The organism is Pseudomonas sp. NPDC087626, assembly GCF_044743405.1.
Taxonomy (GTDB): Bacteria; Pseudomonadota; Gammaproteobacteria; order Pseudomonadales; family Pseudomonadaceae; genus Aquipseudomonas.
Genome location: NZ_JBIUWJ010000012.1, coordinates 54753 through 110739 on the forward strand (window position 1 = coordinate 54753; position 55987 = coordinate 110739).

54 protein-coding genes (2 of these 54 only partly in view) are annotated in these 55987 nt (G+C 61.3%); 26 read left to right on the plus strand and 28 right to left on the minus strand.

The window, feature by feature from the left end; translation table 11 throughout:
• Nucleotides 1-910, plus strand: the 3' portion of a protein-coding gene (gene adeC / locus ACIOVD_RS12400; protein ID WP_095167028.1) for an AdeC/AdeK/OprM family multidrug efflux complex outer membrane factor. The gene continues 551 nt to the left of window position 1, outside the view; the window shows 910 of its 1461 coding nt (coding positions 552-1461); its start codon lies beyond the left edge, outside the window; its stop codon occupies nucleotides 908-910.
• A 97-nt stretch (nucleotides 911-1007) separates the two neighbouring features.
• Here the strand turns inward: adeC and ACIOVD_RS12405 are convergent, their stop codons facing one another.
• Both ACIOVD_RS12405 and ACIOVD_RS12410 read right to left on the minus strand, forming a co-directional pair.
• Complete coding sequence (locus ACIOVD_RS12405; RefSeq protein WP_095167026.1) at nucleotides 1008-2186, minus strand: PLP-dependent aspartate aminotransferase family protein; 1179 nt, start codon at nucleotides 2184-2186, stop codon at nucleotides 1008-1010.
• Nucleotides 2183-3559 (minus strand): pyridoxal-phosphate dependent enzyme, encoded by a 1377-nt coding sequence (locus ACIOVD_RS12410; protein WP_401127944.1) that lies wholly within the window; start codon nucleotides 3557-3559, stop codon nucleotides 2183-2185. The genes ACIOVD_RS12405 and ACIOVD_RS12410 overlap by 4 nt, the downstream gene beginning before the upstream one ends.
• 305 nt (nucleotides 3560-3864) lie before the next feature.
• On the opposite strand from ACIOVD_RS12410, the gene ACIOVD_RS12415 reads away from it, so the two are divergent.
• A complete protein-coding gene (locus ACIOVD_RS12415) occupies nucleotides 3865-4764 on the plus strand; it encodes a polysaccharide deacetylase family protein (protein WP_401127946.1) in 900 nt (299 codons plus the stop codon).
• 22 nt (nucleotides 4765-4786) lie between these two features.
• Here ACIOVD_RS12415 and pcaD read toward each other — a convergent pair whose 3' ends face one another.
• The 6 genes from pcaD to pcaR form a co-directional block, all read right to left on the minus strand.
• Nucleotides 4787-5578, minus strand: coding sequence for a 3-oxoadipate enol-lactonase (gene pcaD / locus ACIOVD_RS12420; protein WP_401127948.1), 792 nt, complete (start codon nucleotides 5576-5578; stop codon nucleotides 4787-4789).
• A 72-nt stretch (nucleotides 5579-5650) separates the two neighbouring features.
• Nucleotides 5651-6946 (minus strand): MFS family transporter, encoded by a 1296-nt coding sequence (locus ACIOVD_RS12425; protein WP_095167017.1) that lies wholly within the window; start codon nucleotides 6944-6946, stop codon nucleotides 5651-5653.
• Between the two features lie 152 nt (nucleotides 6947-7098).
• A complete protein-coding gene (pcaF, locus tag ACIOVD_RS12430; protein WP_401127950.1) occupies nucleotides 7099-8304 on the minus strand; it encodes a 3-oxoadipyl-CoA thiolase in 1206 nt (401 codons plus the stop codon).
• Entirely contained in the window at nucleotides 8301-9083 is a 783-nt protein-coding gene (locus ACIOVD_RS12435; RefSeq protein WP_401128072.1) for a CoA-transferase subunit beta, read from the minus strand. The genes pcaF and ACIOVD_RS12435 overlap by 4 nt, the downstream gene beginning before the upstream one ends.
• Nucleotides 9080-9937 (minus strand): CoA transferase subunit A, encoded by an 858-nt coding sequence (locus ACIOVD_RS12440; protein ID WP_095167011.1) that lies wholly within the window; start codon nucleotides 9935-9937, stop codon nucleotides 9080-9082. Before ACIOVD_RS12440 ends, ACIOVD_RS12435 begins: the two co-directional genes overlap by 4 nt.
• A 198-nt stretch (nucleotides 9938-10135) precedes the next feature.
• Nucleotides 10136-10978, minus strand: a complete 843-nt coding sequence (gene pcaR / locus ACIOVD_RS12445) for a pca regulon transcriptional regulator PcaR (protein WP_095167009.1) — start codon at nucleotides 10976-10978, stop codon at nucleotides 10136-10138.
• Nucleotides 10979-11682: 704 nt separating this feature from the next.
• On the opposite strand from pcaR, the gene ACIOVD_RS12450 reads away from it, so the two are divergent.
• Nucleotides 11683-11883: a hypothetical protein gene (locus ACIOVD_RS12450; protein WP_095167007.1), complete on the plus strand. Its 201-nt coding sequence runs from the start codon at nucleotides 11683-11685 to the stop codon at nucleotides 11881-11883.
• A 367-nt stretch (nucleotides 11884-12250) separates the two neighbouring features.
• Nucleotides 12251-13726, plus strand: a complete 1476-nt coding sequence (locus ACIOVD_RS12455; RefSeq protein ID WP_095167005.1) for an inorganic phosphate transporter — start codon at nucleotides 12251-12253, stop codon at nucleotides 13724-13726.
• A gap of 179 nt (nucleotides 13727-13905) precedes the next feature.
• On the opposite strand, the gene ccoM is transcribed toward ACIOVD_RS12455, so the two are convergent.
• From ccoM to ACIOVD_RS12470, 3 genes are all read right to left on the minus strand, one after another.
• Nucleotides 13906-14022 (minus strand): cytochrome c oxidase subunit CcoM, encoded by a 117-nt coding sequence (gene ccoM / locus ACIOVD_RS12460; RefSeq protein WP_305886485.1) that lies wholly within the window; start codon nucleotides 14020-14022, stop codon nucleotides 13906-13908.
• A gap of 145 nt (nucleotides 14023-14167) precedes the next feature.
• On the minus strand, nucleotides 14168-14329 hold the full coding sequence (locus tag ACIOVD_RS12465) for a hypothetical protein (protein ID WP_167355728.1): 162 nt from the start codon (nucleotides 14327-14329) through the stop codon (nucleotides 14168-14170).
• A 140-nt stretch (nucleotides 14330-14469) separates the two neighbouring features.
• Nucleotides 14470-14811, minus strand: a complete 342-nt coding sequence (locus ACIOVD_RS12470; RefSeq protein WP_095167003.1) for an aspartate-semialdehyde dehydrogenase — start codon at nucleotides 14809-14811, stop codon at nucleotides 14470-14472.
• A gap of 206 nt (nucleotides 14812-15017) precedes the next feature.
• Here ACIOVD_RS12470 and rapA point away from each other — a divergent pair, with 206 nt between their 5' ends.
• On the plus strand, nucleotides 15018-17864 hold the full coding sequence (gene rapA / locus ACIOVD_RS12475) for an RNA polymerase-associated protein RapA (protein ID WP_401127954.1): 2847 nt from the start codon (nucleotides 15018-15020) through the stop codon (nucleotides 17862-17864).
• A gap of 85 nt (nucleotides 17865-17949) precedes the next feature.
• Here rapA and ACIOVD_RS12480 read toward each other — a convergent pair whose 3' ends face one another.
• Nucleotides 17950-19302 (minus strand): MFS transporter, encoded by a 1353-nt coding sequence (locus ACIOVD_RS12480; RefSeq protein ID WP_159994119.1) that lies wholly within the window; start codon nucleotides 19300-19302, stop codon nucleotides 17950-17952.
• Between the two features lie 288 nt (nucleotides 19303-19590).
• Between ACIOVD_RS12480 and ACIOVD_RS12485 the strand changes: the two genes are divergently transcribed.
• Nucleotides 19591-21876, plus strand: a complete 2286-nt coding sequence (locus ACIOVD_RS12485; protein ID WP_401127956.1) for a putative bifunctional diguanylate cyclase/phosphodiesterase — start codon at nucleotides 19591-19593, stop codon at nucleotides 21874-21876.
• Here ACIOVD_RS12485 and ACIOVD_RS12490 read toward each other — a convergent pair.
• Nucleotides 21767-22660: an NAD(P)-dependent oxidoreductase gene (locus tag ACIOVD_RS12490; protein ID WP_401127958.1), complete on the minus strand. Its 894-nt coding sequence runs from the start codon at nucleotides 22658-22660 to the stop codon at nucleotides 21767-21769. The two genes, ACIOVD_RS12485 and ACIOVD_RS12490, sit on opposite strands and share 110 nt — an antisense overlap.
• 281 nt (nucleotides 22661-22941) lie before the next feature.
• Nucleotides 22942-23247: a DUF2288 domain-containing protein gene (locus ACIOVD_RS12495; RefSeq protein WP_095166992.1), complete on the minus strand. Its 306-nt coding sequence runs from the start codon at nucleotides 23245-23247 to the stop codon at nucleotides 22942-22944.
• Between the two features lie 347 nt (nucleotides 23248-23594).
• Here ACIOVD_RS12495 and ACIOVD_RS12500 point away from each other — a divergent pair, with 347 nt between their 5' ends.
• From ACIOVD_RS12500 to ACIOVD_RS12520, 5 genes are all read left to right on the plus strand, one after another.
• On the plus strand, nucleotides 23595-24722 hold the full coding sequence (locus ACIOVD_RS12500) for a branched-chain amino acid ABC transporter substrate-binding protein (RefSeq protein ID WP_095166990.1): 1128 nt from the start codon (nucleotides 23595-23597) through the stop codon (nucleotides 24720-24722).
• A 231-nt stretch (nucleotides 24723-24953) separates the two neighbouring features.
• Complete coding sequence (gene livH, locus ACIOVD_RS12505) at nucleotides 24954-25877, plus strand: high-affinity branched-chain amino acid ABC transporter permease LivH (RefSeq protein WP_095166988.1); 924 nt, start codon at nucleotides 24954-24956, stop codon at nucleotides 25875-25877.
• Entirely contained in the window at nucleotides 25874-27130 is a 1257-nt protein-coding gene (locus ACIOVD_RS12510) for a high-affinity branched-chain amino acid ABC transporter permease LivM (protein WP_095166986.1), read from the plus strand. Before livH ends, ACIOVD_RS12510 begins: the two co-directional genes overlap by 4 nt.
• Nucleotides 27127-27894, plus strand: a complete 768-nt coding sequence (livG, locus tag ACIOVD_RS12515; protein ID WP_095166984.1) for a high-affinity branched-chain amino acid ABC transporter ATP-binding protein LivG — start codon at nucleotides 27127-27129, stop codon at nucleotides 27892-27894. Before ACIOVD_RS12510 ends, livG begins: the two co-directional genes overlap by 4 nt.
• Nucleotides 27895-28596: an ABC transporter ATP-binding protein gene (locus ACIOVD_RS12520; protein WP_095166982.1), complete on the plus strand. Its 702-nt coding sequence runs from the start codon at nucleotides 27895-27897 to the stop codon at nucleotides 28594-28596.
• A gap of 60 nt (nucleotides 28597-28656) precedes the next feature.
• Here ACIOVD_RS12520 and ACIOVD_RS12525 read toward each other — a convergent pair whose 3' ends face one another.
• Nucleotides 28657-29565, minus strand: a complete 909-nt coding sequence (locus ACIOVD_RS12525) for a LysR family transcriptional regulator (protein ID WP_095166980.1) — start codon at nucleotides 29563-29565, stop codon at nucleotides 28657-28659.
• 104 nt (nucleotides 29566-29669) lie between these two features.
• On the opposite strand from ACIOVD_RS12525, the gene ACIOVD_RS12530 reads away from it, so the two are divergent.
• Nucleotides 29670-30269: a short chain dehydrogenase gene (locus tag ACIOVD_RS12530; RefSeq protein ID WP_095166978.1), complete on the plus strand. Its 600-nt coding sequence runs from the start codon at nucleotides 29670-29672 to the stop codon at nucleotides 30267-30269.
• 11 nt (nucleotides 30270-30280) lie between these two features.
• Here ACIOVD_RS12530 and ACIOVD_RS12535 read toward each other — a convergent pair whose 3' ends face one another.
• Nucleotides 30281-30628 carry a hypothetical protein gene (locus ACIOVD_RS12535; protein WP_401127963.1) on the minus strand — a complete coding sequence of 116 codons (348 nt, stop codon included), beginning with the start codon at nucleotides 30626-30628 and terminating at the stop codon, nucleotides 30281-30283.
• 183 nt (nucleotides 30629-30811) lie between these two features.
• Between ACIOVD_RS12535 and ACIOVD_RS12540 the strand changes: the two genes are divergently transcribed.
• Nucleotides 30812-31486, plus strand: coding sequence for a hypothetical protein (locus ACIOVD_RS12540; protein WP_401127965.1), 675 nt, complete (start codon nucleotides 30812-30814; stop codon nucleotides 31484-31486).
• 106 nt (nucleotides 31487-31592) lie between these two features.
• The gene (locus tag ACIOVD_RS12545) at nucleotides 31593-33206 is read left to right on the plus strand and encodes an NAD(P)/FAD-dependent oxidoreductase (RefSeq protein ID WP_159994111.1); all 1614 of its coding nucleotides are present in this window, start codon (nucleotides 31593-31595) and stop codon (nucleotides 33204-33206) included.
• A gap of 45 nt (nucleotides 33207-33251) precedes the next feature.
• On the opposite strand, the gene ACIOVD_RS12550 is transcribed toward ACIOVD_RS12545, so the two are convergent.
• Complete coding sequence (locus tag ACIOVD_RS12550; RefSeq protein WP_401127967.1) at nucleotides 33252-34346, minus strand: PLP-dependent cysteine synthase family protein; 1095 nt, start codon at nucleotides 34344-34346, stop codon at nucleotides 33252-33254.
• A 250-nt stretch (nucleotides 34347-34596) separates the two neighbouring features.
• Here ACIOVD_RS12550 and nhaA point away from each other — a divergent pair, with 250 nt between their 5' ends.
• Complete coding sequence (gene nhaA, locus ACIOVD_RS12555; protein WP_401127969.1) at nucleotides 34597-35784, plus strand: Na+/H+ antiporter NhaA; 1188 nt, start codon at nucleotides 34597-34599, stop codon at nucleotides 35782-35784.
• Nucleotides 35785-35858: 74 nt separating this feature from the next.
• Here nhaA and ACIOVD_RS12560 read toward each other — a convergent pair whose 3' ends face one another.
• A complete protein-coding gene (locus tag ACIOVD_RS12560; RefSeq protein WP_095166966.1) occupies nucleotides 35859-36323 on the minus strand; it encodes a glycine zipper 2TM domain-containing protein in 465 nt (154 codons plus the stop codon).
• 167 nt (nucleotides 36324-36490) lie between these two features.
• On the opposite strand from ACIOVD_RS12560, the gene ACIOVD_RS12565 reads away from it, so the two are divergent.
• Complete coding sequence (locus ACIOVD_RS12565) at nucleotides 36491-36727, plus strand: hypothetical protein (RefSeq protein WP_095166964.1); 237 nt, start codon at nucleotides 36491-36493, stop codon at nucleotides 36725-36727.
• A gap of 5 nt (nucleotides 36728-36732) precedes the next feature.
• Here ACIOVD_RS12565 and pdxH read toward each other — a convergent pair whose 3' ends face one another.
• From pdxH to dinG, 5 genes are all read right to left on the minus strand, one after another.
• Nucleotides 36733-37380 carry a pyridoxamine 5'-phosphate oxidase gene (pdxH, locus tag ACIOVD_RS12570; RefSeq protein ID WP_095166962.1) on the minus strand — a complete coding sequence of 216 codons (648 nt, stop codon included), beginning with the start codon at nucleotides 37378-37380 and terminating at the stop codon, nucleotides 36733-36735.
• Between the two features lie 24 nt (nucleotides 37381-37404).
• A complete protein-coding gene (locus ACIOVD_RS12575) occupies nucleotides 37405-38547 on the minus strand; it encodes an OmpA family protein (RefSeq protein ID WP_095166961.1) in 1143 nt (380 codons plus the stop codon).
• 139 nt (nucleotides 38548-38686) lie between these two features.
• Nucleotides 38687-39832 carry a serine hydrolase domain-containing protein gene (locus tag ACIOVD_RS12580; RefSeq protein ID WP_095167145.1) on the minus strand — a complete coding sequence of 382 codons (1146 nt, stop codon included), beginning with the start codon at nucleotides 39830-39832 and terminating at the stop codon, nucleotides 38687-38689.
• A 114-nt stretch (nucleotides 39833-39946) separates the two neighbouring features.
• Nucleotides 39947-42331, minus strand: coding sequence for a beta-agarase (locus tag ACIOVD_RS12585; protein ID WP_401127972.1), 2385 nt, complete (start codon nucleotides 42329-42331; stop codon nucleotides 39947-39949).
• 82 nt (nucleotides 42332-42413) lie between these two features.
• Nucleotides 42414-44558 carry an ATP-dependent DNA helicase DinG gene (gene dinG, locus ACIOVD_RS12590; RefSeq protein ID WP_095166957.1) on the minus strand — a complete coding sequence of 715 codons (2145 nt, stop codon included), beginning with the start codon at nucleotides 44556-44558 and terminating at the stop codon, nucleotides 42414-42416.
• Nucleotides 44559-44657: 99 nt separating this feature from the next.
• On the opposite strand from dinG, the gene ACIOVD_RS12595 reads away from it, so the two are divergent.
• The gene (locus tag ACIOVD_RS12595) at nucleotides 44658-45122 is read left to right on the plus strand and encodes a CopD family protein (RefSeq protein WP_095166955.1); all 465 of its coding nucleotides are present in this window, start codon (nucleotides 44658-44660) and stop codon (nucleotides 45120-45122) included.
• Nucleotides 45123-45304: 182 nt separating this feature from the next.
• On the opposite strand, the gene ACIOVD_RS12600 is transcribed toward ACIOVD_RS12595, so the two are convergent.
• The 4 genes from ACIOVD_RS12600 to ACIOVD_RS12615 form a co-directional block, all read right to left on the minus strand.
• A complete protein-coding gene (locus ACIOVD_RS12600; protein ID WP_401127974.1) occupies nucleotides 45305-46063 on the minus strand; it encodes a collagen-like protein in 759 nt (252 codons plus the stop codon).
• On the minus strand, nucleotides 46056-46334 hold the full coding sequence (locus ACIOVD_RS12605; protein WP_401127977.1) for a DUF1145 domain-containing protein: 279 nt from the start codon (nucleotides 46332-46334) through the stop codon (nucleotides 46056-46058). Before ACIOVD_RS12605 ends, ACIOVD_RS12600 begins: the two co-directional genes overlap by 8 nt.
• A 140-nt stretch (nucleotides 46335-46474) precedes the next feature.
• On the minus strand, nucleotides 46475-47191 hold the full coding sequence (locus ACIOVD_RS12610; protein WP_401127980.1) for an OmpA family protein: 717 nt from the start codon (nucleotides 47189-47191) through the stop codon (nucleotides 46475-46477).
• 90 nt (nucleotides 47192-47281) lie between these two features.
• Nucleotides 47282-47971 carry an OmpA family protein gene (locus ACIOVD_RS12615; RefSeq protein ID WP_401127983.1) on the minus strand — a complete coding sequence of 230 codons (690 nt, stop codon included), beginning with the start codon at nucleotides 47969-47971 and terminating at the stop codon, nucleotides 47282-47284.
• A 190-nt stretch (nucleotides 47972-48161) separates the two neighbouring features.
• Between ACIOVD_RS12615 and ACIOVD_RS12620 the strand changes: the two genes are divergently transcribed.
• Genes ACIOVD_RS12620 through ACIOVD_RS12635 form a run of 4 tightly spaced genes read left to right on the plus strand, consistent with a single transcriptional unit; the run spans nucleotide 48162 to nucleotide 49876 of the window.
• On the plus strand, nucleotides 48162-48659 hold the full coding sequence (locus ACIOVD_RS12620; RefSeq protein WP_095166945.1) for a DUF6231 family protein: 498 nt from the start codon (nucleotides 48162-48164) through the stop codon (nucleotides 48657-48659).
• A 4-nt stretch (nucleotides 48660-48663) separates the two neighbouring features.
• On the plus strand, nucleotides 48664-49137 hold the full coding sequence (locus ACIOVD_RS12625) for a YchJ family protein (protein WP_401127986.1): 474 nt from the start codon (nucleotides 48664-48666) through the stop codon (nucleotides 49135-49137).
• A gap of 38 nt (nucleotides 49138-49175) precedes the next feature.
• Entirely contained in the window at nucleotides 49176-49661 is a 486-nt protein-coding gene (locus tag ACIOVD_RS12630) for an LEA type 2 family protein (RefSeq protein WP_095166941.1), read from the plus strand.
• A gap of 5 nt (nucleotides 49662-49666) precedes the next feature.
• A complete protein-coding gene (locus ACIOVD_RS12635; RefSeq protein WP_064676164.1) occupies nucleotides 49667-49876 on the plus strand; it encodes an SEC-C metal-binding domain-containing protein in 210 nt (69 codons plus the stop codon).
• Nucleotides 49877-49925: 49 nt separating this feature from the next.
• Here ACIOVD_RS12635 and ACIOVD_RS12640 read toward each other — a convergent pair whose 3' ends face one another.
• Complete coding sequence (locus ACIOVD_RS12640) at nucleotides 49926-50492, minus strand: cysteine hydrolase family protein (RefSeq protein WP_095166939.1); 567 nt, start codon at nucleotides 50490-50492, stop codon at nucleotides 49926-49928.
• 185 nt (nucleotides 50493-50677) lie between these two features.
• On the opposite strand from ACIOVD_RS12640, the gene ACIOVD_RS12645 reads away from it, so the two are divergent.
• From ACIOVD_RS12645 to ACIOVD_RS12665, 5 genes are all read left to right on the plus strand, one after another.
• On the plus strand, nucleotides 50678-53128 hold the full coding sequence (locus tag ACIOVD_RS12645) for a penicillin acylase family protein (protein ID WP_401127991.1): 2451 nt from the start codon (nucleotides 50678-50680) through the stop codon (nucleotides 53126-53128).
• Between the two features lie 240 nt (nucleotides 53129-53368).
• A complete protein-coding gene (locus tag ACIOVD_RS12650; protein ID WP_095166935.1) occupies nucleotides 53369-54151 on the plus strand; it encodes a transporter substrate-binding domain-containing protein in 783 nt (260 codons plus the stop codon).
• Between the two features lie 58 nt (nucleotides 54152-54209).
• Nucleotides 54210-54938: an ABC transporter permease gene (locus tag ACIOVD_RS12655; RefSeq protein WP_095166933.1), complete on the plus strand. Its 729-nt coding sequence runs from the start codon at nucleotides 54210-54212 to the stop codon at nucleotides 54936-54938.
• The gene (locus ACIOVD_RS12660; protein WP_095166931.1) at nucleotides 54935-55645 is read left to right on the plus strand and encodes an ABC transporter permease; all 711 of its coding nucleotides are present in this window, start codon (nucleotides 54935-54937) and stop codon (nucleotides 55643-55645) included. Before ACIOVD_RS12655 ends, ACIOVD_RS12660 begins: the two co-directional genes overlap by 4 nt.
• 27 nt (nucleotides 55646-55672) lie before the next feature.
• Nucleotides 55673-55987 carry the beginning of a succinylglutamate desuccinylase/aspartoacylase family protein gene (locus tag ACIOVD_RS12665; protein WP_095166929.1) on the plus strand. 804 nt of this gene lie beyond the right edge of the window, so only the first 315 of its 1119 coding nucleotides appear in the window; it begins with the start codon at nucleotides 55673-55675; the stop codon falls past the right edge of the window.

Below are 55987 nucleotides of genomic sequence, written 5' to 3' on the forward strand. Positions count from 1 at the left end.
GCAGGCCGACAAGGAACTGCTGAAGCTGACGCAGGACACCCTCGCCACCTTCGAAGAAAGCTACCGCCTCACCGCGCGCAGCAACGAAGTCGGCGTGGCCTCGGCGTTGGACCTGAGCCAGTCGCGTACCTCGGTGGAAAACGCCAAGGTGCAACTGGCCAAGTACACCCGCCTGGTCGCCCAGGACGAGAACAGCCTGACCCTGCTGCTGGGTACTGGCTTGCCTGCCAACCTGACCGCCGCCAAGCCATTGGCTGACGACCTGCTCAGCGAAGTGCCGGCCGGCCTGCCTTCGGACCTGCTGCAACGACGTCCGGATATCCTGGCCGCCGAGCACAACCTCAAGGCTGCCAACGCCAATATCGGCGCGGCGCGGGCTGCGTTCTTCCCGAGCATCAGCCTGACGGCCAATGCCGGCACGCTCAGCCCGGACCTGTCCGGCCTGTTCAAGGGCGGTTCGGGGACCTGGTTGTTCCAGCCCCAGATCAACCTGCCGATCTTCAACGCCGGCGCCCTGAGTGCCAGCCTGGATTACTCGAAAATCCAGAAAGACATCACTGTTGCGCAGTATGAGAAGTCGATCCAGACCGCCTTCCAGGAAGTCTCCGACGGCCTCGCCGCACGCCAGACCTTCAACCAACAGTTGCAGGCCCAGAGTGACTTCGTCCAGGCCAACCAGGATTACTACCGCCTGGCCGAGCGTCGCTATCGCATTGGTGTCGACAGCAACCTGACCTTCCTCGACGCCCAGCGTCAGTTGTTCAGCGCGCAGCAATCGCTGATCACCGATCGCCTGTCGCAACTGGTCAGCGAAGTGAACCTGTACAAGGCCCTGGGTGGCGGCTGGAACGCCCAGACCGCGAAGAATGAGCCCGTGCCAGAAGTCGCACCGAAGCTGAAGATGTTCTGATCAGCCCGATGCGCACCAGGCTGATCCCTGGGCCTCACGAAAATCCGCAATCCCCTCAAGGATTGCGGATTTTTTTATGCCTGTTGCACGGCTCGCCTCAGATCCGTGCCAGCGCCTGGGCCAGGTCGGCGCGCAGGTCTTCGACCGCTTCCACCCCAACCGACAAACGCACCAGCCCGTCGCCTATCCCCAGTTCTGCCCGAGTCGCAGGTGGAATGGTGGCGTGGGTCATGATTGCCGGATGCTCGATCAGGCTTTCCACTCCTCCCAGGCTCTCGGCCAGGGCAAAGATCTGCACCGCCTCGAGAAACCGCCGGGCACCGGCCAGGTCGCTGTTCAAGTCCAGGGCAATCATCCCGCCGAAGCCGCGCATCTGGCGCTGCGCCAATTCGTGCTGGGGGTGTGACGGCAGGCCGGGATAATAGACCCGCGCCACCTGCGGCTGGCGCTCCAGCCACTGGGCAAGATCCAGCGCGTTGCTGCAGTGGCGCTCCATACGCAAGGCCAGGGTCTTGACCCCGCGCAAGGTGAGGAAGGCGTCGAACGGCCCGGCAATCGCGCCCACCGCGTTTTGCAGGAAACCCAGGCGCTCGGCCAGCTCAGCGTTGTGCCCAACCACCGCTATGCCGCCGATCACATCGGAATGGCCGTTGAGGTACTTGGTGGTGGAGTGCAGCACGATATCGAACCCCAGCTCCAGCGGGCGCTGCGTCCACGGGCTGGCAAAGGTGTTGTCGGCGACACTGATTATCCCCCGCGCACGGCAAATCCGCGCGATGGCGCTGAGGTCGGTCAGGCGCAGCAAGGGATTGCTCGGCGTCTCGACCATGACCATCCGCGTGTCGTCCTGCAGCGCCGCTTCGAAAGCTGCCAGGTCGGTCAGGTCGACGAAACTGAAACGATGCCCGGCGCTGCGTTGGCGCACTTTGTCGAACAGGCGGAAGGTGCCCCCGTACAGGTCGTTGCCGGAGACAATGTGCGCACCGGCATCCAGCAGCTCGAGCACCGTGGAAATAGTTGCCAGCCCGGAGGCAAAGGCAAATGCCTGGGTACCGCCCTCGAGGTCGGCCACGCAGCGCTCCAGGGCAAACCGGGTGGGATTGTGCGAACGGCCGTAGTCGAAACCCTTGTGCACGCCGGGACTCTGCTGCAAATACGTGGAGTTGGCGTAGATCGGCGGCATCAGCGCTCCAGTCGTCGGGTCCGGCACTTGCCCGGCATGGATCACCCGGGTGGCGAAATCCTGGGGCGCGGCGGTTTTATCCTGATGACTCATGCAAGGGATCTCCGTAGATGATTGAGCAGGTCGACTCGGGTAATCAGGCCATGGAAGCCTGAAGCGTCGGCGATGATCGCCACCAACCCGCGGTCGAGCTCGGCCTGCAGCTCGGCCAGGCTGGCGGCGGCCGGCAAGGTATGCAGTTGCTTGGTCATGGCCGAGGCCACCGTCATGCGCAAGTGCGCAGCGTCCTGGTGCACACCCAGCAACACATCCGATTCGTCGAGTACGCCCACCAGGCGCTGGCCATCGACCAGCACCGGCAATTGCGACACATCCGCCAGGCGCATGCGCTGGAAAGCGGTCAGCAGCGTGTCGTCGGGGCCGACGCTGATCACCCGGCCGTCCTCGAAACGCCGGGCGATCAGGTCCCGCAGGTCGCCGTAGCGCTTGCGCTGCAACAAGCCCTGATCGGTCATCCACTGGTCGTTGTAGACCTTGGACAAGTAGCGGGTGCCGGTATCGCAGACAAAACTGACCACCCGCTTGGGCTCAGTCTGCTCACGACAGTAGCGCAAGGCCGCCGCCAGCAGCGTGCCGGTGGAGGATCCGCCGAGAATGCCTTCGGCGCGCAGTAACTGGCGGGCATGTTCGAAGCTTTCTTCATCGCTGATCGAATAGGCCTGGCGCACGCTGGACAGGTCGGCGATGGACGGGATGAAGTCCTCGCCGATGCCCTCCACCGCCCACGAGCCGGGGGTGCCAAGGGTACCGCTGCGGCTGTATTCGGCCATCACCGAACCAACAGGATCGGCCAGCACCATGGCCAGGTCCGGCTGTACTCGGCGGAAGAAGCGGGTCAACCCGGTCAGGGTACCGGCCGAGCCGACGCCGACGACGATGGCGTCCAGGTCATGCTGGGTCTGCGCCCAGATCTCCGGCGCGGTGCTGCACTCATGGGCCAGCGGGTTGGCGGGGTTGTTGAACTGGTCGGCAAAAAACGCCTCGGGGATTTCCTGCGCCAGCCGCGCGGCGACGTCCTGGTAGTACTCTGGATGCCCCTTGCCGACATCGGAGCGGGTGATGTGCACCTCGGCCCCCATGGCCTTGAGGTGCAGCACCTTCTCGGTGGACATCTTGTCCGGCACCACCAGCACCACCCGATAACCCTTGGCACGGCCCACCAGGGCCAGGCCCAGGCCCGTATTGCCAGCCGTGGCCTCGACGATGGTGCCACCCGGACGCAGGCGGCCATCGCGCTCGGCGGCGTCGATCATCGCCAGGCCGATGCGGTCCTTGATCGAACCACCGGGGTTCTGTGACTCAAGCTTGAGGAACAGGGTGCAGGGGCCGGTATCAAAGCGGCTGATCTGCACCAGCGGGGTATTACCAATCAGTTCAAGTACGGCAGGACGGGAGTTGTCTGGCATGTCTTCACCTCGTGGCGCGAATCCGCACTGGATGGACAACCGCTGCGACCAGGCCTGGCCCTCATGGGCAGGCCTGCCTCGCATGGACCATAGGCCCGGATCGCTGCCATCGCAAGCCTGCGCAGCTGACCGGCACCTCACACGCTTGCCCCGCCTCTTTCAACCCACCTTGGTGCGGTACAATTGCCCGGCCTGCTGAACCCTTGGAAGCGCCGGCACTCTTAGACAGGCTGCCCCTAAAGCAGTGAACGTTAAGGCGCCAACCGCAGCTCCTCCCCCGACCCCGTCCCGGCCACCTCGCCCCCATGAAAATCTTCTTCACCTTTGTCGCTGTACTCGCGCTGGCACTCGGCCTTGGCGGCTGTATCGGCCCACCGATCGCCCTGACACCCCAGACCGAGCAACGCTTGGCAGCCTCCCCGCCGATCCGCTTCCTGCTCACTTTCGACGATGGCCCCAGCGCCTCCGGCTGGGCCAATCCGAGCCGGGCGGTACTTGAGGTGCTGGCCAACAACCCGATTCAGCCAGGCATCAAGGCGGTGTTTTTTGTCCAGACTCGCGTGCCACGGGCCGGCGGCAGTGAACGGGGGCGCAAAACCATACTGCGTGAACACGCGGCTGGCCACATCCTGGGCTTCCACACCGCCACGCCGTGGCACAGCAATCATCGCTCTCTTGATCCGCAAGTACTCGAACAGTCGCTCACCTGGGGCACCGACGACATCACCGTGATCACCGGCGCAGCACCAAGCCTGGTGCGCCCGCCTTTCTGGAGCTACGACGCGCGCACCTTCGCCGCCTATCAACGGCATGGCTTGCAGGTGTTGTTGACTGACTTGAGCGCCAATGACGGCAAAGTGTGGGGGATCACCGCCAGTCCACGTCGGCGCGCCAACCTGCTCAGGCAGCTGTCAGAAACCCGCGAGCGGATCGCCAAGGGCGAGTTGCCGACCGTTGATGGCGTGATTCCGGTGGTGGTGACGTTTCACGACCTCAATCGCTATACCGCCCGGCACATGCAGGAGTACCTGCAGATTCTGCTCGACAGTGCCGAGCAAACCCACGTGCCCTTGGCGGCCAAACCGTTCTATGAAGACTCGGCCGCCTTGCAGCGCGCAGCCATGGCCCGCACCCTGCGCGATGCCAATGACCCCGCGCGATTGCCCGGGGCGTGGAACTGGATCTGGGGCCGCGACAAGCACTGAATGCGCCGCAGGTTCCAGCGCCTCAGATGGCCCGCAGGAAGTTCAGCACACAGTGGCTGAACGCATCGCCTGCCTGCACGTTGGACAGGTGCGCAGCATAGAACTCGGCATAGTGCGCACCTGCCACCCGCTGCTCGATGAAGTGTCCACCGGCCGGCGACGTGACCGCATCTTCAGTGCCGGCGATCACCAGCGTCGGCACCTGGATCGCCGTCAGTTGCTCACGCAAATCTGCATCCCGTACCGCTGCGCAATTGGCCGCATAACCTTGTGGCGACGTCGCGGCCAGCATGTCAGTGATCCGCTTGGTCGCCGCCGGATTGGTCGCGGCGAAATCCGCGGTGAACCAGCGCGCAATGGAGGCATCGCCCAGGGCCACCATCGCCGCCGCGCCATCGCGCAGGACCATTTCAATGCGCGGGTCCCAGATGGCCGGCTCACCAATCTTCGCCGCGGTGTTGCACACCACCAGTGACAACAGGCGCTCGCTGGCATTGATCGCCAGCCACTGGCCGATCAAGCCACCCATCGACAAACCGCAGAAATGCGCGCGCTCGATCTGCAAGGCGTCCAGCAGGGCCAGCACGTCACGGCCCAGTTGCTCGATGCTGTAAGGCCCAGGCGTCACCAGCGAACGACCATGCCCACGGGTGTCGAAACGTAATACCCGAAAATGCTCGGCAAATAACGGGATCTGCCCATCCCACATGTGCAGGTCAGTGCCCAGTGAGTTGGACAGCACCAGCACCGGGGCGTGTTCGGGTCCGTCGAGTTGGTAGTGCAGTTCGCCGTCGGCCAGTTGTACAAATGCCACAGTTTTCTCCTTGAGACCGCCAGGGCCAGGTGTGCGGACAGCGCGCGCCCGATTCAGACGCGCGCTGGCCGGTCAAAGGTCGTGATGCAGATACGCTGCCTGCTTGGGCAAGCGCAGGCTGAACAGGAACGCGATGGCCATCATCACCGTCACGTACCAGTAGAACGAGTTTTCCATCCCCACCGACTTCAAGCTCAGGGCCACGTACTCCGCCGAACCACCGAAGATCGCGTTGGCCACCGCGTAGGCCAGGCCCACACCCAGGGCGCGCACTTGTGGCGGGAACATTTCGGCTTTCACCAGACCGCTGATGGAGGTGTAGAAACTCACGATCGCCAGCGCCAGGGTAATCAGCACGAAGGCCAGGAACGGGCTTGTGACTGACTTCAGGCTCAGCAGGATCGGCACTGTGCACAGCGTGCCCAGGGCACCGAACCAGAGCATCGAACTACGGCGACCGATCTTGTCGGCCAGCATGCCGAAAAGCGGTTGCATGCACATATAAAGGAACAGCGCCCCAGTCATGATGTAGCTGGCAGTCTTGGCGTGCATCCCGGCGGTGTTCACCAGGTACTTCTGCATATAGGTGGTAAAGGTGTAGAAAATCAGCGAGCCGCCGGCGGTGTAGCCCAGCACGGTGATGAAGGCGGCCTTGTGATCGCGGAACAACGCACGGATGCTCCCGGCGTCCTTGTCTTCGCGCATTTCCTTGCTGGTGGTTTCCTTGAGCGAGCGACGCAGCAGCAACGAAATCACCGCGGCAACCGCCCCCACGACAAATGGAATCCGCCAGCCCCAGGCGCGCAATTCATCCTCGGACAGGAACTGCTGCAGGATCACCACCAGCAACACCGCCAGCAGTTGCCCGCCAATCAGGGTCACGTACTGGAACGAGGCAAAGAAACCGCGCTGGCCCTTGAGCGCCACTTCACTCATATAGGTCGCGGTGGTGCCGTACTCACCACCCACCGACAGACCCTGGAACAGCCGGGCGACCAGCAGCAGGATCGGCGCCCAGACGCCAATGTCCTTGTAGGTCGGCAGACAGGCGATCAGCAGAGACCCGGCGCACATCATCAGCACCGAGATCATCATCGAATTCTTGCGTCCGTGCTTGTCGGCTACCCGGCCGAACAACCAACCACCGATGGGGCGCATCAGGAACCCGGCAGCGAACACGCCGGCGGTGTTGACCAGTTGCACCGTGGGATTGTCGGAGGGGAAGAAGGCTGGCGCGAAGTAGATCGCGCAAAACGCATACACGTAGAAGTCGAACCATTCGACCAGGTTGCCGGAGGAAGCCCCGACAATCGCAAATATTCTTTTACCCCGCTCTTCAGCGGTGTAGTGGCTTGTCATAGATGTCATGGTTTTACACTCGATGGGGACAGTGAGAGTCTAGACACACTTTGCAACACTCCTGTTCCCTGGAATCACTCATTCAGGCAATTTCGCGTCTGTGATGACGCCTTCGCGGGCAAGCCTTGCTCCTACGGGAGCAGGGCTTGCCCACGGGGTGGTCAGACCCGTTCGATCGCCAGCGCCAGGCCTTGGCCGACACCCACACACATGGTCGCCAAGGCTTTTTTACCGCCGGTTTTTTCCAGTTGATGCAGGGCCGTCAACACCAGTCGCGCCCCGCTCATGCCCAATGGATGTCCCAAGGCAATGGCGCCGCCGTTGGGGTTGACCTGCGCCGCGTCGTCAGCCAGGCCCAGTTCACGCAGCACTGCCAAGCCCTGGCTGGCGAAGGCTTCATTGAGTTCGATCACGTCGAAATCACTGATCGCCACACCGAGACGCTCGATCAGCTTGCGCACCGCCGGCACCGGGCCGATGCCCATGACTCGAGGAGCCACGCCGGCACTGGCCATGCCGAGCACTTTGGCCCGCGCAGTCAGGCCGTGTTTCTTCACCGCTTCGGCGGACGCCAGGATCATCGCCGCCGCACCATCGTTGACGCCCGACGCGTTGCCGGCGGTGACAGTTTTGTCCGGGCCATTGACTGGCTTGAGCTTGCCCAGGGTTTCCAGGGTGGTGTCGGCCCGGGGATGCTCGTCCTGCTCTACCAGGCTTTCGCCTTTCTTGTGGGCAATACGCACCGGGACGATTTCTTCGGCGAAAAAGCCTACTGTCTGCGCCGCCGCAGTACGTTGCTGGCTGCGCAGGGCAAAGGCGTCCTGATCCGCGCGCGAAACCCCGTAGTCGTCCGCCACGTTGTCGGCGGTCTGCGGCATCGCGTCCACGCCGTACTGGGCTTTCATCAAGGGATTGATGAAGCGCCAGCCAATGGTGGTGTCTTCCAGTTTCATCCCGCGCGAGAACGCCGCGTCGGCCTTGCCCATGACAAAGGGGGCGCGGGACATCGACTCGACGCCACCGGCAATCGCCAGCTCCATTTCGCCGCTGGCAATCGCCCGGAAGGCGGTGCCAATGGCATCCATACCCGAGGCACAGAGGCGGTTGAGGGTCACCCCGGGAATGCTCTGCGGCAATCCGGCCAGCAACAAGGCCATGCGCGCGACGTTCCGGTTGTCTTCACCGGCCTGGTTGGCGCAGCCGAGGAACACCTCGTCCACCGCGCTCCAGTCAACGCCCGGGTTACGCTCGATCAAGGCCTTGATCGGCACCGCGGCCAGGTCGTCGGCACGCACGCTGGACAAGCCGCCACCAAAGCGGCCGATGGGGGTGCGAATCGCGTCGCAGATATACACCTCGCGCATCATGCTTCTCCCGGTGCCTGGCCGTGGGCGGCGGCGGTCCGTGCTTCCAGGTCGCGCAGGGCCGCGAGCTCGACCGCTGTCGGCTCGGCGGTCTGCTGCACCTGCTCGGCAAAACGGATGGCCCAACCGGTCGCCGCCACCACTTGCTCGCGGGTCACTCCCGGGTGCAGCGCTGTGACCACGAACTCATGGGTGCCGGCTTCCGGCTCCATGATGCACAGGTCGGTGATGATGCCCACCGGTCCAGCCCCTGGCAGGCCGAGGCGCTGGCGCGAGTCGCCGCCTTCGCCGTGACCGACCGAGGTGATGAAGTCCAGCTTGTCGACGAACGAACGGGCCGACTGCTTGAGAATGATCAGCACGCTTTTCGCCGAACCGGCGATCTCCGGGGCGCCGCCGGCACCGGGCAAACGAACCTTGGGCTGATGGTAGTCACCAACCACCGTGGTGTTGATGTTGCCGAACCGGTCGACCTGAGCCGCCCCCAGGAAGCCGACGTCGATGCGCCCGCCTTGCAGCCAGTAACGGAAAATCTCCCCGGTCGGCACCACAGTGTCAGCGGTTTCGGCCAGTTCGCCATCACCGATGGACAGCGGCAGCACACAGGGTTTGGCGCCAATCGGACCCGATTCGTAGATCAGCACCACGTCCGGCGAAGACGTCAGGCGCGCCAGGTTGGCGGCTTTGGAGGGCAAGCCGATGCCGACGAAGCACACCGAACCGTTTTTCAGGCGGCGGGCGGCGGCCACGGTCATCATTTCATTGGTGGAGTAAGTCATTATTTGGCCTCCGAAGCACGCGCCAACTTGGCCTGGAATTCACTGAAGTCAGCGCTGCCGTGGATGTACTCATTGATCCACGCGGTGAAGGTCTCACGGTCGCGGGCAATCGGGTCCCAGGCTTGGTAGAAACGGTTATCGCGCTCGGTGTAACCGTGGGCGTAGGACGGATGCGCCCCACCCGGTACATGGCAGACCGCACTCAGGGCCCAGGTCGGCAGGACGCAGGCATTCATCGGGGCCTTGAGGTCATCGACGATTTCTTCGACAGTGACGATGCAACGCTTGGCCGCCAGCGCCGCTTCCTTCTGCACGCCGAGGATGCCCCAGAGCAACACGTTGCCCTTGCGGTCGGCCTTTTGTGCATGGATCACCGTCACGTCCGGGCGCACCGACGGCACCGCTGCCAGCACTTCGCCGGTGAAGGGGCAGGTCACGGTCTTGATCAGCGGGTTGACCTTGGGCAGGTCGGAACCGGCGTAGGCGCGCAATACGGCGAACGGCAGTCCGGAGGCGCCCGCGACGTAGGCATTGGCCAGGTCCGCGTGGCTGTGTTCTTCGATTTCCAGTGGCTGGGGCCATTGCTTCTCGACGGCATCGCGCAGACGGTGCAGCGACCCCACGCCAGGGTTACCACCCCAGGAGAAAATCAGCTTGCGTGCGCAACCGGCACCGATCAACTGGTCGTAGACCAGGTCGGGGGTCATGCGCACCAGGGTCAGGTGTTTTTTGCCCTGACGAATGATTTCATGACCCGCTGCGGTTGGAATCAGGTGAGTGAAGCCTTCGAGGGCGACCGTGTCACCATCATTCACGAATTGCTTCACTGCATCGTGCAGCGAAAGGATTTCTGCCATGGGGGTGGACTCCCGAGCTTGAGTAAACCGACGTGGAGGACGAGGCGCGATGTACGGCGCCGGATTGACTGAAGAGTAAGCCGCTAAAAAACCCCAAACAATCCGATAATCGACTAAGTGTTCGTTTATCGAACAGATTGTTATCAACCTATCGATCCTCTCAGGACACCTGGCCTCGATATCGGGTTATCGAACAGTTCAGGCGAACAGCTGGGCGCTCAGTTCCCGGCTGGCACTCAGCAGGCCCGGGAGAAACCGCTGCTCCAGCTCGTTGCGACCGACGCGTCCGGCATGGGTACTGACGTTCAGTGCCGCCAACACCTGGCCCGAGGCGTCGTACACCGGCACGGCGATCGAGCGCAGGCCCTGCTCCAGCTCCTGGTCGACAATGCACCAGCCCTGCTGGCGAACTTCCTGCAGGCACTCGAGCAATGCTTCGGGGGTATGCAAGGTGCGACTGGTCTTGGCCTGCAGGTCGGCGTGATCGAGGTACTCACGCAATGACGCATCATCCAGCGCCGCCAGCAGGATCCGCCCCATGGACGTGCAGTAGGCCGGCAAGCGCCCGCCGACCGAGAGGTCTACCGATATCAGGCGCTGGGTCGTCGCCGAGCGCGCGATGTACAGAATGTCATTGCCTTCCAGCGTGGCCATGTTGCAGGCCTCGTGCAATTGCTCGCTCATGCGGTCCAGGTAAGGCTGGGCCGAGACCGCCAAGGGGGTCGAAGACAGGTAGGCATGGCCCAGGGTCAGCACCTTGGGCAACAGCGAATAGGTTCGCCCGTCGGTGGTGGCATAGCCAAGCTTGATCAGGGTATGCAGGCAGCGACGCACCGCTGCGCGGGGGATTTCGGTGCGGTGGCTGATCTGCGCAATGGTCAGGTGGCGCTTGCGCTCCTGAAAAGCTTGCACCACGGCCAGGCCTCGGGCCAGGGACGTCATGAAGTCCGGGTCCCCGGTAAACGCCTGGATCCGCTTGGCGGGCGAAGCAACAATCGGCGGCGCGGCTGACGTGAAGGAATTGCGCAATTGATCGTTCATTTCAGGTCGGTCCCCAGGGTTCGTCAGCTATTACAGGCTGCCCCCGAGCGTGCGCACAAGCCGTGGGCAGTCAACTTTGGGCGATTATCGAACCACCAGCCGATAATCGCAATCCACCCGCGTAGCGCCAAAGGCCTTGTCGACTGCGGGCTGCACCCTGTTAGAGAGGTGACTTTAGAGCATGCATCCTTACCAGACTTTCATACTTGTCCTTGGATAATCGAGTGAGTGCCCCCACATACAAACTTCAGCTGTATTAATGACGTCAGGAAACAAACGTCTGTTGTATGGGTTCAAAATCAACCCCGGTAACAAAACATTTTTACAAGGGGCCGGGGACATTTAACTTATTGGCGATAGGCAGCGCTCGATTGAACGCTATAATGGCCACAGTGATGTCCCCGTTTCTCCTCGACAACGGATCCAATCACCCAGGCAGCGCAAGGCTTTGGCCCCGCTACCTGCTGGCAAGCGCTAGACGCGCATTTCGAATGCCCGGCCCATGCGCTTGCAGGAAACAAGAAGACTGATGCTACATCAGTGATTCTTCTCTGGTGCTGTGGCCGCCTGCAACAACGGTGCTGTCAGTGCAGTGCGTTCGTGATTCAAGCAGCCTGTGGCTACTTGCATGATGACGCCTGCGATCAACCGACCCCGCGCAGTGCGTTTCACCAGAGTTTATTTCAACTTGATTAGGTAACACTGTGACGAAAGACGAACTGCGCGCCGAACTTGAGCGCCAGGAACAACGTTACAAGGATGTGTACGGCGGTGAAGTCACCACCTACGCCGCCCAGCCCGAACCGGAACGCAAACCGTGGCGTAAGCGCGCCAGCGTTCAGGACCAGGCATTCAGCCAGGAACTGCAAAAGATGGAAAAGGACCTCAAGGCCGAAGAGCCCTAGCGCCAACGCTTGAGTGTTGCTCAAAACTTGCCCTCAGCCGCTGGGCAGGTTGCTCCGTCACCGCGCCTGCTGAAGACAGGCGCGGGCCGCCATTGCCCGCCAATTGAGGCGAACGGCTTAAAAGCTGACCCCTCATTTCAGAAATTTCATACAGCGTTATCCCCCATTGGCCGAGGCGACGGAAACCTGATTTCTGGCGAGGCACCCAATAAAATCAAGGGGTTAAAAACCCTACGCTGCGACTGGGGCTTAGGGTCTTGTTACAAACTAAATGAATGAAACATGTTGCCGATCGGCACCTGATGCATCGATTAACCATCTTTTCTGGCATAATCGCGCCCCCTTATGACCGGGTCAGAAAACCTTCATGATCGATTTATTCAGCGGACTGGATGCTTGGGTGCTTGTGAGCCTCTTGCTCGCCCTGGCCTTTGTCCTCGCCTTCGAGTTCATCAACGGCTTTCATGACACCGCTAACGCGGTAGCCACTGTTATCTACACCAAGGCCATGCCGCCCCACCTGGCGGTGTTCTTCTCCGGTGTATTCAACTTCCTTGGCGTGTTGCTGGGCGGCGTGGGCGTGGCATATGCCATTGTCCATTTGCTGCCGGTAGAACTGTTGATCAATGTGAACACCGGCCACGGGCTGGCAATGGTGTTCTCGCTCCTCGCGGCAGCCATCACCTGGAACCTGGGCACCTGGTACTTCGGTATTCCGGCCTCCAGCTCCCACACCCTGATCGGTTCGATCCTCGGTGTCGGCCTGGCGAACGCCCTGATCAACGATATTCCACTGGTTGACGGGGTAAACTGGCAGAAGGCTATCGACATCGGCGCCTCGCTGGTGCTCTCGCCAATGGCCGGCTTCGCGGTGGCCGCCCTGGTACTGCTGGGCCTCAAATGGTGGCGCCCGCTGTCCAAGATGCACAAGACCCCGGACCAGCGCCGCAAGATCGACGACAAGAAACACCCGCCGTTCTGGAACCGTCTGGTCCTGGTGATCTCGGCAATGGCGGTGAGCTTCGTGCACGGCTCCAACGATGGCCAGAAAGGCATCGGCCTGATCATGCTGGTGTTGATCGGTATCGTCCCGGCGCAGTTCGTTCTCGACCTGAACAGCACCACCTACCAGATCGAGCGGACTCGCGATGCGACCTTGCACCTGAGCCAGTTCTATCAGCGTAACGAGGCCACCCTGGGCGAGTTCCTGGCCCTGGGCAAAAGCGTGAAGGAAGACCTGCCGGAGAAATTCCGTTGCAATCCGCAACAGACCGAACCGACCATCAGCGCGCTGCTGGGCACCCTCAAGGGTGTAGCCGACTACCACTCGCTGCCGCACGAAAGCCGCATCGAAGTACGTCGCTACCTGCTCTGCCTGGACGACACTGCGAAGAAAGTCGGCAAGCTGCCTGGCCTCGACGCCCGTGAAAAGGCCGACCTCGACAAGCTGCGCAAAGACCTGACCGCCACCACTGAATACGCGCCATTCTGGGTGATTCTGGCAGTCGCCCTGGCACTCGGCCTGGGCACCATGGTCGGCTGGAAACGCGTGGTACTGACCATCGGCGAGAAGATCGGTAAACAAGGCATGACCTACGCACAAGGCATGTCGGCCCAGATCACCGCCGCGTGCATGATCGGCATGGCCAACATCTTCAGCCTGCCGGTATCGACCACCCACGTCCTGTCCTCGGGTGTCGCCGGTACCATGGTCGCCAACAAAAGCGGCCTGCAAGGCGGAACCGTGAAAACCATCCTGCTGGCCTGGGTCCTGACCCTACCAGCCACGGTGGCCCTGTCCGCCGGCCTGTTCTGGCTGGCCTCGAAGGCCCTGGGTAGCTGATTCAAAGCTGCACATAAAAAGGCGCGCCCTCCTGGAGGTCGCGCCTTTTTTGTTGGAAAAAACACCAAACCCTAAGCAGCCGCTACCGCAGCAACGGATATGCCCAAAAAATCCAAACCAAAAAAAAGGGCAACCGAAGTTGCCCAAAATGCCTTGCGTGCTCGTGCTCCCAGAAAGACCTAAGGCTTCTTGCGCTTATGCGAGTCTTTCCAGATAAAAAATCCAAACCCAACGAAAAACAGAACCATGAGGCTGACGGTCAGCACTCCGGCGATCACCACATTGTCGAAAAACATGACCAGCCTCCTGTGCTTGCCTCGTTGCGATGAGCCTAAAGTAACCAATCAGGCACAGGAGAAAATTGACCGGGATCAATGTCGCCCAAGACAGGGCGTAAAGGCGGGGAAATAACTGACCTGCATCAACAGATGCAGGGTGGGGTCAACGCTTTTTCGGTTTGCTCTTCGGCTTTTTCTTCGCTTTGCCCAGCGGCATGGCCTGCTCGAATGCCTGGCGCACTTCGTTCAGGCGCTTCTCATTGAGATCATGCACACGCTTGGCGCGCTCGGTGTTGAGATCGATCAGCTTGTCGTCTTGGCTCATGGCGTGGCTTACGTCTTCCAGTTCAATACAGGCGCGGCACAGCGACCCACGTCACCCTGCCCGCTCAAGGTTGAGCAATAATGCGGCCTCTGGCCAACGAAGACCAGCCACCTGGCAACGCAACAAAAGGTCTTCGCAGTTCACACCTCTATATCGACCCACAACCCCTGGCGCGGCTGATCGTCCATCACCGCCACCACTGGCACAGTGTTATCGGCATTCAACTCGTCGCCCGGCACCGCCAGGGGTACCTGCGGATCGTCGCCAGCTTCGCGCCGGCGTTTATCGCGGGCCAACTGACGCCGCTGCTGTTCACGCAACCCCATCGCCGCTTCCTCGGGATCGCGCTGTTGCAGGTCGATCGTGCTCTCGCTGGAGCTGGGCTGCACCGGCGCCACCGGCATGATGTCCGGGCGTGGCCGTACCGGATCCTGCTGGGAGGTAATCGGCACGGCGCTCAAGGGAAGCATGGGTGGCAGCATGGTGAGGGTCTCCTGTCGGCAGGCTGTCGGCTGTTTGACCAGCGACTTGAGCCATCGGTCGCAAACTTGTGAGCCAGTTGACACTCACAATCACCAATCGGCTCGATGCGCTACCGTAAGACTAGTAGTTTTTATGAGAGTCCTTTGGCTCTGAAGGCAGCGATCCGTTAAGATAGTCGGCTTTTTCAAGGCGGGAGTCAGGCAGCATGGCGCAGCAGTATCAACCGGGGCAACGCTGGATTAGTGACAGCGAAGCAGAGCTAGGTCTAGGCACCGTTCTGGCACAGGACGGTCGCTTGCTGACCGTGCTCTACCCGGCCACTGGCGACACCCGCCAGTATGCGCTACGGAATGCGCCCCTCACCCGCGTGAGGTTTTCGCCGGGCGACACCATTACGCACTTCGAAGGCTGGAAAATGACCGTGCGCGAAGTCGACGACGTCGACGGCCTGCTGGTCTACCACGGGCTCAACGCAGAGAACGAGCCGGTCACCCTGCCCGAAACCCAACTGTCGAACTTCATCCAGTTCCGCCTGGCCAGCGACCGTCTGTTCGCCGGGCAGATCGACCCACTGGCCTGGTTCTCCCTGCGTTACCACACCCTGGAACACACCAGCCGCCAGTTGCAGTCGTCGCTCTGGGGCCTGGGTGGCGTGCGCGCACAACCTATCGCGCACCAGTTGCACATTGCCCGTGAAGTGGCTGACCGTATTGCGCCGCGGGTTCTGCTGGCGGACGAAGTGGGCCTGGGTAAAACCATCGAAGCCGGCCTGGTGATCCATCGCCAACTGCTCTCCGGTCGCGCCAACCGCGTGCTGATCCTGGTGCCGGAAAACCTCCAGCACCAATGGCTGGTGGAAATGCGCCGGCGCTTCAACCTGCAGGTCGCGCTGTTCGACGAAGAACGTTTTATCGAAAGCGATGCCAGCAACCCGTTCGAAGACACCCAGCTCGCGCTGGTAGCCCTGGAGTGGCTGGTCGACGACGAGAAAGCCCAGGATGCCCTGTTCGCCGCGGGCTGGGACCTGCTGGTGGTCGACGAAGCTCACCACCTGGTGTGGCACGAAGACCAGGTCAGCCCCGAGTACTCGCTGGTCGAACAACTCGCCGAGACCATCCCTGGCGTCCTGCTGCTGACTGCCACCCCGGAACAACTGGGCCAGGACAGCCACTTCGCCCGTCTGCGCCTGCTTGATCCGAACCGTTTCCATGACCTCAAGGCCTTCCGCGCCGAGAGCGAGAACTATCGCCCGGTGGCCGAAGCCGTTCAGGAACTGATGGACCAGGGCCGTTTGTCCCCGGCCGCCCACAAGACCATCCAGGGTTTCCTCGGCGACGAGGGCGAAGCCCTGCTGACCGCGGTCAACGATGGCGACATCGAAGCCAGCGCCCGCCTGGTCCGCGAATTGCTGGATCGCCACGGCACTGGCCGCGTGCTGTTTCGCAACACCCGCGCCGCAGTGCAAGGTTTCCCTGAGCGCAAGCTGCACCCGTACCCGCTGCCGTGCCCGGACGAGTACCTCGAGCTGCCGTTGGGCGATCACGCCGAGCTGTACCCGGAAGTCAGCTTCCAGGCCCAACCGGATGCCGACGAAGAACAACGCTGGTGGAAGTTCGACCCACGCGTGGAGTGGCTGATCGACCAGTTGAAGATGCTCAAGCGCACCAAGGTCCTGGTGATCTGTGCCCACGCCGAAACCGCGATGGACCTGGAAGACGCCCTGCGCGTGCGCTCCGGCATCCCGGCCACGGTGTTCCATGAAGGCATGAACATTCTCGAGCGTGACCGTGCAGCGGCCTACTTTGCCGATGAAGAATTCGGTGCCCAGGTACTGATCTGCTCGGAAATCGGCAGTGAAGGTCGCAACTTCCAGTTCTCCCATCACCTGGTGCTGTTCGACCTGCCAGCGCACCCGGACCTGCTGGAACAGCGGATCGGTCGTCTGGACCGGATCGGCCAGAAGCATGTCATCGAGTTGCACGTGCCGTACCTGGAAACAAGCCCGCAAGAGCGCCTGTTCCAGTGGTACCACGAAGCACTGAACGCATTCCTCAACACCTGCCCGACCGGCAACGCCCTGCAGCACCAGTTCGGCCCACGCCTGCTGCCGCTGCTGGATGAAGCCGACGACGGCGAGTGGCAAGCGCTGATCGATGAGGCCCGCGGGACTCGCGAAGCCCTGGAAGCCGAGCTGCACAGCGGCCGTGACCGCCTGCTGGAACTCAACTCCGGCGGTGCTGGCGAAGGCGATGCCCTGGTCGAAGCGATCCTTGAACAGGACGATCAGTTCGCCCTGCCGATCTATATGGAAACCCTGTTCGACGCCTTCGGCATCGACAGCGAAGACCACTCGGAAAACGCCCTGATCCTCAAACCGAGCGAAAAAATGCTCGACGCCAGCTTCCCGCTGGGCGACGACGAAGGCGTGACCATCACCTACGACCGCAACCAGGCGCTGTCTCGCGAAGACATGCAATTCATCACCTGGGAGCACCCGATGGTTCAGGGTGGCATGGACCTGGTGCTGTCCGGCTCGATGGGCAACACCGCGGTCGCGCTGATCAAGAACAAGGCTCTCAAGCCCGGCACTGTGTTGCTGGAACTGCTCTACGTCAGCGAAGTGGTCGCCCCACGCTCGTTGCAACTGGGCCGTTACCTGCCGCCGGCAGCCCTGCGCTGCCTGCTGGACACCAATGGCAACGACCTGTCGAGCCGGGTGTCGTTCGAGACACTCAACGACCAGCTCGAAAGCGTGCCCCGCGCCAGCGCCAACAAGTTCATCCAGGCCCAGCGTGATCAACTGACACCGCGCATCAACGCCGGCGAAGAGAAGATCACCCCGCGCCACGCTGAACGGGTAGCCGAAGCCCAACGCCGCCTGGCAGCCGACACCGATGAAGAACTGGCGCGCCTGACCGCCTTGCAAGCCGTCAACCCGACGGTGCGTGACAGCGAGCTGGTTGCCCTGCGCCACCAGCGCGAGCAAGGCCTGGCCATGCTCGACAAAGCGGCCCTGCGCCTGGAGGCGATCCGGGTGCTGGTGGCGGGTTAAGCCCCCGCCTTGCACCGCGATCAAAAAGGCCCGCAGCGATGCGGGCCTTTTGCTTTTCTGTGGGATCTGCCGAAGGCTGTGGTGCTTAACCCGCAGACACCGCACCAACTCCAGGCTCAACCACCGTCCCCATCCCCTCCTTCATGCGCTTGGCATCGCGGACAAAACAGCGCGCTGCCAGGAACAGGAAGACCATGGTGAGCAACAGCGCGACCGGAATCAGGTACATCGCATCGTGCAGGCCGACGGCCTTGAAGGCTTCGGTCATCTGCTCGGCACCCGCCGCTTGCATCGCCGTATGGGCGAAGTGATCGGACAGCCCGCCGACCACCACGGGCCCCAGGCCGCCCCCCAACAGATACAACCCGGCGAAGAACAGCGCCATGGCTGTCGCCCGCAAGCGCGGTTCAACCACGTCCTGGATCGCCGTGTATACGCAGGTATAGAAGTTGTAGGCAAACAACCAGCCCAGGCTGAACACCGCCACGAACACCCCGATTTCAATTCGCCCGGCATGCAGCGCCCACGCCGTACACAGGGTCGAGATAATCAGGCTGAAGCCCGCGAACAACAGCCGACCACTGGCCACCCGCTGATGAATCTTGTCGGCCACCCAGCCGCCCAGCGTCAAGCCAAACAACCCGGTAACCCCGACAATCACCCCGGTGGCCACGGCTGCATCCTGCAGCGGCAGCAGGAAATAACGCTGCAGCATCGGCACCAGGAACGAGTTGCAGGCATAGGTGGCGAAGTTGAAGCACAGGCCGGCCATCACCAGCCAGAGAAAGGTCGGAATCGCCAGGACCCGACGAATCGGCCGGTCGACCCGTTCCTGGGATATCTGCACGGTTTCCGCCGCACCGCGCTTGGGCTCTTTGATGAAGAACATGAAGACCGCCAGGATCAACCCCGGCACTGCCGCGATAAAAAAGGGTGCACGCCAGCTATCGAAGGCCTTGACCATGGCACCGATGGTGAAGAACGCCAGCAACAAGCCCAGGGGCAGTCCGAGCATGAAAATGCCCATCGCCCGCGCCCGGCGATGGGCAGGAAACAGGTCGCCGATCAGCGAGTTGGCGGCTGGGGCGTAACTAGCCTCACCGATGCCCACGCCCATGCGCACGATCAGGAAACTCCAGAAACTGCCCACCAGCCCATTGACCGCCGTCAGCCCGCTCCACACCGCCAGCCCCCAGCCCATCAGCTTGCTGCGCGAACCGGTGTCGGCCATCCGCCCCAGCGGCAGCCCGGCAATCGCATAGACGATGGTGAATGCAGTTCCGATGATCCCCAGCTGAAAATCGCTCAGGTGCCACTCCATGCGGATCGGCTCGATGATGATGGCCGGAATGGTGCGGTCGAAGAAGTTGAACAGATTGGCCAGGAACAGCAGGAACAGAATGCGCCAGGCATTCGCCGCTTGGGTCGAGTTCTGCATGGGTCCGTCTCTTTTTATTTATTGTTATGGGCGCGCTACTGCCAACCCGGAACCTGCAATCTAGTCAGGCGCCTGCGCGCTGTCTGTAATTATTCGTAAGGCTGATGTCGGCTTATCGAAGGCCGCGACTCGCATTCCCCAGATATATTTCTAAACGCTATATATCTAAGTTCAAAATAATAAGAGGCAATGCGCCATCACCGCTTTCACTGCGCTGCCGGCTTCTATACTCCAGCCATTCGCCAGCGTTCATGGCGCCTGCGAGACGTTTCAACGACGGGGCATGCGATGGCCTGGCTAGGATGGCATTTCAGCAGCGAACTGCCCGCAAGCGGCGGCCAGGTCATACTCAACTGCAGCCACGACCCGGCGTTGGTGCTGCTGGCCTACCTGGTCGCCTGCGCAGCCAGTTTTGCCACTCTGGACATGGCGGAGCGGGTCGGCCATGCCGAAGATCCACGCTCGCAAAGGCGCTGGCGCTGGGTCGGAGCCGGCTGTCTGGCGGGTGGCATCTGGGCCATGCACTTCATCGGCATGCTGGCGTTCCAGGCGCCGATCACCATCCACTATGACCTGTCGATTACCCTGCTCTCGCTGCTGATTGCCTTTCTCGCCGCCTTCTTGACCATGGACACCCTGAGCCATCCAGAGCCGCGTCCCTGGCAGTACGTCAGCGCCTCGATCGGTGTCGGAGTGGGGATTGCCGCCATGCATTACGTGGGCATGGCAGCCATGCGTTCCAGCGCCCAGATCTACTTCGCGCCAGGACTGTTCGCCGTATCGATCATCATCGCCATTCTCGCCAGCGCCGTAGCTTTGCTGCTCTCGCACTGCCTGCGCACTGGCAGCGGGGTGTTGCACCAACTGCTCAAGTACGCGACCAGCCTGTTGCTGGGGGGCGGCATTGTCAGCATGCACTTCACCGGCATGTGGGCCATGACGCTGGTGCTACCGGAGGGCGTGCCGGCCCCACTCGCGGTGCCCCACAACCCGCTGCAACTGGGTGTGACCATCACCGTGATCACCTTGCTGGTGATCGGCAGCAGCGTCAGCGCAGCACTGGCGGACCGCAAACTGCAACACAAGGAACGTGACCTGTGCCGGGTCAATGCCCTGCTCTGCCAGCTGGACCAGGCCCGGCAGTCGTTGCAGCAAGTGGCGCTTTACGACCCCCTGACCAACCTGATCAACCGTCGCGGCTTCAACCAGATCTTTGCCGAGAAGCTTGCGGAGAAAACCGCACAGGGTGGCAAGCTGGCGATCATGTTCCTTGATATCGATCACTTCAAGCGCATCAACGATAGCCTTGGCCATGATGCCGGGGACAGCCTATTGAAGGTAATTGCCGGGCATATCAAAAGCTCGGTCCGCAGCCATGACGACGTGGTCGCACGGTTTGGCGGCGATGAGTTCTGCGTGCTGGTCAATCTGCTGGATCGCGAGGAGGCCCAGCAAGTGGCTGAGCGCATCATGCAGAAAATGAAAGCGCCGATCGAGCTGGCCGGACGGCGCATGGTCATGACCACGAGCATTGGCATCAGCGTGTTCCCCGACGATGGCCAGCACTGCGAGGAACTGCTCAAACACGCCGACCTGGCGCTGTACCAAGCCAAGGCCAATGGGCGTAACGGTGTGCATTTTTTCAACGAGCAGTTGAAAACCCGGGCAACGGTGGCCCTGCAGCTCGAAGAGGAACTGCGCAACGCCCTGCGCGACGACAGCGGGCTGCTGCTGTATTACCAGCCGATCTACGACCTGCGGACCGGCCAGGTGACCAAGCTGGAGGCCCTGATCCGCTGGCAGCATCCGCTCCACGGCGTGCTGGCACCCGACCGTTTCATCGCCATTGCCGAGGCCAACGGGCTGATTGCCGAACTCGACAACTGGGTGCTGCGCAAAGCCTGTGCAGACCTCGGCGAACTGTCCCGACACGGCTGCGACTCGCTGAAGATCGCGGTCAACTGCTCCCCGCTCAACCTGGCGCGCCCGGAGCTGGCCGACGAAATCGAGCAGGCCCTGCACTCGGCCGGGGTAGCGGCAGACAGGCTGGAGTTGGAGGTCACCGAAAACGCGCTGATGGGCAACATCACCAACACCCTGGTGCTGCTCAAGCAAATCCGTGCCCTTGGGGTTTCCCTGTCCATTGATGACTTCGGCACCGGCTACTCGTCCCTCGCCTACCTCAAGCGCCTGCCCTTGAACACGCTGAAGATCGACCGCTCGTTCATCCAGGACATCCCGGATTCAACGCAAGACATGGAAATCGTCCAGGCCATTATTGTCATGGCCCATACCCTGCAGTTGCAGGTAGTCACCGAGGGCGTCGAAACCTTCGAGCAGTACCGCTTCCTCGAACGTTTTGGCTGCGATTTCATCCAGGGTTACCTGATGAGCTGCCCAGTGCCGCTGGCTGAGCTGCGGCCGATTCTCAATGAGCTCAACCAGCGTAATCCCCTACAGCCGGTCAGCCCTTTGTCGCTGGTGCGCGATACAGATGAATCAAGGTTGCCGGGTCCTTTTCCAGGAAGCCCTGGCCACCGTGCAAGCGCATCAGCTGTGCGGCCAGGCCACTGATTGGCGTCGCCGAACCCTGCTCGCGAGAAAACTGCACGGCGCCATCCAGGTCCTTGAGCAGGGTCCGCACGTGCCACTTCACCGGTTCAAAGCGGCTTTCGGCCATCTGCGGAGCCAGTATCTGCAGCGGTTTGGAGTCGGCAAAACCGCCGCTCAAGGCATCCGCCAACCGGCTTGCATCGACACCTGAGCGCTCGGCCAGCGCCACCACTTCGGCAATCACCAGGGCATTGCAGGCCACGATCATCTGGTTGCAAGCCTTGGTCACCTGCCCCGCCCCCACCGCGCCCATGTGCGTGACTCGCTGGCCGAGGTTGAGCAGCACCGCGCGAACCCGCTCCAGATCAGCCGCTTCCCCTCCGACCATGATCGCCAGGCTCCCAGCCTCGGCACCGGGCACGCCACCGGACACCGGCGCATCGAGCCAGCCCATGGCGCAGTCGCTGGCCAGTTGCGCGGCCATGCCCCGGGTGGCGGTCGGTTCCAGGCTGGAGAAATCCACCAGCAACTGTCCAGCCTTCGCGCCACTGGCCACGCCCGCCGGACCAAACACCACCTCGCGCACCACCTCGGTATTGGCCAGGCACAACATCACCAGGTCGGCGTGATCACAGAGTTCGGCTGGGCTCGCCACCTGCCGGGCACCCGCTTCGACCAGGGCAGCGCACTTTTGCGGATGACGATTCCACACCGTCAGCGGATAACCCGCAGCCAGCAGGCGACGACACATCGGCAAGCCCATCAAGCCGATGCCGGCGAACGCAAGTGAAGGTAACGATGCCATTGATATGCCTCTGCGCGATAGAAAGTCTGCGAATAGTCGCTGATTCACCGAGACTTGGGAAAGCCGCGTGCGCCACCAGCCGGAATGGTCAAACAAAGGTCAGCAAGGTACATCCAGAAACAATTAAGCAGCCATTCGGCTGCTCAATAAACTGTTCCCATTACGCGAACGTCACCCTCGATCAGGCCTGGCTGTGGCCTTTCTCTACGGCAACGTGCCATCACGCTACTCCGCTACACACTTTACTTGGAGGAGCCTTCGCACCAAACGGGTGCGCTGCGTTAAACCGGCGCCCTTTCCTGGATCAGAATCCACGGTGAAACCACCACAGCCCACAGTTCTGGATCGCGCTCGAAAAGATCCAGCGCCCGCGTTTCAGACAGCTTCGCGAGCTGGTCGGCGGCCAGCCAGGCAGCCACTTTCTCGCCTTCGTCCTGCGCCACCGCCTCGGCAGCGGCGATCAAATCCAGGCCAGGATCGACCCACAATAGGGCGCCCTTGGCAAAGAACGGTTCCAGTTCCTTCCAGGTAATAGATGCAGTTTCACCAAGCAGCTTGGCATAGAGGGTGCTAGGTTCTTGAGTCATGGGTCCTGTCCGCAAATGAAATCGACGCAATCATAACGTTGGTGCTCTGGCAGAAAAACCCGGATTCAAATGCGTCATCGAACGAAAAGTACCGGAACGCCCAGGCAATGCTGCTGATTCAGCTATAAGCCGGCCAAAGCCATGGCGCCATTCTGTCTTTTTCTTTCAATAAAGCGACACCACCAGGTTTTGCCCCCAGCAGCCAGCTTTTCAAGCGAACAACCGGCGCTCTACACTGTACCGGTACAGTTGCCAGGGGCATTTCCGCGAGAGACTTAGGTCATCTACCGGTTCTGCGCCTCAGGCCGCCAGAACTATAAAAATTACAACAGTAAGAGTGGAGCACTATGAATAAGGCTACTAAGCAGATTTCCAAACTGTTTGCCGCTATGGTTCTGGCCGGGGTTGCCAGCCATTCGTTCGCAGCTGACACCATCAAGATCGGCATTGCCGGCCCTAAAACCGGCCCTGTAGCCCAATACGGCGACATGCAGTTCAGTGGCGCCAAAATGGCCATCGAACAAATCAACGCCAAAGGCGGCGTCAACGGCAAGAAACTCGAAGCCGTTGAATACGATGACGCCTGCGATCCAAAACAAGCCGTGGCCGTTGCCAACAAAGTCGTCAACGATGGCGTCAAGTTCGTGGTCGGTCACCTGTGCTCCAGCTCCACTCAACCGGCTTCGGACATCTACGAAGACGAAGGCGTGATCATGATCACCCCGGCTGCCACCAGCCCGGACATCACCGCCCGTGGTTACAAAATGGTCTTCCGTACCATCGGCCTCGACAGCGCCCAGGGCCCTGCCGCCGGTAACTACATTGCCGATCACGTAAAACCGAAAATCGTTGCCGTACTGCACGACAAACAGCAATACGGTGAAGGCATCGCCACCGCCGTCAAGCAAACCCTCGAGAAGAAAGGCGTCAAGGTTGCCGTGTTCGAAGGCATCAACGCCGGCGACAAAGACTTCTCCTCGATGATCGCCAAGCTCAAGCAAGCCAACGTCGACTTCGTCTACTACGGCGGCTACCACCCGGAGCTGGGCCTGATCCTGCGTCAATCCCAGGAAAAAGGCCTGAAAGCCAAGTTCATGGGTCCGGAAGGCGTGGGTAACGACTCCATCTCGCAGATCGCCAAGGACGCTTCCGAAGGCCTGCTGGTAACCCTGCCGAAGTCCTTCGACCAGGACCCGGCCAACGTTGCCCTGGCTGATGCATTCAAGGCCAAGAAAGAAGACCCGAGCGGCCCGTTCGTGTTCCCGGCGTACTCGGCTGTTGAAGTCATCGCCGGCGGCATCACTGCAGCCAAGAGCGAAGACGCGGCCAAGGTGGCAGAAGCCATCCACGCCGGTACTTTCAAAACCCCGACTGGCGACCTGAGCTTCGACGCCAAGGGCGACCTGAAAGACTTCAAGTTCGTGGTCTACCAGTGGCACTTCGGTAAACCTAAAACCGAAGTTTCGCCTCAGTAAGGCCTTGCCTGACTGACTGCCAACAAAGCCCACGGCGTGCCGTGGGCTTTGTTTTACGAATGTATGGGCCGCGCCTGCGTGATCCGCAAGCCTCCCCACCTGAAAATCTCAAAACCGTCATCAGCGGTTCGCTGGCAAACCTCATGCCCGAAGAGGATGCAGATCCTCGGGGCTCGAGCGGGAAAATGACTCCACCAGTGAAATGCGTATCAGGTTTTTAGGAGCGTTGTAATGCCTGACCTCTATCACTTTTTCCAACAGCTGGTTAACGGTCTGACCGTTGGCAGCACGTATGCCCTGATCGCCATCGGCTATACGATGGTTTACGGCATCATTGGAATGATCAACTTCGCCCACGGCGAGGTCTACATGATCGGTTCCTACGTGGCGTTCATCGCCATCGCCGGGCTGGCCATGATGGGACTCGACAGCGTCCCGTTGTTGATGACCGCAGCCTTCATCGCGAGCATCGTCGTTACCAGTGCCTACGGCTACAGCATCGAACGGATCGCCTACCGCCCATTGCGTGGCAGTAACCGTCTGATTCCGCTGATCTCCGCCATCGGCATGTCGATTTTCCTGCAGAACACGGTTCTGCTGGCGCAAGACTCCAAGGACAAGTCCATTCCCAACCTGATCCCGGGCAACTTCTCCATTGGGCCAGGCGGTGCATCGGAAGTAATGATTTCCTACATGCAGATCGTGGTGTTCGTGGTGACGCTGGTGGCCATGCTTGGCCTGACGATGTTCATCTCCCGTTCGCGCCTGGGTCGTGCCTGCCGCGCCTGCGCCGAAGACATCAAGATGGCCAACCTGCTGGGTATCAACACCAACAACATCATTGCCCTGACCTTCATCATCGGTGCTGCACTGGCGGCGATCGCGGCCGTTCTGCTGAGCATGCAATACGGTGTGATCAACCCGAACGCCGGCTTCCTGGTCGGGCTCAAGGCCTTCACCGCCGCGGTACTGGGCGGCATCGGCAGTATTCCAGGCGCCATGCTTGGCGGTCTGGTGCTGGGTGTGGCTGAAGCATTCGGTGCTGACATCTTCGGCGACCAGTACAAGGACGTCGTGGCATTCGGCTTGTTGGTTCTGGTGCTGTTGTTCCGTCCGACCGGCATTCTGGGCCGTCCGGAGGTTGAGAAAGTATGACTAGGAATCTTAAATCGGCGCTGTTCAGCGCCTTGCTGGTGTGGGCCGTGGCCTACCCGGTACTGGGTCTGAAACTGACCATCGTCGGCATCAACCTGGAAGTCCACAACACCAGCCCGGCCATCCTGGCGACCATCGCCCTGTGTTCGGTCCTGATGTTTTTGCGGGTCCTGTTCAGCCACCAGATCAGCGCGGCGTGGAAATCCTCGCCAAACATGCCGCTGATCCCGGCCAAGGCCAGCAACTTCCTGACCCTGCCCACCACTCAGCGCTGGATCATCCTGGCCCTGATCGTCGGCGCCCTGGTCTGGCCGTTCTTCGGCTCGCGTGGGGCGGTGGATATCGCCACCCTGATCCTGATCTATGTGATGCTCGGCCTGGGCCTGAACATCGTGGTCGGCCTGGCTGGCCTGCTCGACCTGGGTTACGTCGGCTTCTACGCCGTCGGCGCCTACAGTTATGCGCTGCTGTCGCATTACTACGGCCTGAGCTTCTGGATCTGCCTGCCTATCGCCGGGTTGATGGCGGCCACTTTCGGCTTCCTGCTCGGCTTCCCGGTACTGCGCTTGCGCGGCGACTACCTGGCGATCGTGACCCTGGGTTTTGGCGAGATCATCCGCCTGTTCCTGCGTAACCTGACCGACCTCACCGGCGGCCCGAACGGCATCAGCAACATCGAGAAGCCTACGTTCTTCGGTCTGACTTTCGAACGTAAGGCCGCCGAAGGGCTGCAGACGTTCCACGAGTACTTCGGCCTGCCGTACAACTCGATCAACAAGGTGATCTTCCTCTACCTGGTTGCCCTGTTGCTGGCCCTCGGTGCGTTGTTCGTGATCAACCGCTTGCTGCGCATGCCGATCGGCCGTGCCTGGGAAGCCCTGCGTGAAGACGAAATCGCCTGCCGTGCCCTGGGTCTCAACCCCACGGTCATCAAGCTGTCGGCCTTCACCCTGGGTGCCAGCTTTGCCGGTTTTGCCGGGAGCTTCTTTGCTGCCCGTCAGGGCCTGGTCACACCGGAGTCCTTCACCTTCATCGAGTCGGCGATCATTCTCGCCATCGTCGTATTGGGTGGCATGGGCTCGCAACTGGGGGTGATTCTTGCCGCCGTGGTGATGATCCTGCTGCCGGAAATGATGCGTGAGTTCAGCGAGTACCGCATGTTGATGTTTGGCGCCTTGATGGTGCTGATGATGATCTGGCGTCCTCAAGGCCTGCTGCCCATGCAACGTCCTCACATGGAGCTGCGAAAATGAGCCGTGAGATCCTCAAAGTCGAAAATCTGAGCATGCGCTTCGGCGGCCTGCTGGCGGTCAACGGCGTGGCCCTGACCGTCAAGGAAAAACAGGTCGTGGCCCTGATCGGTCCCAACGGCGCTGGCAAGACCACCGTGTTCAACTGCCTCACCGGTTTCTACAAGCCGAGCGGCGGCAGCATCCTGCTGGACGGCGAGCCGATCGAAGGCCTGCCCGGCCACAAGATTGCCCTCAAAGGTGTGGTGCGTACGTTCCAGAACGTGCGGTTGTTCAAGGACATGACCGCGGTCGAGAACCTCTTGATCGCGCAGCACCGTCACCTGAACACCAACTTCCTGGCCGGCCTGTTCAAGACCCCGTCGTTCCGCAAAAGCGAACGCGAGGCCATGGAGTTTGCCGAGTACTGGCTGGAGAAGGTCAACCTCAAGGAGTTCGCCAACCGTACCGCCGGCACCCTGGCCTACGGTCAGCAACGGCGCCTGGAAATCGCCCGCTGCATGATGACCCGTCCGCGGATCCTCATGCTCGACGAACCGGCCGCCGGCCTGAACCCCAAGGAAACCGAAGACCTCAAGGCGCTGATCAGCGTCCTGCGTGAAGAACACAACGTCACCGTGTTGCTGATCGAGCACGACATGAAACTGGTCATGAGCATTTCCGACCACATCGTCGTGATCAACCAGGGCACACCGCTGGCCGACGGCACGCCGGAACAGATCCGTGACAATCCTGAAGTGATCAAAGCCTACCTGGGGGAAGCGTAAATGCTGCAATTCGATAACGTTTCCACCTTCTACGGCAAGATCCAGGCCCTGCACAGCGTCAACGTGGAAATCCGCCAGGGCGAAATCGTCACCCTGATCGGTGCCAACGGCGCCGGCAAGTCGACCCTGCTGATGACCCTCTGCGGCTCGCCGCAGGCTCACAGTGGCAGCATCCGCTACCTGGGTGAAGAACTCGTGGGGCAGACCTCGGCGCAGATCATGCGCAAGAGCATTGCCGTGGTGCCGGAAGGTCGTCGGGTGTTTTCCCGCCTGACGGTGGAGGAGAACCTCGCCATGGGCGGATTCTTCACCGACAAGGGCGATTACCAGGAGCAAATGGACAAAGTCCTGGGGCTTTTCCCACGTCTGAAGGAACGCTTTGCCCAACGCGGCGGCACCATGTCTGGCGGCGAGCAGCAAATGCTCGCCATCGGCCGGGCGCTGATGAGCAAACCCAAGCTGCTGCTGCTCGACGAGCCGTCGCTGGGTCTGGCCCCGATCATCATCCAGCAGATCTTCGATATCATCGAACAACTGCGCAAGGACGGTGTGACGGTGTTCCTGGTGGAACAGAACGCCAACCAGGCATTAAAGATCGCCGACCGTGCCTACGTTCTGGAGAACGGCCGGGTGGTCATGCAAGGCACTGGTGAAGCCCTGCTGACCGACCCCAAGGTGCGCGAAGCGTATCTGGGCGGCTAAGCCCTGGCAGTCAAGAGAAAACGGCCTTCGGGCCGTTTTTTTTATGCGCCAAACAACTGATTACAGGCGGTCCAGCGCCTCCCCACTGCGCTTGAACCAACCGATCAGGTGATCGGCCAGGACCTGGGTACGCCTGGGCAAGCCACCTTGATACGGGTGCACCAGATACATCGGCATGCTGCGGGTCTGGTAGTCACGCAGCAGCCAGCGCAAACGGCCGTCAGCCAATTCCGCCTGCAACAGGTAGGACGGCAGGCGCGCAATCCCGGCGCCAGCCAAGGCGGCTTTTTTCAACAGGTTGTAGTGGTTGCTGGCGAACGGCCCGGATACCCGTACCCGCAGCAATTCGTGCTGCTGGTGATACAGCCATTCTTCGCGGCCGCTGTAGTGGCTGTTGAGCAGACAGCGGTGGTCGGCCAACGCTTGGGGGGCCTGGGGCTCACCGAACTGCTCGAGGTAGGCCGGGCTGGCGCAGGTCATTTCGTGCCAGGCCAGCAGCGGCTTGGCCACCAGTCGCTCGTCATTGGCGACCTCGGAGCGGATCGCCAGGTCGAAGCCGTCGCGAGACAGGTCGCGGTAACTGTTGTTCAGCTCCAGCTCGATCTGCACCTGCGGGTACTGGCGAGAAAACTCCAGCAACAAGCCATCAAAAAACGTCTCCCCCAATGACACTGGCACGGTGATCCGCACTGGGCCGGCCATGTCGTCCTTCAGGCGCGCTAACGCCTGGCGTGCGCGCTCCACCTGCACCACCAGTGCCTGGGCCTGGGGCAGCAACGCCGCACCGGCCGCGGTCAGACTCAGCCGGCGCGTGGTGCGCTGCAGCAATACCACACTGAATCGCGCTTCCAACTGGCTGATGCGCTTGGACAGTTGGCCCTTGCTGCAGCCCAGGCGCTGCGCCGCCAACGTGAAACTACCGGCTTCGATCAGCACGGCGAATGCCGCCAGGTCATCCATTTCACTCATGGATTGTTTCCATCTGAAAACCAAAGGTTGCCTATTAGCACGCTTATCCGCAGAAAAAACCACTCTAGACTGAAACCTCGTTCACCCCTTGAGGAAACAGCACGATGAAAATTCTATTGATTGGCGCCAGCGGCACCGTGGGTTCGGCAGTCGACAAGGAGCTGTCGGCACGTCACGAGATCATTCGCATCGGCCGCAGCAGTGGCGATTTCCAGGTCGACATCAGCGACAGCGCCTCGATTCGCGAGCTGTTCGGCAAGACCGGAAAGTTCGATGCCCTGGTCTGCGCCGCTGGCAACGTGACCTTCGCGCCCCTGGCCGAGATGGACGCGCAAAGTTTCGCCCTGGGCCTGCAAGACAAGTTGATGGGCCAGGTCAATCTGCTGCTGATCGGCCGTGAGTTTGCCAACGATGGCGCTTCGTTCACCTTCACCAGCGGCGTCCTCAGCCACGACCCGATTCGCAGCGGCGCATCGGCGGCACTGGTCAACGGTGCACTGGACAGTTTCGTGCGGGCCGCCGCCATCGAACTGCCCCGTGGCTTGCGCGTCAACTCGGTCAGCCCTACGGTGCTGGTAGAGGCCATGGGCAGCTATGCGCCCTACTTCCGCGGCTACAAACCGGTGGCCGGCGCCGATGTCGGGCTGGCCTATGCCAAGAGTGTGGAAGGTTTGCAGACCGGACAGACCTTCCACGTCGGTTGATCGTGACTGTTTCATTCCAGGAGGCTAGGTACCAGCTCCCTGGCAATGGCGCGCGATATCGAGACCCGGAACAGCGCACCCACCACTGAATGTACGGTGGCCGTGTTTACCGCCCGGCCATTGATCAACAGGGTCAATGGCTGTCCGATCGACTCCGCAGTGACCTTGCGCATGCGTTCAGCAGCCTGGGGGGAAAGTGTGACACTCAAATCCACGGTCTCGGTGCTGGATCTGTCGATGTCCTTTAACAACAGTTCCATCCTGGTGAAGTCCAGGGCCGATGAGAAACCGATCTCGGCAGCCTGACTGGAGGTGCATACCACCATAGCCAACAACACCGTCCAAACCTTGCAGTGCATGTGCACCCTCCTGATTCAATGGGAAAACCTGCTCGCAGGGTAGCCTATGCCCGGCGGCGTCCGCCCACAGGAACATCGCACACAATGTTGCAGAGGGCGCACCTGTATAGGCTCTGGCAACACTGGCCTTGTGATCGCTGGCCTGCCTGCGTAACGTGTCGGCACCTGCCTGGAGACCCAACGATGCGTGCTGCCCGTTCCCTGATGTTTGTCGCCCTGCTCCCGCTGTTTGCCGGTTGCCAGTTGCTCGAGAGTTCGCCCCAGGCGCCCTCCACCGCTGGCCTGACCCGCATGCAGGGCGAGCTCGGCATGGCCAACGGCAAGCTGGTGTTCAAGCCCTGCCAGGGCAACACCCTGTATGCCGTGCATGACGGCGGCAGCACCAGCGTCATGCAAGAGGCCGCCACGCTGGCCGGGACCCAGCACCAGGTATTCGCCGATCTGCGTGGCCGGGTACCCTCGGCAAAAGTTACGGACGGCCAGGCGCAACTGGATGTCCAGCAGCTCTATCGCCTGGAACGCGCGACGAGTGCCTGCAACAGTCCAGACTTCCAGAAACTGATCCTGCAGGCCGGCGGCAATACGCCCAACTGGAGCGTCAAGATCAGTGGCAAGGGCATGCTGGTCGAGCGCGCTGGACAACCGGCCCTGGTCCTGCCCTACCTGGAAGAACAATTGGGTGACGGGCGCTTTCACCTCAGCAGCGAAGCCAATAACCAACGCGTCGAACTGTGGATCGCCCCCCAACGCTGCGTCGACCCGAGCCGCCCCAGCGTCCAGTTCATGAGCGCCGAGTTGCGGGTTAACGATCAGGTACAACGTGGCTGCGCCTATTTTGGCGGCTCACGCAGCGACTGATGCGACGAGCTGTTGTTTTAGCCTCACTGGAAATCCCGGTTGAGGCTTATAATCTGCGGTTTGCAACGCCTTGGCGCATTGGTGCGCCCGCGAACCGGATACCGACATGTTACGAATCACCGAACTCAAGCTGCCAATCGACCATCCCGAAGAAGACCTGCGCCCTGCCATCGTGCAGCGCCTGGGCATCGCCAGTGATGACCTGCTCGATTTCACCTTGTTCAAGCGCAGCTACGATGCGCGCAAAAAGTCCTCCGAACTGTGCTTCATCTACACCATTGACCTGAGCCTGCGGGACGAGGCCAAGGTGTTGCAGGCGTTCGCCGATGACCGTAACGTCAATCCCGCCCCGGATGTCAGCTACAAGGTCGTGGGCCACGCCCCGCAAGACCTGAGCGAGCGCCCGGTGGTGGTCGGTTTTGGTCCCTGCGGGATTTTCGCCGGGCTGTTGCTGGCCCAGATGGGCTTCAAGCCGATCATCCTCGAGCGTGGCACCGAAGTTCGCCAGCGCACCAAGGACACCTGGGGCCTGTGGCGCAAAAGCGTGCTCAACCCCGAGTCGAACGTGCAGTTCGGCGAAGGCGGTGCCGGTACGTTTTCCGACGGCAAGCTGTACAGCCAGATCAAGGATCCCAAGCACCACGGCCGCAAAGTCCTGCACGAGTTCGTCAAGGCCGGCGCGCCGGATGAAATCCTCTACGTCAGCAAGCCGCACATCGGTACGTTCCGCCTGACGGGTGTCGTGGAAAACATGCGTGAGCAGATTCGTGCCCTGGGTGGCGAAGTGCGCTTCCAGCAACGGGTCACCGACGTGCTGATCGAAGACGGCCAACTGACCGGCGTCGAACTGGCCAGCGGCGAGCAGATCAACTCCCGCCACGTGATCCTGGCGCTGGGCCACAGTGCCCGCGACACCTTCCGCATGCTCCACGGCCGCGGCGTGTACATGGAGGCCAAGCCGTTCTCCGTGGGTTTTCGCATCGAGCACCCGCAATCGCTGATCGACAGTGCGCGCCTGGGCAAGTACGCCGGTCACCCGAAACTCGGCGCCGCCGACTACAAACTGGTGCACCACGCCAAGAACGGTCGCTCGGTCTACAGCTTCTGCATGTGTCCAGGCGGTACGGTGGTAGCAGCTACCTCCGAGCCCAATCGTGTAGTCACCAACGGCATGAGCCAGTACTCGCGTAACGAGCGCAACGCCAACTCCGGGATTGTCGTGGGTATTACCCCGGAAGTGGACTACCCGGGTGGCCCGCTGGCTGGTATCGAGTTGCAGGAGCAACTGGAGTCCCACGCCTTTGTGCTCGGCGGCAGCAACTACGAGGCACCGGCGCAACTGGTCGGCGACTTCATTGCCGGCAAGCCGTCGACCGCGCTGGGCAGCGTCGAACCTTCCTACAAACCTGGGGTGGCCCTGGGTGACCTGGCGCTGGCATTGCCGGCCTTTGCCATCGAAGCCATCCGCGAAGCCCTGCCGGCATTCGAGAAGCAGATTCGCGGCTACTCGTTGCATGACGCGGTGCTGACCGGGATCGAAACCCGCACCTCGTCGCCCCTGCGCATCACCCGTAACGAGTCGATGCAGAGCCTGAACGTCAAGGGCCTGTTCCCGGCCGGTGAAGGCGCTGGCTACGCGGGTGGGATTCTCTCGGCCGGCGTCGATGGGATTCGCATTGCTGAAGCCGTGGCTCGGGATATCCTGGGCATCGAAGCTTAAACACCTGGTGGGAGCGGGATTACTCGCTCCCACCAAGTCGTTGTGTCAGATGTTTGCGCGCAACACACTGACCGGCAGTGCCTCACCCCGCTCGACGCTGGCCGCAACGGCCGCGATCAAGCCACTCAACTCGTAACCCTGGGCCTTCAGCCAGTCCTGATCGTAGTAGGTGGTTGCATAACGCTCGCCGCCGTCACACAGAATAGCCACGATCGACCCACTCTCCCCCGCCGCGACCATCTGCTGGGCCGCCATCAACGCGCCAATCAGGTTAGTCCCACTGGAACCGCCGACGTTGCGACCCAAGCGTTGCGCCAGGTAATGCATGGCCGCCAGTGACAAGTCGTCCGGCACCTTGACCATCGCATCGATCACCTTCGGCAGGAACGACGCCTCGACCCGCGGCCGACCTATGCCTTCGATACGCGAACCACACTCCAGGCGCAGGCTCGCATCGCCACTCAGGTAATAGTCAAAGAACACCGAACGCTCGGCATCGGCACAGAGCACCCGGGTGGCGTGCTGCCGGTAACGCACGTAGCGCCCCAGGGTCGCAGTGGTGCCGCCGGTGCCGGGGCTGGAAATCAGCCAACTGGGTTCCGGATGCCGCTCGAAACGCATCTGCTGAAAGATCGACTCGGCGATGTTGTTGTTGGCCCGCCAGTCGGTGGCGCGCTCGGCGTAGGTGAACTGATCGATGAAGTGCCCATCGTGCTCACGGGCCAGGCGCTCGGACTCGGCATAGATCTGCGTCGGGTCCTGCACCAGGTGGCTCTTGCCGCCGTAGAACTCGATTTGCGCGATCTTTTCCCGGGAAGTGCTGGCCGGCATCACCGCAATGAACGGCAGTCCCAGCAGTCGAGCGAAGTAGGACTCGGAGATCGCCGTCGAACCGCTGGACGCCTCGATCACCGGGGCGCCCGGCTTGAGCCAGCCATTACACAGCGCATATAGGAACAGCGAGCGGGCCAACCGATGCTTGAGGCTGCCGGTAGGGTGGCTGGACTCATCCTTGAAGTACAGTTCGATGCCCGGCAACCCCGCCAACGGCAACGGGATCAGGTGGGTATCGGCACTGCGCTGGAAGTCGGCTTCGATGATGCGGATGGCTTCGCGGGCCCATTGGCGGCTGTCGCTCATGGTGGGTTACTCGTGGAATCAATGACGGCGGAAGGAAACCTGAGGGTGACAACAGGCCAATTCTTAAGCTTAGGAAAAAACCTACATAACGCACAGGTACAGCTGGGGTTCAATACGCCAGCCAACTGCTAGGCTGTGTGCAGCTTGGGTTGTAACGGTATATAACAAAAAAGAATATAACTTTTGTTTTAACAACTAACCGCACAGGTTAGGGTGTGCCACCTTTTGAATCTATAAATGGAGAGCGACCTTGCCTCTGCGTAGCACTTTCACTCGTTTCTTTCAGTTGGAAGCTGCCAGCGGTCTGTTATTGATTGCCGCTGCAGTCCTGGCCCTGATCATCAACAACTCACCGCTGTCCTGGCTCTACACCGGCTTGCTGGACACCCCCGTGGTGGCCCAGATCGGCGCCTTGAAAATCGCCAAGCCGCTGTTGCTGTGGATCAACGACGGCCTGATGGCCCTGTTCTTTCTGCTGATCGGCCTTGAGGTCAAGCGTGAAGTCCTCGATGGTCACCTCTCCAAGCCTTCGCAGATCGTCCTGCCGGGTGCCGCCGCCGTCGGTGGCATGCTGGTGCCAGCGCTGATCTACTGGTTCCTCAACCGCGACAACCCGCCGGCCCTGAATGGTTGGGCGATTCCGACCGCCACCGACATTGCCTTCGCCCTGGGCGTACTGGCCTTGCTGGGTAAGCGTGTACCGGTGTCGCTGAAGCTGTTCCTGATGACCCTGGCCATCATCGATGACCTGGGCGCGATCATCATCATTGCGATCTTCTACTCGGGCGCGCTCTCGACCCTGTCGTTGATGCTGGCGGGCGCATGTATTGCCGCGCTGGTGGCGATGAATCGCCTGGGGGTGGTCAAGCTGGGTCCGTACATGATCATCGGCCTGATCCTCTGGGTCTGCGTGCTCAAAAGTGGTGTCCACGCCACGCTGGCCGGGGTGACACTGGCGTTCTGCATCCCGTTGCGCACCAAAAATGCCGAGCCCTCGCCCTCTCTGAGCCTGGAACATGCACTGCATCCGTGGGTCGCCTACGGCATCCTGCCGCTGTTCGCGTTTGCCAACGCCGGCCTGTCGCTGAGCGGCGTCACCGTCGAGAGCTTCACCCACATGGTGCCGATGGGCATCGCCATCGGCCTGCTGCTGGGGAAAACCGTCGGTGTGTTCGGCCTGACCTGGCTGGCGGTTAAATCCGGTATTGCTGCCCTACCCGCCGGCGCCAACTGGGGCCAGGTCCTGGGTGTGGCGATTCTCTGCGGGATCGGCTTCACCATGAGCCTGTTCGTCGGCTCCCTGGCCTTTGTGGCGGACAGCAGCGAATACGCCGGCATGGACCGCATGGGTATCCTCACCGGTTCGCTGTTCGCCGCCCTGATCGGCTATGCCGTGATGGTGGTAGCGAGCCGCAAGAAACCGGCACAGGCTGCCTAGCCAGCCGATTAAAAGCCAGATAAACAAAACCCCGATCAGTTGCCTGATCGGGGTTTTGTTTTAACGGTTGGAACTTAGTGCGATACGCGGCTGGTGCCGTCGACGGTGGAGATGCGTACACGCTCACCCACACGGAACACTTCGTTTTCCTGAACCTGCTGCACATAGGCGCGCATGCTGCCGTCGTCTTCACGCACGGTGATTTCGACGCCCTGGGTACGGGTCAGGCCTTCTTCAGTGGCCGAACCGATCAAGCCACCCGCTACCGCACCAATGACCGCGGCAACGATACTGCCTTTGCCACCACCAATCGCGCTGCCACCGACACCACCTACCGCCGCGCCAGCCAGGCCGCCGATAGGGGTCTTGGTGCCTTCGATTTTCACCGGACGCAGGGACTCGATGGTGCCCATGCGCACGGTCTGCACGCGACGCGCTTCGTCACGGGAGTAGGAGTCACCGGTCAGGCTGGACTGGCAACCCGTGAGCAACATCGCCATCGTGGAAAAGGTAGCAACCAGCAGAACAGACTTACGCATAACATCAACTCCAAAGGACAGGTATTCATTAAACTCCGCAGCTTGACGCCTGTCACGGCGCCGCCCGGATAAAATTGGTTTCATTCAGGCGCGGTACAGCGGCGTCTGCGAGGTCATCACACAGTAGCGGCCATTCTGAAAAATTGCGTCATCCCAAAAGGATTTCCATGGATTACTTCATCATTATCGTCACCACGGTCGCCGGCCTGTACTTCCACTGGTGGCTGTACGTGCGAATCAAGCGCTGGATGGACCGCGACCTGGCGCTGTCATTGGCAGGTAATGACGAACAGAAAAAGCAGTTCATGCTGCAGCAACTGGACCGTGCCCGGCAGCAACGCATCAAACGCCGCGACCTGGCGCAGTGGCTGGAGGCGGCCGCAGCCACCTATCCTGCCCGGTAGACTGCTCAGGGCGCTAGACGTTCACGACTCCAACTACCGTCTTGCAGACGGTAGTTCAAGCGATCGTGAAGACGACTGGCACGCCCCTGCCAGAACTCGATGCGCTCGGGCAACAGGCGATAGCCGCCCCAATGCTCCGGGCAATCGGGCTGGCTATCGCGAAAGCGCTGCTCGGTAGCCTTGAGCAATCCTTCAAGCTCAGCACGATCGGCGATCACTCGACTCTGCGGGGAAGCCCACGCCCCCAGGCGACTGCCCAATGGCCGCACCTGGTAATAGGCATCGGACTCCTGCGGCGTGACCTTGACCACCCGCCCCTCGATGCGCACCTGGCGCTCCAGGGCCGGCCAGAAGAAGGTCATGGCGGCATAGGGGTTGGCCGCCAACTGCTGGCCCTTGGCACTCTGGTAGTTGGTGAAGAAGGTAAAACCTTGCTCATCCAGGCCCTTGAGCAACAGGATCCGGCAATGCGGACGACCCTGCGCATCAACAGTGGCCACGGTCATGGCATTGGCCTCGACCGGAGGCTGTTCGGTTTTCACCGCCTCGGCAAACCACTGATGAAACAGGGCGAAGGGTTCGGCCGGGGCCTGGGCCTCGGTCAAACCATCGCGGGTGTAGTCGCGGCGCATATCAGCCAGAGCCTGGGTCACGGCGTTTTCCTTGTGCTGGGTCGATCAGTTTGCAGCAGCTTTGGCCGGCACCGGTTTTTTCGCCGGGGTCGGGGTCTTGGCTGGCTGCTTTTTAGCCGGTGCGGCTTTCTTGGCGGTGGTCTTTTTCGCCGGTACAGCTTTTTTCGCTGCCGTAGCTTTTTTATCGGCCAGGGCAACGCTGGCAGGTTTGGCGTCCTGGATCGCAACCATCTCGGCCACCGGCGGGGTCGGCGAGCTGTACTTGCTCAGCAGGGCCAGCATGGTGGTGCGCTGGGTCAGCACGATCTCGACACGTCGGTTCAAGGCGCGTCCCTGGATACTGTCATTCGCTGCACGCGGCATCAGGTCACCCATGCCACGCAACATCAGGCGATCACGCTTCATGCCGCCGAGGCTGAAGATCGAGGCCACAGAGGTCGCACGCTCCTTGCTCAGGGTCTGGGTCGCCGGGGCTGCGCCCGAAGAGTCGCCGTGGCCGAGCACCAGGACCGAAGTCTTGGTGTCGGATTCCACCAGCTTGGCAATCCGAGTGAACGGGCCGAGGGTCGAAGGCAACAGCATGGCCGGGCGTTTCGGGTTGAATGCTTCATCCACCGGAACGATCACTACCAGGATGTTCTCGCGACGCTCTACCTGCAGGCGCTTGTCCTGAATAGCACTGCGCAGGCGCGGCTCGTAGTCGTCCAGCCAGGCCTGGGTGATTTTCGGGTCAGGCATCGGTACATCCTTGATGTCCGCCTTGGTCACAGCCTTGGTCTGGTCGCTGAACGGCCACCACCATTTGCTCTCGGAGTCGGCCTTGGCCGCTGCGGCGGCAGCGCTGGTCGCCGTGAGCGGCACCACAGGCGCGGTGGTTTTGCTATCGACGGCGGCTTTGGTGGTGCTCTCCTTGGAGGAGAACGGCCACCAACTGCTGCCACTGTCCTGGGCCTTGGCCACAGGAGCCGGAGTTGTCGGGGCGGTAGCAGTAGTCTTGTCGGCAGGTGCTGCCGGCGCCGCTTTGGCATCGACCTTGGCGTCCGGCTTGGCGCTGCCTTTGTCCGCAACCTTGTCGGAACCGGAACCGAATGACCACCAAGGGCCACCATCTGCGTCACTTTGTGGGGTTTGTGCACAACCGGTGATGCTGAGACACAGGGCCAAGGCTAAAAATTTGTTCGGTGACATGGGATATCCACAAAATGAGATAAAAAGCTGTGGGTCTGCGACCCGTATAAACAGATGCTGTGCAACATGAAAAGCCACAGGGTTCCATTCCATGACTTGGTGGCATCTTTTATCAGAAAAATGCCTGGCAACCACCTTTTTACAGACAATCGCCGAGAACCCGCACCAGCCTCTGCGCACGCGGGTCCATCAACACGTAAGGACCCAGGGTATTGGTGACAAAACCGAAGGCCACATCGTGCTCGGGATCAGCAAACCCGACGGATCCCCCCGCCCCAGGATGACCAAAAGCCCGAGGGCCGAGGCCGAAGGTGGCGTTGGGTACGTCCGGCTGATCCAGCATACAACCCAGGCCAAAACGCGTCCGGGTCAGTAGTGTCTTGTCCTCGCCCAGGCTGTGCTCGCGCGTCAGTTCCTGGAGCATGTCACTTTCCAGCAGGCTGCCATCCAGCAGTCCGCTATAGAAGCCGGCCAGGCTGCGGGCATTGCCGTGGCCATTGGCCGCCGGCTGTTGCATTCGTCGCCACTCTGGCTTGTTGGTGCTGGTCATGATCGAGGGCGGATTGGTAAACGCCCGGGTGCTCATGGCTGTTGGCTCACGCAAAGTGACCTGCAACAGGCGCTGGGCGGCCGCATCGCCGACGTTGCCTTTGCCCCGTGCGATGTGCGCCACCCGATGGAACTCTGCATCGGCCAGGCCGACATGGAAATCCAGCCCCAAGGGGCGTGCCACCCGCGCGACGATCGATTCGCCCGGACCGCGGCCATCGGCCCGACGCAACAGTTCACCCACCAGCCAGCCATAGGTGATTGCCGCATAACCATGGCCTTCACCCGGCGTCCACCAAGGAGCTTCGGCCGCCAGGGCCTCCACCATGGTCTGCCAGTCATAGAGTGCTTCGGGTGCCAGCAACTCACGCAGTGCCGGCAGGCCTGCCTGGTGGCACAACAACTGGCGCAAGGTCACCGCTTCCTTGCCGGCGGCGGCGAACTCGGGCCAGTAGCGTGCGACCGGCGCATCGAGTTGCAGCTTGCCCTCGGCAACCAGTTGCAGGGCGGTCACGGCGGTAAAGGTCTTGGTGCAGGAAAACAGATTGGCGATGGTATCACTGTGCCATGCCTGACTGCCGTCCTTGTCGGCCGTGCCCGCCCACAGGTCGAGGACGGTTTCGCCACCGATCTGGATGCACAATGCCGCGCCGCGTTCCTGGGAGTTATCGAACAGTGCCGCGAAGGCTTCGCGTACTGCTTCGAATTGAAGCTCGTAATGACCCTGAATCTGCACCAACCACTCCCCGGAGAAACATCTCGAATCGTTAGCGCATTGTTCCAGCCCTTGAGGGTTTTGGGAACCCGCTCGGGCTGGGCGGTCGCTGGTTTAAAGGGGTTGTTTCAGCGATTAATGGCCATTACCCGAATGCCCACCGGTGTGGCCGCCCTGCCCCGCGCCCTGCGGCTCGTGAGCAGGCTTTTCGCCCTCGGGTTTGTCACCCGCATTGGCGGCTTTCTCGGCGGCCAGTCGGGCTTGTTCGCCCGCCTTGGCGAGCTGATCGACGGCCTGCAGATTGGCCTTGCGCACACTGTCGACAAAACCTTGAAACGGAATATCGGTGATCCCCACCAGGCCAAAATGTCCGTTTTCGCCATCCAGCAAGCGCCCGGTCACCGGTTGATCGAGGTACTGGAACCAGTGCACCCCGACAATCGACGGCTCGCTGAGCGCCTGTTTGACGAAGTTGGCATACGCCGGTCCCCGCTCCTCCTCCCTCGCCAGCTCCGTTACCCCACCCCAGAATGGGCCGCGATCCCGTGAACCGAAGTTGAACTCAGTGATCAGCACCGGCTTGTCCAGCGCCTGCAACTGGCTGAAGTCATAGCCGTCCTGGGGCTTGAGCGTGTACAGGTTGAAGCTCAGCACATCGCAATACTGTGCACAGGACGCCACCGCTTCGGGCGTACTGACGGCAAACCGGCCGCCGAGCAGCAGGTGGTTCGGCGCATGCCATTTCAACGAATCGGAAATGGTCTTGAAGTAGGTGTCGGCAAAGACCTTCTGGAAGTATTTGAAGTCGGCTTCGATTTCCGGATGCTCGGGATTGGGTACCGGCGGCACAAACCCCGGGTCTTCCATCAATTCCCAGGCTGGCAGGTCGATGCCCCAGGCCTTCGACAGGCCGGCCTGATTGCGGTATTTATCGCGCAACTGCTTGAGGAAGGCGCGTTTGGCCGGCACGTCAGTGGTCATTTTCAACGTGCCATACGCCAGGGCATAACGCGCCTTGGGATCGTCACCGGGACCGGCCCAGGCCAGCTCGTTGTCCGCAAAGTAGCCGATCAACCAGGGATCATCCCGATGATCGCGTGCGGCAATGGCCACTGCACGTTCGGTGGCCATGGCAAAACGCGGGTCGAACGGGTCGGGCATGCCGCCCCACCAGTCGTTCCCGGTACTGATGCTGGTGTAATCGCCGACGATCGACAACGGCAAGGTGTAGGGCATTCGTGCGCTGTGGCCCAGAGCCGGCTCGCTCCAGTTGCCCAGGGTGTTGAAGCCCCACGCCTGCAGGCGATCCAGGGTGTGCCCGGCCCAGCGTTTTTCATCGAAGGCATAAGGTGCGCACGGCGCGACGGGCGCTTCGGCGCCGGTCTCGGCAACCTTCGCCGGGGTGCCGGCGACACAAGGCTGACCGTAGGTGCGTTGCAGGTTGGCGCCATAAAAGTCATACCAGCGACCGCCATTGAAGGCACGCCCGCGATCGACGCCATTGCCGCCGCGGTTATCGCCCTCACCGTAATGCACGGCCAGCGGCTGGTCGTTGCCCGGCAATACTTCGAACATGCCCTCGCGACCGGCGACGTAAGTCTGGCTGGCGTCTGCAGTGACCGTGTTGACCCCCAGGGAGTAGAACGGGTGACCTTGTGGTGTCACCAGGTACCAGCGCCCGTCGCGTTTCTCGGTGCGAAAAAAGCCGCTGGCCTTGAAGGCCGGGCCCTTGTTCAAGCCGCCGAAGGTGTCCAGGGCCGAGCGCTCGCGCTGGGCCAGCCAGCCACTCAATTGTTGCTGTTCCTTGGCGGCGGCCGCCTTGAGCTGCTCGTCAGTGGCGATCTTTTCCGGCCATTTCGCCCGGCTCGACTGTCCATAGGCATCCACCAGGGAACCGTAGACCGCCTGGGTGACCGCCACGCCGTCCTGCACACCAAAGCGCTCGATCAGGATGCTCTGGGCCACTTTCGGCTGATCCATCGACAGAGTGACCGACACTACCTGGGCAGGGTCCAACTCACCCTCGCTGCTGGCCAGCAGGATCCGCTGACCATCAACGGTCATTGGCATCGGCGGGCCGGCCTTCATGCCTTGGCTCAGGGGTGAACTTGGCTTAAGCGGCACCAACAGGGTTTGCGCCGGTCCGGCAGGCAAGTCGACGCGGCTGACCAGGGTTTTACCGTCGTTGCTCTGGATCTTGACGTAAAGCGTCACAGCCCAGTTCATCGCGCTCTGCAGGCGCAGGCTCATGACCCCCGATTGCGACCAGTCCCAGGCCCCGGTTTGCGGGGTCAGGCGCAGGCTTGGTTGCGCCGTCGGGTTGAACGTCACACGCCGCAGCACTTCGCCCTCGGCCGTTTGCTCCGCGTTGGATTGCGGCAGACTGGCATCCTGTGTCGTCACCTGGACCACATCGGCAGGCCGGACAAAGTTGAACAGCGTCTGCTGCCCGGCGGGTGCCGCCAGCAGAGGCGCAGCGAACATCAGGGCAAAAACAGCGGGTAACGAGCGGCGAATCATATGAACCAGGTTCTCCCTAGGGCCAGTGTGAAATCGGTGATAGGAGATAGACAACGAAGTGGGCGTTTCCGCCCACCCTGTCTCAAGATATTTCGCGACGGAACGGTGGCAAGGCGTTGAGGATCGCCTTTCCGTAACGCTGCGTGACCAGGCGCCGGTCAAGCAAGGTGATGGTGCCGCGGTCTTCTTCGGTGCGCAGCAGGCGACCGCAAGCCTGGACCAGCTTGAGCGAGGCGTCCGGCACAGAGATTTCCATGAACGGGTTGCCGCCCCGCGCTTCGATCCATTCGGCCAGTGCGGCTTCCACCGGGTCATCGGGAACCGAGAACGGGATCTTGGCGATCACCACGTGCTCGCAATAGGCCCCCGGCAAGTCGACACCTTCGGCAAAACTGGCCAGGCCGAACAGCACGCTGGAGTCGCCACCATCGACCCGCGCCTTGTGCTTGTTCAGGGTTTCCTGCTTCGACAGGTTGCCTTGAATGAACACTTGCTTGCGCCAGTCGCGGTCGAGGCCGTCGAACACGTCCTGCATCTGTTTGCGCGAGGAAAACAGCACCAGGGTGCCACGCGAGCCTTCCACCAGTTCCGGCAGGTCGCGGATGATCGCCGCAGTGTGCGCCGGGGCGTCACGCGGGTCGGCACGCAGGTCGGGAACCCGCAGCACACCGGCATCGGCATGGTGAAACGGGCTCGGCACGACCGCCGTCACGGCTTTTTTCGGCAGGCCGGCACGCATACGGAAGCGATCGAAGGTACCGAGGGCGGTCAGGGTGGCCGAGGTCACCAAGGCACCGTAGGCGATATTCCAGAGGTTGCGCCGGAGCATTTCCGCAGCCAGGATCGGGCTGGCATTGACCTCGATATCGAACAGCGAACCGCTTTCGGCCAGGGTCAGCCAGCGCGCCATGGGCGGGTTGTCTTCCGGGTCTTCGGCGGTAAAGGCGGTCCACAATTCCCAGTTGCCCTGGGAGCGAGACAGCAGGCTGCCAAACAGCGGGTACCATTCTTCCGCCTGGTTGCTGGCGATACCAATGTTGACCTCGCCGTCCATACCTTCCTTGAGCAGCTCCGTGAGCCTGGTGAAGACATCGGTCAGGCGGGCAAAGCCCTTCTTCAGTTCGATGCCCATCTCGCGCATGTGCTCGGGAATCACCCCACCGACAAACCGATGACGCGGGCGCTCACGGCCTTCGACGTCTTCGCCGGGCTTGAAGTCGGCTACTTGCTCGCAGGCACTGAACATGAACTGCTGCTGGGTCTTGATCTCACGCGCCAGCTCCGGCACTTGCTCGATCAGCTTGCCCAAGTCGCCGGGCAACGGGTGCTGGGCGAGCAACTTGGTGAGATTCTTGGCGGTGGTTTCCAGCCAGTCGGCGGTGGAGCGCAGGCGCGTGTAATGGGCGAAGTGGCCGATGGCCTTGTCCGGCAGGTGGTGGCCTTCGTCAAACACATAGATGGTGTCACGCGGGTCCGGCAGCACGGCACCGCCACCCAGGGCCAGGTCGGCGAGGACCATGTCGTGGTTGGTGACAATCACATCAACCTTGCCCATGCCTTCGCGCGCCTTGTAAAAGGCGCACTGGCCAAAATTGGGGCAATGGCGGTTGGTGCACTGGCTATGGTCGGTGGTCAGGCGCGCCCAGTCGGCATCTTCCAGGGCGGTGGACCAACTGTCGCGGTCGCCGTCCCACTTATTGCCGGCGAGTTTCTCGATCATGCTGGTGAACAGCTTCTGACTGGCCTCATCGACTTCGATCTTGAAGCCTTCTTCCTCGAACAGCTGGGCCGTGGCGGTTTGCGCATGGCCTTCCTGCAGCAGCATGTCGAGCTTGGACAGGCACATGTAGCGACCCCGGCCCTTGGCCAGGGCAAAGCTGAAATTCAGCCCGCTGTTGCGCATCAGGTCCGGCAGGTCCTTGTAGACGATCTGCTCTTGCAGGGCGACGGTGGCGGTGGCAATCACCAGGCGCTTGCCGGCGGCCTTGGCAGTGGGAATCGCCGCCAGGCTGTAGGCCACGGTCTTGCCGGTACCGGTACCGGCTTCCACCGCGACAATCGCGGGGTCGCCACTGCGCCGGCCTTCGTCGTCGGTGTCGATGTCACCCAGGACTTTGGCAATTTCGGCGATCATCAGGCGCTGGCCGTAGCGCGGCTTAAGGCTCTTGGCTTCGAGAAAACGCGAATAAGCGCCCTGGATCGTGGTTTTGAGTTCAGTGCTGATCATGGATTGTCGGGCGCAAAAAACGCTGGATAAATTTTCAGTGGTTCGGATCGGCCGCTATCATACCCCGCTAATTAATCCCGCGCAGAACGGAGTACCCCAATGACACTTTTCGCCTTCATTTATAGCCTGCACACACTGGCAGCCCTGGTGTGGGTCGGCGGCATGTTTTTCGCCTGGATGGTCCTGCGCCCCGCCGCCGTAAAGGCCCTCGAGGGCCCGGCCCGCCTTAAATTGTGGGTGGAAGTGTTCCCGCGCTTTTTTCTCTGGGTCTGGATTGCCGTGCTGATCCTGCCGATCAGCGGCGTCGGCCTGATCCACCTGCGCTTCAACGGCTTCGAAACCGCACCACGCTACGTGCAGATCATGATGGGCCTGTACCTGGTGATGACTGCATTGTTCATTCGTATTCAAGCACTGCAACTGCCCGAGCTACGCAAGGCCGTCCTGGCCGAAGACTGGCCGACCGGCGCCGCCACCTTGGGCGGGATACGGCGCCTGGTGGGAATCAATTTGATTGTAGGATTGGTGCTGGTCGCAATTGCGGCGGCGCGCCCGACATTTTAAAGACACAGAGCCCGCCGCCCCCAGCGACCACCGCGCAACCGGCCGAGCGTTAGCTCGTCTGAAGCTTTTAATCTCGAGGCCGCTGGGGCGAGGGCTGCGTCCTCGAACGCAGCCTCGCGGGCTCGGCAGCTGCTACAGGGGATTGCCGAGATTGATCATGTGGCGCAGGTCGTCATCACTCCCTACAACCGCTGCAAACTAACAGCCCCAGCCGCTCCCTCTACCCCTGGCTGCCCCGCCACCCCAGGCCGCCCGCTCTTACCACCATCGGCACGATAAACCAGACACCCCTTGGCCTTGCCCCCCGCACCAGGCTTACCTCCTGCCCCCGGCACCCCTCCGGCGCCACCCTCAACCTGCACCTTGATCTGCTGCTCTGGATAATCACGTGGCAACTCCAGACGCACCAACCCCCCTGGCGCACCAGCACGACCATCCCCCCCGTTATCCCCATCGGCACCACGTCCAGCCTCGCCCCAAGTGCAACCGGGTTCCTGACCGTTGGCCCCATCGAGCCCCACATAACCCGGGGCGCCAGCGCCACCGCGCGCATCCACCGACAACTCGGGCGCGCTCAACGACGCAATCCGCAAATTCAGGTTACGCCCGCCGCGAGCGGCCTTGAGGTAAGTACCCGGCGCACCACGGGAAGTAATCTGGCTACCACTGGCAAGCTGGGCATGCCCGACCTTCAACTGCAGGACCTGCTCACTGGGAACAATCGCAATCCGCGCCTCGCGCCCCAGGCGTAACTGACCCACGTCCAACTCAGTGACGTTCGAGGGGATCAGCAAGGTGCCATAGTCCGCAACGTCCAGACGCTCCAGCTGCAGGGTGCTGGTGGTATTGGGCAGACGCATCAGCGAATGACTTTCCACACTGACCACCTGCGCCGTGGCCAGTGGGCTTACCAGTGCGGCAAGCAAACAGAGTTTACGCATGGCGAGGCTCCCCAGAGGTAGGGGCAGACAGGGTCCGCAGGTGAAAAATGCCAAACAGGAGGATTTGCAGGCGATCACGCCACGGGTGAGGGCGGCCCTTGAGGTTGCGGTGCACCAGCAGCACTTCCAACAGATGGGTCAGCAGCAACAGGCTGGCCGCCAGATTGACCAGCAGATCAATCGGGTTGATTAGCGGTTCCACAAGATTGACCAGTACCACCAGCCAGAACATCAGGGTCAAACACTTGCCCAGCCCCCAAAACACTTTCATACGCTCCCCCGTGCTTCATTATTCTTTGCGCGCACAGTAACGACTTCCACGAGGGATGCGCCAGAGGTCCGTGAAAATTCTTGCGCGCCGGGCTGTTTAGCTGCCGGATCGACGAGGATCGACCATCCGGCAGCCGTCGATCAGCGACCGATCACCAGTTCAACCCGACGATTTTTCGCCCGCCCTTCTTCGCTGGCGTTGTCGGCCACAGGCTGGCTTTCGCCCATGCCCTGGCTGGTGAGTTTGTCCGGCGTCAGCCCCTGCTCCAGCAGGAAGGCGGCGACACTGCTGGCGCGCCGTTCGGAGAGCGCCTGGTTGTAGGCGTCTGTTCCCTGGCTATCGGTATGCCCGACCACCTTGATACTCAGTACGTCGGCGTTTTTCAGTTTATCCATCAACCCCACCAATTGTTCCTGGGCCGCTGGAGTCAATTGCGCGGAATCGAAGGCGAACAACACCTCTCCCTGGTCACTCAGGGTGATCACTTCACTTTGCGGTTCGACCGGTTTGACGGTGGCCGGGTACTGGGGAATCGGACAACCCCTGTTGTCGACCGGGGTATTGGCCGGGGTATCCGGGCAATGATCGCGACGATCGAAGACCCCGTCTTCGTCCTCATCGCCATCCTGCGCGTAACAGATCAAGCCTCCCGTCAACAAACCGAGTGCCGCGCCACCAGCCGCCCACCCACCACTTTCAATTGCGCCCAGGCCTGCGCCCGCCAAGCCGCCGATAAGGCTGCAGATCGGCCAGGTACGTTGATTGAGGGGGGCAGTGCCGTCGCTGTGGGTGGCGCAACCTGTCAACAGGCTGCCGAACAGTAGTACCGGTATCACGGTCCGCGCACGAAGACTCATGGTGAATGCTCCTGTGTTACCGGCCCATACCGGTCACTCAGGAGTAAAGACCCGCATCCGCGACTGCACAAGCCGCGGATGCGAGAGGGACTAGCGGTTGATTTTGATTTCGGTACGACGGTTCATGGCACGCCCGTCAGCGGTTTTGTTGTCGGCCACTGGCTGGCTTTCACCGGCACCTTGTACCGACACGAAGCTGGCACGTGGCACACCTTCTTCAATCAGGTACTCGACCACCGAATGCGCACGTTTATCCGAGAGCTTCTCGTTATAGGCATCGCTGCCCACGCTGTCGGTATGCCCGGTGACGGTCAGTTGCGCTGTAGCGGCTTCCTGTTTCAGTCGGGAGGCAATGGTTTCCAGCTTGGTTTTGTCGGCTTCGGTCAACTTCGCTGAGTCGAACTGGAAGTGCACATCACGAATGACGATGGTTTCCTCTTTGACCACCACCACTTCTTCAACCACCGGCTGAGGTGGTGGGCAGCCATTGGCATCGACCTGCACGCCTTTTGGTGTGCCTGGGCACTTGTCACGACTGTCCAGCACGCCGTCGCCATCTTCATCACCGTCGCCATGCACCCAGCAATAAGCGGCTGCCAATCCACCTACGAACAGCGCGCCACCGCCGGCCCATGCCGAACTTTTCGTCGCGCCGAGACCCGCACCGACCACGCCGCCCACCGCCGCACAGGTCGGCCAGTCGGTTTTCTGCAAACCTGCGCAACCAGTCAACACACTGGTTAGCAGAACCAAGGGTAATGCTGTCCGAACTATGCTCATCGAGTTTTCTCCTGAGGGATCGGCGTACGACCGATTCAAGCAGTAAAGACCCGAGTTTTAATATCCGCCAGCAATAGGCCATCCTGGCTTCATCGCGTATTTACGGGCGATCGCAACATCCAGTGTAAACCCGCTCTAGGCCCGAGCGTTCGGGCAGGCTAGTCTTGGCAGTTCTGATTGAGGATCCTTGATGACCGCCGCTATTTCTTTGCGTACTCCCCAGCAGGCGCTCGCCGCCTTGCTCGATCGTTATGCGCCCAAGCGGCTGCTGCTGATCGGTGCCAGTGACTTTCCGGCGCTGCAGGCGTTCAAGCTGGCGCACCCCGACACCATCGTTGCCCAGGTCGCACCTGGCCCACTGCCGCCGGACCTGGCTGCGCAGCGCTTCGACCTGGCCCTGGCCCTCGACTGCCTGGAGCATTTGCCCAAGCGCGACGGCCTGAACCTGCTCGGCGGGATCCGCAACCTCAACGCCAGTCGCATCGTGGTCCTCGCCGACCTGGGTGCCTGCGGCTGGCAGGACACCGACTTCTTCTCCCTGGCCCTGCAAGCCAGCGAACGTTTCCAGCGCGACGAACAAGTATTGACCCTGTTCACCTATGATCTGCTTGACTACAAACAAGTACCTGACTGGCTCAACTCACGGTTCTGGGCCAATCCAGAGAATTTCGGAAAATACTGGTGGTAACACAATGAGTACATCCATCTGCCCTTGCGGCAGCGGCACGCCACTCGATGCCTGTTGCGGGCATTACCATGCCGGGCACCCCGCGCCATGCGCCGAAGCCTTGATGCGCTCGCGCTACAGCGCCTACGTGCTAGGCCTGATCGACTACCTGGTGGCAACCACCCTACCTGCCCAGCAATCAGGCCTGGACCGCCAGTCGATCAGCGCCTGGAGCGCCCAGAGCACCTGGCTAGGCCTGGAAGTGGAAAGCTCGGAAGTATTCGGCGGCCAACCTGAACACGCCTTCGTCACCTTTACTGCGCGCTGGCATGACAGCGACGGCGAACACAGTCACCGTGAACGTTCTTCTTTCGTACAGAACGACGGGCACTGGTACTTCATTGACCCGACCGTACCGCTCAAGGCCGGACGCAATGACACCTGCCCGTGTGCCAGCGGGCAGAAGTTCAAGAAGTGCTGTGCCGGGTACTTCGCCTAGGGGACTGAACCTGTACAGCGGGTAAAGGGAGCCAGACCATGCTCAACCAGCGCCGCGCCCTGCACTGCATCAGCCTGCTTTTGCTGCTGAGTCTCAGTGGTTGCGTGTCCTGGTTCAGCGACGATGAGCTTGAGCCTCAGGTCCACCTGCTCAAGGTCGAGGTGGTCCGGGCCCGGCTGCTTGACCAGAAGTTCATGCTGTACTTTCGCGTCGACAATCCCAATGACTCCAGCCTGACGGTCCGTGGCCTGGAATACCGCATTCACTTGAGCCAGTTCCTGCTGACCGAGGGCGAGAGTGATCAGTGGTTCAGCGTCGACCCCAAGAGCAGTGGGTATTTCCAAGTGCCGATCCGCACGAACCTGTGGCAGCACCTGCGGGAAGTGGTCAAGTTGCTGAAAAAACCCGAACAGCCCATCCCTTACCGCCTGGAGGGAACCCTGCAAACCGGATTATTGTTCGGCAAAGACGTGCACCTTTCGCGTTATGGCGAGATAATTCCCGGCGATTTTATTCCGGAGTAACCCTGATGACCCAACAACCCCACGTCCATGGCCCTGACTGCAACCACGATCATGACCATCACGAACACCATGATCACGACCATGGCCATGTGCACGGCCCAAACTGCGGCCACGCTCACCAGGAACCGGTGCGTAACGCCTTGAAAGATGTTGGCCGCAACGACCCTTGCCCATGCGGCAACGGCAAGAAATTCAAGAAGTGCCACGGCGCCTGATGCGCTAGCCCCAAGGCGTGTGGGAGCAAGCCGGACGGCGCTCCCACAATTACCCGATGCGGCTCGCCATCAGGATGTCGCGGGCAGTCACCACCGTTGCGTACTCGCCCTGCAAATTACCCAGCGACATGGCATGCACCTGCTGCGCGCAATGCCACTGGCCAAAATAGTCCTGCTTGTCGAAGGTGTAGCAGGCGTCCTCCACCACCCAGGTTTCATACCCCAGGTTGCCGGCAGTTCGTGCAGTGGCCTCCACCGAGTTATTCGTCGCCACGCCAACGATAATCAACTGGCTGACTCCCCCTCGCTGTAAATCCTCTGCCAGCCCGGTTGCGCAGAACGCATCTGGCACCTGCTTCTGGATCACCGGTTCACCCGCCAAGGGCATGAACCGCTGCTGAAATTCCACGCCCGACTGTTGCGGCCAGAACACCGATTCCGGCGAGCGGGACAGGTGCTGCACGTGGATCACTGGCCACGACCTGGCGCGCCACTGCTCGAGCAACTCGGCAATGCGTTCCTCGGCCTGAGGGTTGTTGCGCGGTCCGAGCCGGGGCTGATGGATTCCTTTTTGCTGATCGATCAGGATCAAGGTGGCATTTATCTGCAGTTGCATGGCGCTATTTCCCTCTGCCAATTACCCAATACCCCCCTTCAATACCGTCATTTACGGCAGCCAAACAGGCCTATGGTCGAAAAATCCGTGATTTATCCGACAAACCCTCAAATAAGCTCGGCCCCTGCTTGCGCGGCCCTCGGTCGCTCACTAACGTAGCGCCTTTCTTGGTACGGAGCTTTGCCATGGCCTCGCCAGCCTTTACATCTTTTCTTCCCCGGTTCGGCGTTGCCGCAGCAGTCACCAGTGTGCTCAGTCTTGGCGGATGCCAGACCTGGAATGCCCAGGACACGCTACCGCCGACCTCCGGTGTGCAACCGCTCAAAGGGCTGGCGCAAAACGTCTCCGTGCGACGCAATGCCATGGGTATGCCGCTGATCGAAAGCAGCACCTTCCACGATGCCTTGTTCACCCTCGGCTATGTGCACGCCACTGATCGCATTTACCAGATGGTCAGCATGCGGTTGCTGGCCCAGGGCCGCCTGGCGCAAATGTCGGGCCCACAGATGCTCGACGCCGACCGTTACATGCGCGCCGTGAACCTGAAGAAAAGCGCCGACGAACTCTATAAAGCCTCCTCGCCTCGCCTCAAGCGCTTCTTTGAAGTCTATGCGCGCGGGGTCAACGCTTACCTGTTCCGCTATCGCGACAAGCTGCCAGCAGACCTGGCTGCCACCGGTTACCAACCGGAGTACTGGAAACCGGAAGACTCGACGCTGATTTTCTGCCTGCTGAACTTCAGCCAGTCAGCCAACCTGCCGCAGGAAATTTCCGCGCTGGTCATGGCGCAAACCGTCACCCAGGACAAGCTGGCATGGCTGTCGCCGTCCTATCCGGACGAAAAACTGCCATTGGCGGAAACCGACAAACTCCAGGGCATCAAGCTCAACGGTACGATCCCAGGCCTTGCCGAGGTGGCTAACGCTGGCGAGCAACTGGGCACGTTGAACATGCTCGGCGGCACGGCATCGAACAACTGGGCGATCGCCCCACAACGCAGCCGCAGCGGTAAAAGCCTGCTGGCCAGCGACAGCCAATTGCCGCTCGGCGTGCCGTCGCTGTGGAGCTTCGTGCAGATTCGTGCCCCGAAATACCAGGCAGCCGGCGTTTCCATCGCCGGCTTGCCAATGGTCCTGGCCGGTTTCAACGGCCAAGTGGCTTGGAGCATGACGGCGGTGCTGGGCGACAACCAGGACCTGTTCCTGGAAAAACTCAAGCGCCAGGGCAACGGCCTGAGCTACGAAGTTGCTGGTAAATGGCAACCAGTGATGGTGCGCAACGAAACCTACTTCATCAAAGGCCAGCGACCGATTCGCGAAGCCGTGTACGAAACCCGCCACGGCGCCTTGCTCAACAGCGCCCAAGGCACTGCGCTGGGTAATGGCTTCGGCCTGGCCTTGCAGCAACCCAATTTGACCGACGACAAGAGCCTGGACGCGTTCTTCGACCTGACCCGCGCGCAGAATGTGGAAAAAGCCTCGGACGCCAGCCGCGAAATCCGCGCGATTGCCCTGAACATGGTGTTTGCCGACGCTCGCAACATCGGCTGGCAGGTTACCGGCCGCTTCCCCAACCGTCGCGAAGGCGAAGGCTTGCTGCCATCCCCCGGCTGGGAAGGCCGCTACGACTGGGACGGCTACGCCGACCCGATGCTCCATCCGTATGATCAGGACCCGGTGCAAGGCTGGCTCGGCACCGCCAACCAGCGGGTGATTCCTCACGGTTACGGCATGCAGCTGTCCAATTCATGGGCCGCACCCGAGCGCGGCGAGCGCATCGCCGAACTGGCAGGGAGCGGTAAGCACGACAATCGCAGCATGATCGCCATGCAATACGACCAGACCAGCCTGTTTGCCAGCAAACTGAAAAAAATGTTCGAGTCGCCCGGCATGTCGGCACCGCTCAAAACAGCCATCGCCGCCCTGCCCGCCGCCGAGGCTGGCAAGGCACGCGAGGCCTACAGCCGCCTGATGGCCTTTGACGGCAAGCTCAGTGCGACCTCGACTGACGCGGCGATCTACGAGTTGTTCCTGCAGGCCAGCATGCAGCAGATCTTCCTCGACGAATTGGGGCCGCAGAACAGCCCGGCCTGGAAAGCTTTTGTTGCCAGCGGCAAGTTGTCCTACTCGGCCCAGGCTGACCATTTGCTCGGCCGCGAAGACAGCCCGTTCTGGGATGACGCCCGCACCCCGCAAAAGGAAGACAAGCCGGCGATCCTTGCCCGTAGCCTGGCCGCCGCCATTTCTGCTGGCGAAAGCCAGATGGGCGGTGACCGCAAAGCCTGGCAATGGGGAAAACTGCACCACTACGAATGGAAGGACGTGCGCGGCCAGACTGTGCGCGCGCCTATGTCCGCCGGTGGCGATCACACCACCCTGAACATGTCCGCCTACACCTGGGGCCAGGACTTCAACGTCACGCTGGCACCGGCGATGCGCTTTATCGTCGACTTCGCTCAGGCAGAACCGCTGCAGGCGCAGAACGGCAGTGGTCAGTCCGGTAATCCAGCCAGTCCCAGCTACCTGAACGGTATCGAACCGTGGCTCAAGGGCCAATACCAGAGCCTGCCGATGCAGCCGCAGAACTTCGACAAGGTCTATGGCAAGACGCGCCTGACCCTGGTGCCCGGAAAGTAAACTCGCGGGGACCGGTGCCTGGGGCACACCGGCTCAGCCAGCCCAGGCTCCATGCTGGTGCAGTCAATCCTTCGCGCCCATTTTTGGGCGCGAATCTGCCCAGGACTTTTGTTGAATCATCTTTTAAAACGCTTGTTCGGGACTCTGGTTCGGAAATTGCTACTTTCATAAGGTCTTACGCTTTCCAGTAACAATAATTCTGCGCCACAAGCGCTCATATTGGTTCTTAGGGATTGAATAATGAAAAAAGCATTGCTGACCCTTTCTGCACTGGCGTTGTGCATGGCCGCGGGTTCCGCGCTGGCCAAAGAATACAAAGAGTTGCGATTTGGTGTTGACCCCTCCTACGCGCCGTTCGAATCCAAAGCAGCGGACGGCAGCCTGGTTGGCTTCGATATCGATCTGGGCAATGCGATCTGCGCCGAGCTGAAGGTCAAATGCAAATGGGTCGAAAGCGATTTCGACGGCATGATCCCTGGCCTCAAGGCCAATAAATTCGACGGTGTAATCTCTTCGATGACCGTTACCGAGGCCCGCGAGAAGGTTATCGACTTCTCCAGCGAGCTGTTCTCCGGCCCCACTTCATTCGTGTTCAAAAAAGGTTCTGGGCTGACCGCCGATACCGCATCGCTCAAGGACAAGGCTGTCGGCTACGAGCAAGGCACCATCCAGGAAGCGTATGCCAAGGCCGTGCTGGACAAGGCCGGGGTCAAGACCAAGGCTTACGCCAACCAGGACCAGGTCTACGCCGACCTGATTTCCGGGCGTCTCGACGCGTCGATCCAGGACATGCTGCAAGCCGAACTGGGCTTCTTGAAGTCGCCACAAGGCGCCGACTATGAAGTCAGCAAACCCGTTGACAGCCCACTGTTGCCAGCCAAGACCGCTGTCGGTATCTCGAAAGGTAACAAAGAGCTGAAGGCCCTTCTCGATAAAGGTATCAAAGCGTTACACGATGATGGCACCTACGCCACCATTCAAAAGAAACACTTTGGTGATCTGAATCTGTACAGCGGCAAATAATGCCCGGCGCCCATCCTCGTGATGGGCGCCTTTTTTTCGCTATCAGGTTGCTGACTTCATGTTTGAACAACTCCTACAAAACCTGGGGCTCTCAGCCTTCAGCTTGAAAGGCTTCGGCCCCCTGCTGATGCAAGGCACCTGGATGACCATCCAATTATCGGTACTGTCGCTGCTGGTGGCCGTGTTACTCGGCCTCCTGGGCGCCAGCGCCAAACTCTCAGCTTCCAGACTGCTGCGCATACCCGCGCAGTGCTACACCACGTTGATTCGTGGGGTGCCGGACCTGGTGCTGATGCTGCTGATTTTCTACAGCCTGCAAACCTGGCTGACGTCCCTGACCGACCTGTTGGAATGGGAATACATCGAGATCAACCCGTTCAGCGCCGGGGTCATCACCCTGGGCTTTATCTACGGTGCCTATTTCACCGAAACCTTCCGTGGCGCGATCCTCGCCGTGCCCCGCGGCCAGGTTGAAGCCGCCACCGCTTACGGCCTCAAGCGCGGCCAGCGTTTTCGCTACGTGGTCTTCCCGCAGATGATGCGCTTCGCCTTGCCGGGTATCGGTAACAACTGGATGGTGATGCTCAAGGCGACTGCACTGGTGTCGATCATCGGCCTGGCCGACCTGGTCAAGGCCGCCCAGGATGCCGGTAAAAGTACCTACCAGCTGTTTTACTTCCTGGTGCTGGCAGCGCTGATCTACCTGCTGATCACCAGCGCGTCGAACGTTGTCCTGCGCTGGCTGGAACGGCGTTATGCCGCCGGTGCCCGGGAGGCCGTACGATGATCGAACTTCTGCAAGAGTACTGGCGCCCGTTCCTGTACAGCGACGGCTACCACATCACCGGCCTGGCGATGACGATGTGGCTGCTCAGCGCCTCGATCTGCATCGGTTTCCTGGTGTCGATCCCGCTGTCGATTGCCCGGGTTTCACCGCATTTCTACATCCGCTGGCCGGTGCAGTTCTACACCTACCTGTTCCGTGGCACGCCGCTGTATATCCAGTTGCTGATCTGCTACACGGGGATCTACAGCCTCGCCGCGATCCGCGCGCAACCGGTGCTCGATGCGTTCTTTCGCGACGCGATGAACTGCACGATCCTGGCCTTCGCCCTGAACACCTGCGCCTACACCACGGAGATTTTCGCCGGGGCGATTCGCAGCATGAACCACGGCGAAGTCGAGGCTGCCAAGGCCTATGGCCTGACGGGCTGGAAGCTGTATGCCTACGTAATCATGCCTTCGGCCCTGCGCCGTTCGTTGCCCTACTACAGCAACGAAGTAATCCTGATGCTGCACTCCACCACCGTGGCCTTCACCGCGACCATCCCGGACATCCTGAAAGTCGCGCGGGACGCCAACTCGGCAACCTTCCTGACGTTCCAGTCGTTCGGCATCGCCGCGTTGATCTACCTGGCCGTAACCTTTGCCCTGGTCGGTCTGTTCCGGGTTGCCGAACGCCGCTGGCTGGCATTTCTCGGTCCAACTCACTAGCTCTCACGTTGCAGGACACTCACGCACATGCGCCACCAGATTCATGACCTGCTTGCCCCGCTGCCGGGCACCGCACGCCAGATCCACAGCTTCCACTTTGGCCCGACACAGGCCCAGGGCAAGGTCTACATCCAGTCCTCACTGCATGCCGACGAACTGCCGGGCATGCTGGTGGCCTGGCACCTCAAGCAACGCCTGGCCCAACTCGAAGCCGAGGGCCGCCTGCTCAGCGAGATCGTGCTGGTACCGGTGGCCAACCCGATTGGCCTCGAACAGGTGTTGATGGACGTGCCCCTGGGTCGCTACGAGCTGGAAAGCGGGCAGAATTTCAACCGTTGGTTT

Excerpts from the sequence above, each read along its gene's own strand:
- ACIOVD_RS12405 (WP_095167026.1), bottom strand. The coding sequence starts at position 2,186 with ATGAGTCATCAGGATAAAACCGCCGCGCCCCAGGATTTCGCCACCCGG.
- ACIOVD_RS12410 (WP_401127944.1), bottom strand. The coding sequence starts at position 3,559 with ATGCCAGACAACTCCCGTCCTGCCGTACTTGAACTGATTGGTAATACC.
- ACIOVD_RS12415 (WP_401127946.1), top strand. The coding sequence starts at position 3,865 with ATGAAAATCTTCTTCACCTTTGTCGCTGTACTCGCGCTGGCACTCGGC.
- ACIOVD_RS12425 (WP_095167017.1), bottom strand. The coding sequence starts at position 6,946 with ATGACATCTATGACAAGCCACTACACCGCTGAAGAGCGGGGTAAAAGA.
- pcaF (WP_401127950.1), bottom strand. The coding sequence starts at position 8,304 with ATGATGCGCGAGGTGTATATCTGCGACGCGATTCGCACCCCCATCGGC.
- ACIOVD_RS12440 (WP_095167011.1), bottom strand. The coding sequence starts at position 9,937 with ATGGCAGAAATCCTTTCGCTGCACGATGCAGTGAAGCAATTCGTGAAT.
- pcaR (WP_095167009.1), bottom strand. The coding sequence starts at position 10,978 with ATGAACGATCAATTGCGCAATTCCTTCACGTCAGCCGCGCCGCCGATT.
- ACIOVD_RS12455 (WP_095167005.1), top strand. The coding sequence starts at position 12,251 with ATGATCGATTTATTCAGCGGACTGGATGCTTGGGTGCTTGTGAGCCTC.
- ccoM (WP_305886485.1), bottom strand. The coding sequence starts at position 14,022 with ATGTTTTTCGACAATGTGGTGATCGCCGGAGTGCTGACCGTCAGCCTC.
- ACIOVD_RS12465 (WP_167355728.1), bottom strand. The coding sequence starts at position 14,329 with ATGAGCCAAGACGACAAGCTGATCGATCTCAACACCGAGCGCGCCAAG.
- ACIOVD_RS12470 (WP_095167003.1), bottom strand. The coding sequence starts at position 14,811 with ATGCTGCCACCCATGCTTCCCTTGAGCGCCGTGCCGATTACCTCCCAG.
- rapA (WP_401127954.1), top strand. The coding sequence starts at position 15,018 with ATGGCGCAGCAGTATCAACCGGGGCAACGCTGGATTAGTGACAGCGAA.
- ACIOVD_RS12480 (WP_159994119.1), bottom strand. The coding sequence starts at position 19,302 with ATGCAGAACTCGACCCAAGCGGCGAATGCCTGGCGCATTCTGTTCCTG.
- ACIOVD_RS12485 (WP_401127956.1), top strand. The coding sequence starts at position 19,591 with ATGGCCTGGCTAGGATGGCATTTCAGCAGCGAACTGCCCGCAAGCGGC.
- ACIOVD_RS12490 (WP_401127958.1), bottom strand. The coding sequence starts at position 22,660 with ATGGCATCGTTACCTTCACTTGCGTTCGCCGGCATCGGCTTGATGGGC.
- ACIOVD_RS12495 (WP_095166992.1), bottom strand. The coding sequence starts at position 23,247 with ATGACTCAAGAACCTAGCACCCTCTATGCCAAGCTGCTTGGTGAAACT.
- ACIOVD_RS12500 (WP_095166990.1), top strand. The coding sequence starts at position 23,595 with ATGAATAAGGCTACTAAGCAGATTTCCAAACTGTTTGCCGCTATGGTT.
- livH (WP_095166988.1), top strand. The coding sequence starts at position 24,954 with ATGCCTGACCTCTATCACTTTTTCCAACAGCTGGTTAACGGTCTGACC.
- ACIOVD_RS12510 (WP_095166986.1), top strand. The coding sequence starts at position 25,874 with ATGACTAGGAATCTTAAATCGGCGCTGTTCAGCGCCTTGCTGGTGTGG.
- livG (WP_095166984.1), top strand. The coding sequence starts at position 27,127 with ATGAGCCGTGAGATCCTCAAAGTCGAAAATCTGAGCATGCGCTTCGGC.
- ACIOVD_RS12520 (WP_095166982.1), top strand. The coding sequence starts at position 27,895 with ATGCTGCAATTCGATAACGTTTCCACCTTCTACGGCAAGATCCAGGCC.
- ACIOVD_RS12525 (WP_095166980.1), bottom strand. The coding sequence starts at position 29,565 with ATGAGTGAAATGGATGACCTGGCGGCATTCGCCGTGCTGATCGAAGCC.
- ACIOVD_RS12530 (WP_095166978.1), top strand. The coding sequence starts at position 29,670 with ATGAAAATTCTATTGATTGGCGCCAGCGGCACCGTGGGTTCGGCAGTC.
- ACIOVD_RS12535 (WP_401127963.1), bottom strand. The coding sequence starts at position 30,628 with ATGCACTGCAAGGTTTGGACGGTGTTGTTGGCTATGGTGGTATGCACC.
- ACIOVD_RS12540 (WP_401127965.1), top strand. The coding sequence starts at position 30,812 with ATGCGTGCTGCCCGTTCCCTGATGTTTGTCGCCCTGCTCCCGCTGTTT.
- ACIOVD_RS12545 (WP_159994111.1), top strand. The coding sequence starts at position 31,593 with ATGTTACGAATCACCGAACTCAAGCTGCCAATCGACCATCCCGAAGAA.
- ACIOVD_RS12550 (WP_401127967.1), bottom strand. The coding sequence starts at position 34,346 with ATGAGCGACAGCCGCCAATGGGCCCGCGAAGCCATCCGCATCATCGAA.
- ACIOVD_RS12560 (WP_095166966.1), bottom strand. The coding sequence starts at position 36,323 with ATGCGTAAGTCTGTTCTGCTGGTTGCTACCTTTTCCACGATGGCGATG.
- ACIOVD_RS12565 (WP_095166964.1), top strand. The coding sequence starts at position 36,491 with ATGGATTACTTCATCATTATCGTCACCACGGTCGCCGGCCTGTACTTC.
- ACIOVD_RS12575 (WP_095166961.1), bottom strand. The coding sequence starts at position 38,547 with ATGTCACCGAACAAATTTTTAGCCTTGGCCCTGTGTCTCAGCATCACC.
- ACIOVD_RS12585 (WP_401127972.1), bottom strand. The coding sequence starts at position 42,331 with ATGATTCGCCGCTCGTTACCCGCTGTTTTTGCCCTGATGTTCGCTGCG.
- dinG (WP_095166957.1), bottom strand. The coding sequence starts at position 44,558 with ATGATCAGCACTGAACTCAAAACCACGATCCAGGGCGCTTATTCGCGT.
- ACIOVD_RS12595 (WP_095166955.1), top strand. The coding sequence starts at position 44,658 with ATGACACTTTTCGCCTTCATTTATAGCCTGCACACACTGGCAGCCCTG.
- ACIOVD_RS12600 (WP_401127974.1), bottom strand. The coding sequence starts at position 46,063 with ATGCGTAAACTCTGTTTGCTTGCCGCACTGGTAAGCCCACTGGCCACG.
- ACIOVD_RS12605 (WP_401127977.1), bottom strand. The coding sequence starts at position 46,334 with ATGAAAGTGTTTTGGGGGCTGGGCAAGTGTTTGACCCTGATGTTCTGG.
- ACIOVD_RS12610 (WP_401127980.1), bottom strand. The coding sequence starts at position 47,191 with ATGAGTCTTCGTGCGCGGACCGTGATACCGGTACTACTGTTCGGCAGC.
- ACIOVD_RS12615 (WP_401127983.1), bottom strand. The coding sequence starts at position 47,971 with ATGAGCATAGTTCGGACAGCATTACCCTTGGTTCTGCTAACCAGTGTG.
- ACIOVD_RS12620 (WP_095166945.1), top strand. The coding sequence starts at position 48,162 with ATGACCGCCGCTATTTCTTTGCGTACTCCCCAGCAGGCGCTCGCCGCC.
- ACIOVD_RS12625 (WP_401127986.1), top strand. The coding sequence starts at position 48,664 with ATGAGTACATCCATCTGCCCTTGCGGCAGCGGCACGCCACTCGATGCC.
- ACIOVD_RS12630 (WP_095166941.1), top strand. The coding sequence starts at position 49,176 with ATGCTCAACCAGCGCCGCGCCCTGCACTGCATCAGCCTGCTTTTGCTG.
- ACIOVD_RS12635 (WP_064676164.1), top strand. The coding sequence starts at position 49,667 with ATGACCCAACAACCCCACGTCCATGGCCCTGACTGCAACCACGATCAT.
- ACIOVD_RS12640 (WP_095166939.1), bottom strand. The coding sequence starts at position 50,492 with ATGCAACTGCAGATAAATGCCACCTTGATCCTGATCGATCAGCAAAAA.
- ACIOVD_RS12645 (WP_401127991.1), top strand. The coding sequence starts at position 50,678 with ATGGCCTCGCCAGCCTTTACATCTTTTCTTCCCCGGTTCGGCGTTGCC.
- ACIOVD_RS12650 (WP_095166935.1), top strand. The coding sequence starts at position 53,369 with ATGAAAAAAGCATTGCTGACCCTTTCTGCACTGGCGTTGTGCATGGCC.
- ACIOVD_RS12655 (WP_095166933.1), top strand. The coding sequence starts at position 54,210 with ATGTTTGAACAACTCCTACAAAACCTGGGGCTCTCAGCCTTCAGCTTG.
- ACIOVD_RS12660 (WP_095166931.1), top strand. The coding sequence starts at position 54,935 with ATGATCGAACTTCTGCAAGAGTACTGGCGCCCGTTCCTGTACAGCGAC.